The 54,433-nt window shown below is 47.1% G+C and carries 57 protein-coding genes and 2 pseudogenes; 43 read left to right on the plus strand and 16 right to left on the minus strand.

Annotated elements, in window-relative coordinates:
* Nucleotides 1–173 precede the first annotated feature (173 nt).
* The 3 genes from ACE5LO_RS22940 (at nt 174) to ACE5LO_RS22950 (ending at nt 3,992) form a co-directional block, all read left to right on the plus strand.
* Nucleotides 174–539, plus strand: coding sequence for an ArsR/SmtB family transcription factor (locus tag ACE5LO_RS22940; RefSeq protein ID WP_375522289.1), 366 nt, complete (start codon nt 174–176; stop codon nt 537–539).
* Nucleotides 540–578: 39 nt separating this feature from the next.
* Nucleotides 579–3,047, plus strand: a complete 2,469-nt coding sequence (locus ACE5LO_RS22945; protein ID WP_375522290.1) for a heavy metal translocating P-type ATPase — start codon at nt 579–581, stop codon at nt 3,045–3,047.
* An 81-nt stretch (nt 3,048–3,128) separates the two neighbouring features.
* On the plus strand, nt 3,129–3,992 hold the full coding sequence (locus tag ACE5LO_RS22950; RefSeq protein WP_375522291.1) for a cupredoxin domain-containing protein: 864 nt from the start codon (nt 3,129–3,131) through the stop codon (nt 3,990–3,992).
* Nucleotides 3,993–4,171: 179 nt separating this feature from the next.
* Here the strand turns inward: ACE5LO_RS22950 and arsC are convergent, their stop codons facing one another.
* The 5 genes and pseudogenes from arsC to ACE5LO_RS22975 form a co-directional block, all read right to left on the minus strand.
* Nucleotides 4,172–4,591, minus strand: a complete 420-nt coding sequence (arsC, locus tag ACE5LO_RS22955) for an arsenate reductase (thioredoxin) (RefSeq protein ID WP_375522292.1) — start codon at nt 4,589–4,591, stop codon at nt 4,172–4,174.
* A gap of 25 nt (nt 4,592–4,616) precedes the next feature.
* Nucleotides 4,617–5,925 (minus strand): annotated as a pseudogene (locus tag ACE5LO_RS22960) (arsenic transporter).
* An 87-nt stretch (nt 5,926–6,012) separates the two neighbouring features.
* Nucleotides 6,013–6,339, minus strand: a complete 327-nt coding sequence (locus ACE5LO_RS22965; protein WP_375522293.1) for an ArsR/SmtB family transcription factor — start codon at nt 6,337–6,339, stop codon at nt 6,013–6,015.
* Between the two features lie 131 nt (nt 6,340–6,470).
* Entirely contained in the window at nt 6,471–6,599 is a 129-nt protein-coding gene (locus ACE5LO_RS22970) for a hypothetical protein (RefSeq protein ID WP_375522294.1), read from the minus strand.
* Nucleotides 6,600–6,656: 57 nt separating this feature from the next.
* On the minus strand, nt 6,657–6,737 hold the full coding sequence (locus tag ACE5LO_RS22975; protein WP_375522343.1) for an AbrB/MazE/SpoVT family DNA-binding domain-containing protein: 81 nt from the start codon (nt 6,735–6,737) through the stop codon (nt 6,657–6,659).
* Nucleotides 6,738–6,936: 199 nt separating this feature from the next.
* Here ACE5LO_RS22975 and ACE5LO_RS22980 point away from each other — a divergent pair, with 199 nt between their 5' ends.
* The 9 genes from ACE5LO_RS22980 (at nt 6,937) to ACE5LO_RS23020 (ending at nt 13,022) form a co-directional block, all read left to right on the plus strand.
* A complete protein-coding gene (locus ACE5LO_RS22980) occupies nt 6,937–7,227 on the plus strand; it encodes a DUF6809 family protein (protein WP_375522295.1) in 291 nt (96 codons plus the stop codon).
* A gap of 69 nt (nt 7,228–7,296) precedes the next feature.
* Complete coding sequence (locus tag ACE5LO_RS22985; RefSeq protein ID WP_375522344.1) at nt 7,297–7,524, plus strand: AbrB/MazE/SpoVT family DNA-binding domain-containing protein; 228 nt, start codon at nt 7,297–7,299, stop codon at nt 7,522–7,524.
* Nucleotides 7,508–7,663: a hypothetical protein gene (locus ACE5LO_RS22990; protein WP_375522296.1), complete on the plus strand. Its 156-nt coding sequence runs from the start codon at nt 7,508–7,510 to the stop codon at nt 7,661–7,663. Before ACE5LO_RS22985 ends, ACE5LO_RS22990 begins: the two co-directional genes overlap by 17 nt.
* Before the next feature lie 25 nt (nt 7,664–7,688).
* A complete protein-coding gene (locus ACE5LO_RS22995) occupies nt 7,689–7,904 on the plus strand; it encodes a hypothetical protein (protein ID WP_375522297.1) in 216 nt (71 codons plus the stop codon).
* A 386-nt stretch (nt 7,905–8,290) separates the two neighbouring features.
* Nucleotides 8,291–9,382, plus strand: a complete 1,092-nt coding sequence (locus ACE5LO_RS23000) for an FAD-dependent monooxygenase (RefSeq protein WP_375522298.1) — start codon at nt 8,291–8,293, stop codon at nt 9,380–9,382.
* Between the two features lie 128 nt (nt 9,383–9,510).
* Complete coding sequence (locus ACE5LO_RS23005) at nt 9,511–9,873, plus strand: hypothetical protein (protein WP_375522299.1); 363 nt, start codon at nt 9,511–9,513, stop codon at nt 9,871–9,873.
* 144 nt (nt 9,874–10,017) lie between these two features.
* The gene (locus ACE5LO_RS23010; RefSeq protein ID WP_375522300.1) at nt 10,018–11,424 is read left to right on the plus strand and encodes an SEC-C metal-binding domain-containing protein; all 1,407 of its coding nucleotides are present in this window, start codon (nt 10,018–10,020) and stop codon (nt 11,422–11,424) included.
* 153 nt (nt 11,425–11,577) lie between these two features.
* Nucleotides 11,578–11,793 (plus strand): hypothetical protein, encoded by a 216-nt coding sequence (locus ACE5LO_RS23015; protein ID WP_375522301.1) that lies wholly within the window; start codon nt 11,578–11,580, stop codon nt 11,791–11,793.
* Between the two features lie 230 nt (nt 11,794–12,023).
* Nucleotides 12,024–13,022 (plus strand): LacI family DNA-binding transcriptional regulator, encoded by a 999-nt coding sequence (locus ACE5LO_RS23020; protein ID WP_375522302.1) that lies wholly within the window; start codon nt 12,024–12,026, stop codon nt 13,020–13,022.
* 131 nt (nt 13,023–13,153) lie between these two features.
* On the opposite strand, the gene abnB is transcribed toward ACE5LO_RS23020, so the two are convergent.
* On the minus strand, nt 13,154–14,659 hold the full coding sequence (gene abnB / locus ACE5LO_RS23025) for an arabinan endo-1,5-alpha-L-arabinosidase AbnB (protein ID WP_375522303.1): 1,506 nt from the start codon (nt 14,657–14,659) through the stop codon (nt 13,154–13,156).
* A gap of 202 nt (nt 14,660–14,861) precedes the next feature.
* On the opposite strand from abnB, the gene ACE5LO_RS23030 reads away from it, so the two are divergent.
* From ACE5LO_RS23030 to ACE5LO_RS23045, 4 genes are read left to right on the plus strand one after another with little or no spacing between them, the layout of a single operon-like run.
* Nucleotides 14,862–15,113: an AbrB/MazE/SpoVT family DNA-binding domain-containing protein gene (locus tag ACE5LO_RS23030; protein WP_375522304.1), complete on the plus strand. Its 252-nt coding sequence runs from the start codon at nt 14,862–14,864 to the stop codon at nt 15,111–15,113.
* Complete coding sequence (locus tag ACE5LO_RS23035; protein ID WP_375522305.1) at nt 15,107–15,550, plus strand: type II toxin-antitoxin system VapC family toxin; 444 nt, start codon at nt 15,107–15,109, stop codon at nt 15,548–15,550. Before ACE5LO_RS23030 ends, ACE5LO_RS23035 begins: the two co-directional genes overlap by 7 nt.
* Nucleotides 15,551–15,586: 36 nt before the next feature.
* On the plus strand, nt 15,587–15,775 hold the full coding sequence (locus ACE5LO_RS23040) for a dihydrofolate reductase family protein (protein WP_375522306.1): 189 nt from the start codon (nt 15,587–15,589) through the stop codon (nt 15,773–15,775).
* A complete protein-coding gene (locus ACE5LO_RS23045; protein ID WP_375522307.1) occupies nt 15,775–15,975 on the plus strand; it encodes a dihydrofolate reductase family protein in 201 nt (66 codons plus the stop codon). The genes ACE5LO_RS23040 and ACE5LO_RS23045 overlap by 1 nt, the downstream gene beginning before the upstream one ends.
* A 227-nt stretch (nt 15,976–16,202) precedes the next feature.
* Here ACE5LO_RS23045 and ACE5LO_RS23050 read toward each other — a convergent pair whose 3' ends face one another.
* The gene (locus ACE5LO_RS23050; RefSeq protein ID WP_375522308.1) at nt 16,203–17,084 is read right to left on the minus strand and encodes a DMT family transporter; all 882 of its coding nucleotides are present in this window, start codon (nt 17,082–17,084) and stop codon (nt 16,203–16,205) included.
* 159 nt (nt 17,085–17,243) lie between these two features.
* Here ACE5LO_RS23050 and ACE5LO_RS23055 point away from each other — a divergent pair, with 159 nt between their 5' ends.
* From ACE5LO_RS23055 to ACE5LO_RS23085, 7 genes are all read left to right on the plus strand, one after another.
* Nucleotides 17,244–18,146, plus strand: coding sequence for a LysR family transcriptional regulator (locus ACE5LO_RS23055; RefSeq protein WP_375522309.1), 903 nt, complete (start codon nt 17,244–17,246; stop codon nt 18,144–18,146).
* Nucleotides 18,147–18,214: 68 nt separating this feature from the next.
* Entirely contained in the window at nt 18,215–19,447 is a 1,233-nt protein-coding gene (locus ACE5LO_RS23060; RefSeq protein ID WP_375522310.1) for an aminopeptidase, read from the plus strand.
* Between the two features lie 104 nt (nt 19,448–19,551).
* Nucleotides 19,552–20,586, plus strand: a complete 1,035-nt coding sequence (locus ACE5LO_RS23065; protein WP_375522311.1) for an agmatine deiminase family protein — start codon at nt 19,552–19,554, stop codon at nt 20,584–20,586.
* 19 nt (nt 20,587–20,605) lie between these two features.
* A complete protein-coding gene (gene aguB / locus ACE5LO_RS23070) occupies nt 20,606–21,481 on the plus strand; it encodes an N-carbamoylputrescine amidase (protein WP_375352996.1) in 876 nt (291 codons plus the stop codon).
* 257 nt (nt 21,482–21,738) lie between these two features.
* On the plus strand, nt 21,739–23,004 hold the full coding sequence (locus ACE5LO_RS23075; protein WP_375522312.1) for an MFS transporter: 1,266 nt from the start codon (nt 21,739–21,741) through the stop codon (nt 23,002–23,004).
* Nucleotides 23,005–23,107: 103 nt separating this feature from the next.
* A complete protein-coding gene (locus ACE5LO_RS23080; RefSeq protein WP_375522313.1) occupies nt 23,108–24,040 on the plus strand; it encodes a LysR family transcriptional regulator in 933 nt (310 codons plus the stop codon).
* Between the two features lie 15 nt (nt 24,041–24,055).
* Nucleotides 24,056–25,177, plus strand: coding sequence for a 5-methyltetrahydropteroyltriglutamate--homocysteine S-methyltransferase (locus ACE5LO_RS23085; protein ID WP_375522314.1), 1,122 nt, complete (start codon nt 24,056–24,058; stop codon nt 25,175–25,177).
* On the opposite strand, the gene ACE5LO_RS23090 is transcribed toward ACE5LO_RS23085, so the two are convergent.
* Nucleotides 25,174–26,097 carry a DNA-3-methyladenine glycosylase family protein gene (locus ACE5LO_RS23090; RefSeq protein WP_375522315.1) on the minus strand — a complete coding sequence of 308 codons (924 nt, stop codon included), beginning with the start codon at nt 26,095–26,097 and terminating at the stop codon, nt 25,174–25,176. The two genes, ACE5LO_RS23085 and ACE5LO_RS23090, sit on opposite strands and share 4 nt — an antisense overlap.
* Nucleotides 26,098–26,398: 301 nt before the next feature.
* Between ACE5LO_RS23090 and ACE5LO_RS23095 the strand changes: the two genes are divergently transcribed.
* The 3 genes from ACE5LO_RS23095 to ACE5LO_RS23105 all read left to right on the plus strand — a co-directional run bounded on the left by ACE5LO_RS23095 (nt 26,399) and on the right by ACE5LO_RS23105 (nt 31,434).
* Nucleotides 26,399–28,219, plus strand: a complete 1,821-nt coding sequence (locus tag ACE5LO_RS23095) for an assimilatory sulfite reductase (NADPH) flavoprotein subunit (protein ID WP_375522316.1) — start codon at nt 26,399–26,401, stop codon at nt 28,217–28,219.
* A 219-nt stretch (nt 28,220–28,438) separates the two neighbouring features.
* Nucleotides 28,439–30,166: an assimilatory sulfite reductase (NADPH) hemoprotein subunit gene (gene cysI, locus ACE5LO_RS23100; RefSeq protein ID WP_375522317.1), complete on the plus strand. Its 1,728-nt coding sequence runs from the start codon at nt 28,439–28,441 to the stop codon at nt 30,164–30,166.
* A 299-nt stretch (nt 30,167–30,465) separates the two neighbouring features.
* Nucleotides 30,466–31,434 (plus strand): glycosyltransferase, encoded by a 969-nt coding sequence (locus ACE5LO_RS23105; RefSeq protein ID WP_375522318.1) that lies wholly within the window; start codon nt 30,466–30,468, stop codon nt 31,432–31,434.
* Here the strand turns inward: ACE5LO_RS23105 and ACE5LO_RS23110 are convergent.
* Both ACE5LO_RS23110 and ACE5LO_RS23115 read right to left on the minus strand, forming a co-directional pair.
* A complete protein-coding gene (locus ACE5LO_RS23110) occupies nt 31,431–32,726 on the minus strand; it encodes a DUF6395 domain-containing protein (RefSeq protein ID WP_375522319.1) in 1,296 nt (431 codons plus the stop codon). The two genes, ACE5LO_RS23105 and ACE5LO_RS23110, sit on opposite strands and share 4 nt — an antisense overlap.
* 24 nt (nt 32,727–32,750) lie before the next feature.
* Nucleotides 32,751–33,530, minus strand: a complete 780-nt coding sequence (locus tag ACE5LO_RS23115) for a polysaccharide deacetylase family protein (protein WP_375522320.1) — start codon at nt 33,528–33,530, stop codon at nt 32,751–32,753.
* 192 nt (nt 33,531–33,722) lie between these two features.
* Between ACE5LO_RS23115 and ACE5LO_RS23120 the strand changes: the two genes are divergently transcribed.
* The 3 genes from ACE5LO_RS23120 to ACE5LO_RS23130 all read left to right on the plus strand — a co-directional run bounded on the left by ACE5LO_RS23120 (nt 33,723) and on the right by ACE5LO_RS23130 (nt 37,801).
* Complete coding sequence (locus ACE5LO_RS23120; protein WP_375522321.1) at nt 33,723–35,048, plus strand: nucleotide sugar dehydrogenase; 1,326 nt, start codon at nt 33,723–33,725, stop codon at nt 35,046–35,048.
* Between the two features lie 105 nt (nt 35,049–35,153).
* Nucleotides 35,154–36,500 (plus strand): phenylacetate--CoA ligase family protein, encoded by a 1,347-nt coding sequence (locus ACE5LO_RS23125; protein WP_375522322.1) that lies wholly within the window; start codon nt 35,154–35,156, stop codon nt 36,498–36,500.
* 35 nt (nt 36,501–36,535) lie between these two features.
* Complete coding sequence (locus ACE5LO_RS23130; protein WP_375522323.1) at nt 36,536–37,801, plus strand: phenylacetate--CoA ligase family protein; 1,266 nt, start codon at nt 36,536–36,538, stop codon at nt 37,799–37,801.
* Nucleotides 37,802–37,967: 166 nt separating this feature from the next.
* On the opposite strand, the gene ACE5LO_RS23135 is transcribed toward ACE5LO_RS23130, so the two are convergent.
* The 3 genes from ACE5LO_RS23135 to ACE5LO_RS23145 are packed head-to-tail and all read right to left on the minus strand — an operon-like array spanning nt 37,968 to nt 39,347.
* Entirely contained in the window at nt 37,968–38,450 is a 483-nt protein-coding gene (locus ACE5LO_RS23135) for a hypothetical protein (RefSeq protein ID WP_375522324.1), read from the minus strand.
* 33 nt (nt 38,451–38,483) lie between these two features.
* On the minus strand, nt 38,484–39,092 hold the full coding sequence (locus ACE5LO_RS23140) for a hypothetical protein (protein ID WP_375522325.1): 609 nt from the start codon (nt 39,090–39,092) through the stop codon (nt 38,484–38,486).
* A 21-nt stretch (nt 39,093–39,113) separates the two neighbouring features.
* Nucleotides 39,114–39,347: a hypothetical protein gene (locus ACE5LO_RS23145; RefSeq protein WP_375522326.1), complete on the minus strand. Its 234-nt coding sequence runs from the start codon at nt 39,345–39,347 to the stop codon at nt 39,114–39,116.
* A 240-nt stretch (nt 39,348–39,587) separates the two neighbouring features.
* On the opposite strand from ACE5LO_RS23145, the gene ACE5LO_RS23150 reads away from it, so the two are divergent.
* From ACE5LO_RS23150 to ACE5LO_RS23180, 7 genes are all read left to right on the plus strand, one after another.
* Nucleotides 39,588–40,178, plus strand: a complete 591-nt coding sequence (locus ACE5LO_RS23150) for a hypothetical protein (protein WP_375522327.1) — start codon at nt 39,588–39,590, stop codon at nt 40,176–40,178.
* 176 nt (nt 40,179–40,354) lie between these two features.
* On the plus strand, nt 40,355–42,100 hold the full coding sequence (locus ACE5LO_RS23155) for a hypothetical protein (protein WP_375522328.1): 1,746 nt from the start codon (nt 40,355–40,357) through the stop codon (nt 42,098–42,100).
* Between the two features lie 49 nt (nt 42,101–42,149).
* Nucleotides 42,150–43,103, plus strand: a complete 954-nt coding sequence (locus ACE5LO_RS23160) for an aldolase catalytic domain-containing protein (protein WP_375522329.1) — start codon at nt 42,150–42,152, stop codon at nt 43,101–43,103.
* A gap of 29 nt (nt 43,104–43,132) precedes the next feature.
* A complete protein-coding gene (locus tag ACE5LO_RS23165) occupies nt 43,133–43,717 on the plus strand; it encodes a 4-hydroxybenzoate synthetase (protein ID WP_375522330.1) in 585 nt (194 codons plus the stop codon).
* Nucleotides 43,718–43,757: 40 nt separating this feature from the next.
* Nucleotides 43,758–44,543, plus strand: a complete 786-nt coding sequence (locus ACE5LO_RS23170) for an alpha/beta fold hydrolase (protein WP_375522331.1) — start codon at nt 43,758–43,760, stop codon at nt 44,541–44,543.
* 171 nt (nt 44,544–44,714) lie between these two features.
* Nucleotides 44,715–46,049 carry an amidohydrolase family protein gene (locus ACE5LO_RS23175; protein WP_375522332.1) on the plus strand — a complete coding sequence of 445 codons (1,335 nt, stop codon included), beginning with the start codon at nt 44,715–44,717 and terminating at the stop codon, nt 46,047–46,049.
* Nucleotides 46,050–46,212: 163 nt separating this feature from the next.
* The gene (locus ACE5LO_RS23180; protein WP_375522333.1) at nt 46,213–47,442 is read left to right on the plus strand and encodes an MFS transporter; all 1,230 of its coding nucleotides are present in this window, start codon (nt 46,213–46,215) and stop codon (nt 47,440–47,442) included.
* A gap of 202 nt (nt 47,443–47,644) precedes the next feature.
* Here the strand turns inward: ACE5LO_RS23180 and ACE5LO_RS23185 are convergent, their stop codons facing one another.
* Genes ACE5LO_RS23185 through ACE5LO_RS23195 form a run of 3 tightly spaced genes read right to left on the minus strand, consistent with a single transcriptional unit; the run spans nt 47,645 to nt 48,747 of the window.
* Nucleotides 47,645–48,253, minus strand: a complete 609-nt coding sequence (locus ACE5LO_RS23185; protein ID WP_375522334.1) for an alpha/beta hydrolase family protein — start codon at nt 48,251–48,253, stop codon at nt 47,645–47,647.
* Nucleotides 48,147–48,587, minus strand: a complete 441-nt coding sequence (locus ACE5LO_RS23190) for an alpha/beta hydrolase (RefSeq protein WP_375522335.1) — start codon at nt 48,585–48,587, stop codon at nt 48,147–48,149. The genes ACE5LO_RS23185 and ACE5LO_RS23190 overlap by 107 nt, the downstream gene beginning before the upstream one ends.
* A gap of 25 nt (nt 48,588–48,612) precedes the next feature.
* The gene (locus ACE5LO_RS23195) at nt 48,613–48,747 is read right to left on the minus strand and encodes a hypothetical protein (RefSeq protein WP_375522336.1); all 135 of its coding nucleotides are present in this window, start codon (nt 48,745–48,747) and stop codon (nt 48,613–48,615) included.
* A 340-nt stretch (nt 48,748–49,087) separates the two neighbouring features.
* Here ACE5LO_RS23195 and ACE5LO_RS23200 point away from each other — a divergent pair, with 340 nt between their 5' ends.
* The 7 genes and pseudogenes from ACE5LO_RS23200 to tnpC form a co-directional block, all read left to right on the plus strand.
* Nucleotides 49,088–49,603 (plus strand): TetR/AcrR family transcriptional regulator, encoded by a 516-nt coding sequence (locus ACE5LO_RS23200; protein ID WP_375522337.1) that lies wholly within the window; start codon nt 49,088–49,090, stop codon nt 49,601–49,603.
* Nucleotides 49,604–49,733: 130 nt separating this feature from the next.
* Nucleotides 49,734–49,970: a glycoside hydrolase family 3 N-terminal domain-containing protein gene (locus tag ACE5LO_RS23205; protein ID WP_375522338.1), complete on the plus strand. Its 237-nt coding sequence runs from the start codon at nt 49,734–49,736 to the stop codon at nt 49,968–49,970.
* A gap of 552 nt (nt 49,971–50,522) precedes the next feature.
* Nucleotides 50,523–51,626, plus strand: a complete 1,104-nt coding sequence (locus tag ACE5LO_RS23210) for a poly(ethylene terephthalate) hydrolase family protein (protein ID WP_375522339.1) — start codon at nt 50,523–50,525, stop codon at nt 51,624–51,626.
* Nucleotides 51,626–51,933 (plus strand): annotated as a pseudogene (locus tag ACE5LO_RS23215) (tyrosine-type recombinase/integrase); the annotation flags it as partial. The gene ACE5LO_RS23210 and the pseudogene ACE5LO_RS23215, both read left to right, overlap by 1 nt.
* A gap of 482 nt (nt 51,934–52,415) precedes the next feature.
* Nucleotides 52,416–52,742 carry an IS66 family insertion sequence element accessory protein TnpA gene (gene tnpA, locus ACE5LO_RS23220; protein WP_445993912.1) on the plus strand — a complete coding sequence of 109 codons (327 nt, stop codon included), beginning with the start codon at nt 52,416–52,418 and terminating at the stop codon, nt 52,740–52,742.
* Nucleotides 52,736–53,089 (plus strand): IS66 family insertion sequence element accessory protein TnpB, encoded by a 354-nt coding sequence (gene tnpB / locus ACE5LO_RS23225; RefSeq protein WP_375522341.1) that lies wholly within the window; start codon nt 52,736–52,738, stop codon nt 53,087–53,089. The genes tnpA and tnpB overlap by 7 nt, the downstream gene beginning before the upstream one ends.
* A gap of 62 nt (nt 53,090–53,151) precedes the next feature.
* On the plus strand, nt 53,152–54,433 hold a 1,282-nt coding region (gene tnpC / locus ACE5LO_RS23230), incomplete at its 3' end, for an IS66 family transposase (protein ID WP_375522342.1).

Raw genomic sequence — 54,433 nt, forward strand, 5'->3', positions numbered from 1 at the left:
GAAAGCCGTGTGCGGGAAATCCGCATGCACGGTTTGACGGGGAGTCCGAGGGAGTAATCCCTCGTCTTACCCTACTGTGTATAATTTCGGAACAATCAAATAAATGTTTGAATATATTGAGGGAGATCGTTTATTATAATATTCAAACAACAATAAGAATGAGTGGTGGTTAGATGTCTCATGATACTTGTGAAATTTACTGTTATAACGAAGAAACCGTTCATCGGATCAAAGAGCAGCTTTCTGTGACGGATACACAAAATATAGCCAAGATTTTTAAGGTATTAGCGGATGATACCCGAATGAAAGTTGCGTTTGCCTTGTGCCAGGAGGACGAATTATGTGTGTGTGATGTCGCCAATATTATCGGATCGACCGTCGCGACAGCATCCCACCATCTTCGGCTGCTACGCAATATGGGGCTTGCGAATTATCGGAAAGAAGGAAAATTGGTTTTTTATTCGCTCGATAACGAGCATGTAAAGCGGCTTATTATGTTTGCTCTTGAGCATGGAGAAGAAGAAAAAATGACAGTCTGAGTTTTGTTAGAGCTGATATTACTTAAAGGAGATAAACACATGAGTGAGGAAATGGATAAAAAAGAATCATGCTGCTCAACCCATAACTGCTCTTCGTCCAAAGAACCCGTGAATTCGATTCCGGAACCAGCGGGATGCCAAGACGATTGCTGCAAAGATACGAGCACAGACCAGGAGCATCCTGCGGTATCGCGTTCAGGTCAAAAGAATGATTACATGGTGCATGGGATGGACTGTCCGGCGTGTGCGTTGACGATTGAAAAAGCGGTACGAAGTATGGAAGGTGTCTCCCAGGTCCAGGTGAATTACAGTACAGGCAAAATGCAGGTCATTGCCCCAAATACGTTGGCATTGGCTGCGTTGCCTCAAACGATAAAGAAGCTAGGGTATACCCTGGAGCCGATTCAAGCCAAAGGAAAAGCCCGCGTTTACAATATCGAAGGAATGGATTGCGGTTCCTGTGCCCGTACCATCGAAAACCACTTAAAAAATGTGCCTTCCGTTAGCAGCGTAAGCGTAAACTTCTCGACAGGCAAAATGACGGTCGAACATGACAATTCCGTTGAGGACATCATGAAAGAAGTATCGAAAGCCGGTTACAAAGCTTCTTTGGTTTCGAGTAGAAAACAAAACGTCGCCCATCGAACAGATCGTTCGGGTTGGAACCTGGTTGTACTATCCGGAGTATTTCTTGCCCTTGCGTTCCTGGGTTCATACGCCAATATGCCGCCATTATGGCTAAACCTGCTTTATGCGCTTTCCATCGTTATTGGCGGATACAAGCCGGCCAAAAGCGCCTTTTATGCACTGAAAAGCCGTTCCTTGGATATGAATGTGCTGATGACCGCAGCGGTACTCGGTGCCGCAGCCATCGGGCAGTGGCTTGAAGGCGCCACGGTTGTGTGGTTATTTGCGTTAGGCAATGTCCTGCAGACCCAATCCATCGAAAAGACCCGAAATTCCATCCGCAGCCTGATGGATCTCGCTCCTCCTGAAGCGTGGGTGAAACGTGGTGGAGAATGGGTGAAAAAGCCCGTTGAAGAGGTTTCAGTCGGAGATGTGATTGTCGTCAAACCGGGTGAAAAAATTCCGTTAGACGGTGAAATTACGGTCGGAGAATCCAGTGTCAATCAAGCCCCCATCACCGGTGAGTCCATACCGGTTGATAAGCAGGCAGGAGATCAAGTGTATGCAGGAACATTAAATGAGCATGGAACCCTGGAGATTCATGTGACCAAATTAGCGGATGACACAGCGGTCGCCAAAATCATTCGGCTTGTGGAGGAAGCGCAGGAGCAAAAAGCTCCTACACAAGCGTTCGTCGATAAGTTTGCCCAGATTTACACGCCAATTGTGTTTATTGGGGCCATACTTGTGATGGTATTCCCGCCGCTGTTCAGTTTTGGCACGTGGGGAGAATGGTTTTACAAAGGCTTAGAACTGCTTGTAGTTGCATGCCCGTGCGCGCTCGTCATTTCCACTCCTGTTGCCATTGTCAGCGCAATTGGCAATGCTGCGAAGAATGGCGTGCTAATTAAAGGCGGTGCGTTTTTAGAAATCGCGGGAGCTGTCCAAGCAGTTGCGTTTGATAAAACAGGCACATTAACCGAAGGAAGACCCACGGTAACGCAAGTCATCCCGATGGAAGGAACGGAAGCAGATCTCTTATCCATGGCGAGAACCATGGAAGAGTACTCTACCCATCCCATAGCTCAAGCTGTTGTTCAATATGCTGACAAGCAAAATATTGCCGCACAACCGGGTACGGAATATAATAACATTGTCGGTAAAGGCGTACAAGCCATGATCGATCATCAAATATATTATGCTGGAAACGTCAGATTGTTTGAAGAATTGAACGTTCCACTCGTTTCTGTTCAAAACCGGGTTAAAGAACTCCAGGAGCAAGGTAATACGCTTGTTCTCGTTGGCACAGCAAAGAAACTGTTGGGTATGATCGCCGTTTCGGACACGATCCGTGAAACCAGCGCGCAGGCCTTGCAAGACTTGAAGCAAGTCGGGGTTAAAGAAGTGATCATGCTGACAGGCGACAATGAGGGCACGGCACGAAAGATCGCTTCGGAAACCGACGTTTCCCGTTATTTTGCGAACTTGCTTCCGGAAGACAAGGTGACGGCCATTAAAAAGGTGCAGGCTGAAGGCAAGACCGTCGCCATGGTCGGGGACGGGATCAACGATGCTCCCGCGCTGGCCACGGCCGATTTGGGCATCGCCATGGGCGGAGCTGGAACCGATACGGCAATGGAAACGGCAGATATCGTCTTAATGGCGGATAATTTGGAGAAGCTACCGCATACGATTCAGTTGAGCCGAAAAGCGCTGCAGGTGATCAAACAAAACATTTGGTTTTCGCTCATCATTAAATTTGTCGCGCTGATTTTGATTTTCCCTGATATTTTGACCCTGTGGCTGGCCGTGTTAAGCGATACAGGCGCTGCGCTGCTTGTGATTCTGAACAGCATGCGGCTGCTTCGGTTTAAACGATAAAGGGTTACAATGTCCCCTCAAGGAAGTTTTGTATCTGTCTTATTTTGCGGTATATGGTAAGTTCATTAGGAGGCATAAGAAGTGTTATTAACGATATTAAGCATGGTTATGGTTGTACTTTTCTCAGGATACATTGTTTTAAATACCTATAAGCGAAAAGAGAAACTTACGGGCATGGCTGGTATGATGACGGCTATGACCGTTGGTATGATGTCTAGCCTTGCGCTTGGTGTTCAATTAGGTATTGTGTTTCAATACGATTTAACAGTCCCTTCAATTATCGCCATTTTGTTCGGCTTGGGGGCTGGATACTTCACAGGAAAACCAGTCAGCCTCATGGCGGCTTTGGACGGCATGTTGGCTGGAATTATGGGTGGAATGATGGGCGCAATGCTCGGGGCGATGCTTGGTTTTTCCTATATAATGGTGTTGTTTGTTGACATCCTATTTATTTTTATAATGAGCGTTGTTCTTCAATTAGCGGATCAAGAAACTGGTAAAACACATATAACAAAGAAAAGTGAGATTACTATGCCGTTTATTGGAGGTATGCTAACGGTTGCTTTTGGAATCGTAGCAGTGGGCCTAACGTTATTTTTCCATTATCAAGAGAATCAAACATCTGCAATTCAATCACAAAGTCTTCAAATTCAGGAGCAGGATTCTCTTCAAGAAAATGCAGGATATCAAATGGTTTCAGTCGATGTAAAATCTGATGGTTTTGGTCAAGGAAATATCGAAGTAAAAGCTGGTGTTCCGACGAAAATAAATTTTAAAAAACAAACAGGTTTTACCTGTATACGAAGCGTGCAGTCTAAAGATTTGGGAATAGATGTGTATCTAGAAAAGGGAGATAACTTCGTTACCTTAAATGACTTGAAACCTGGAACGTACAAATTCAATTGTGGCATGTACATGTATTATGGAACAATCACCGTTATATAATATCTTTAACTTCTTACGGGGTAGTTTGCACTTTTCTCATTGAGTTCTGTAAGCTGAGGTCCTGATAGGCTTCATTGATTGGGGTTCCCCGCTAATACTCTGTGAAGGAGAATGGACGAAAGAACATCATGTTTTCGTATAAAACAAGCCAAGATTTCTCCCGGCTTGTTTGGTTTTTATTATTCACCTGTATCGGCAAATTTCTTGATGCGTTCACCAACTTCATCACGTACTCGCTGGAATACAGCCCATTTTTCTTCGTATGTGCCTTGTGCTTTCGCTGGATCATCAAATCCCCAGTGCTCTCGTCTTACTTGAGGAGGAGTAATTGGGCATTTATCTGCTGCATCGCCGCACAAAGTAACGACCAGATCAGCGCTATTCAATAGATCGGGATCGATAATATCTGATGTTTGATTGGAGATATCAATTCCAACTTCCTTCATAGCTTTTACTGCGTTTGGGTTGAGTCCATGAGCTTCAATGCCCGCGCTGTATACATTCCAGCTATCTCCCAAGTATTTTTTGGCCCAACCTTCGGCTATTTGGCTGCGGCAAGAGTTTCCTGTACATAAAAAGTAAATCGTCTTCTTTGTCATGCAGATCGTCTCCTTTATTTTGAAATCAAATGATGGATAGCCAGATGTACAATCCTAACAGAGTGACAAACAGCGTTGGAATGGTCAGTACAATTCCCGTTTTAAAGTAGATCCCCCAAGAAATTTTAACTCCTTTGGAAGAAAGAACGTGCAACCACAGCAAGGTGGCCAGGGAGCCGATTGGCGTAATTTTTGGACCTAAGTCAGAACCAATCACGTTGGCATATACCAGCGCTTCTTTGAGTGTGCCGGTTGCTGTAGTGGCATCTATAGCAAGAGCATCGATCATTACCGTCGGCATGTTATTCATAATGGACGAGAGAATAGCTGCAATGAAACCCATACCTATGGTAGCCGTAAAAAGGCCCTGATCTGCAGCTTTCTGTATGACAACTGCAAGCAAATCCGTCAGGCCGGCATTACGCAGCCCATAGACCACCACATACATGCCGATGGAAAAGAACACGATGGCCCACGGGGCCCCTTTGACTACCTCTGCTGTAGGAACAACGGCACTTTTATTGACCATGAACAAAAAGAAGATAGCTATTACTCCGGCAACAATGGACACAGGAACTCCGAAAAATTCGCTGATAAAATATCCAACCAACAGTACAGCCAATACAATCCATGAAAGATGGAACATCTTCAGGTCTTTAATAGCCTCTGCCGGTGCTTTTAAAGTAGTTGCATCGAACTTTTTCGGAATGCTTCGTCTGAAAAATAAATACAGCACCAGAATACTGGCCGCCAGGGAGAATAGATTAGGTATGATCATATGTCCGGCATATTCCATGAAGGTTATGTCAAAGAAATCGGCCGATACGATATTCACCAGATTGCTGACAACAAGCGGCAGTGACGTGGTGTCCGCAATGAAACCACTTGCAATAATAAACGGAAACACTTTCTTCTCATCAAACTGCAGTGCCCGTACCATCGCAAGAACAATGGGGGTTAAGATCAGAGCTGCTCCATCATTCGCAAAAAAGGCTGCCACAATGGCTCCCAAAATCGAAACATAAATAAACATCCGGATGCCATTTCCTCTTGCAGCCTTGGCCATATGTAGAGCAGCCCACTCGAAAAAGCCGATTTTATCCAGGATCAGCGAGATCAAGATAATCGCCACAAAAGCGAGTGTCGCATTCCATACAATCTGTGTGACATCCCAAACATCCTGGAAATCAACTACGCCTACCAGTAAAGCCAAAACAGCTCCGCCGCATGCGGACCAGCCAATAGACAAATTTTTGGGCTGCCAGATAACAAGCGTTAAGGTGATCAAAAAAAATGATACCTGCCAAAAACACCAAAACAACAGTTCCCTCCATTCTCGGTTTAAGATAAGTACAATCATCCATATATATTCGCACATGATTATATAACTATTCACTTATATATACAACAGGATAAATCCATTACTTGCAGTTGGATGTAACCCCTTCTTTTTGTAAAGCTGCGAGAATTTCTTGTGGCCCAGGCATATTTTGCAAAACCTCTTTAATATAAGGCTTATCCTCCACGTTCAAAGAATAATATACCCATTGTCCGCGTTTATCTTCTTTAACAATCCCGTGAGCTTTTAATTTACGTAAATGCTGGCTGACTCCAGGCTGGGAGATGTCCAAAATATCAACAAATTCGCATACACACCATTCCCGTTCCTTCATCAGAGATAGCATCGTCAAACGTGTTTTATCAGCCAGCAGCTTTAGTTTATCAGCAGCATCCCAAATTTGCTCCATATCTGTCCCCCCATTGATATAAACTTATACTTATATAATAATGAACTGATTCAACATAATCAAAAACTTTTAAATAAAATAACACTGTCAATCGTCTGTGGAAATGTCACTTGTTCGAATTGGAGGCCGTCCTACCAGGGCTCCTCGGACTCCTTCACGACATTCATGAGAGCTTCGGCTAGTTCTTTCTTGCGTTCAGGAATTTCTGCGGCAAAATATTCTTCGGAGTACCCATTGTTAATCAGATCTTGTTTAATCAAATTCTCCAGATCGTCCAGATCAAACGACCTTGTTTATCGATGTCAATTTTTAGGTTGTCACGGGGGGATATTAAACTTTTCACGAAGCTCTTTGGGTATTGTAATTTGTCCGCGTTCATTTACTTGAATGTCGAACATCCCAATTCTATTTTCGGTATTTCAAAATTCTGATTTCATATTTTCAGTATACTGCACTAGGACTTCCTCCGCTTAAGGATATAAAAACATTTTTAGCGATTATACCGCTAAAATACGATGTGCTTTGATTGATAAGGTATGATACGGAAGAGGGACACTGTGTCCGCGGCCATATATCTGAAATCATAGGAGGAGAAGTATGGGCATTATTTTGGAAAATCTGTTCTATGGAAACCTCAGACCTAACGAATGCATACGCCCTGCAAATTCTGAATATCTCAACCTCAATCGAAAGATTTCTTCATTAATGGATTCCTATCACAAGAAGCTTTCACCGGAAGAATACGATGAGTTGGAGAAATTAATTGACTTGTTAGGTCAATCGACATCCATGTATTCTGCTGCCTCATTTACTGAAGGTTTTCAGCTTGGGGCCAAGATGATGATTGAAGTGTTTGGGGGAACGGATTTGAAAAGGGAGGGGCAATGAGTGAATTTCAATTGAAAAGGAAAATCTAACGTCATATAATGAAAGTAAGGAATGTAAGGATTTATAGGAATTCCCAAAGCAATCCGCGAACGACTAAATTTAGAGGAAGGCGATAAGGTCGCTTTTATTGAGGACGAAAGCGGCAAGATTGTCATCACAAAATCCAGTGTGGTCGCCTTACGTGAATTTTTAGATTCGATGGCGAAGGAGGCAAGGGCCAAGGGAGTCAACGAAAACGACTTACTGGACGATTTAGAACAAGTTCGGGAGGAAATGTGGAGTGAACGAAAGAAATAGTGGGATGCGTGTCTTTGTGGATTCTAACGTTCTGATCTCTGCCATGCATTCAGAGAACTCGGTATCCAGTGTTATTGTTGCAGAATCTGCCGATTCCGTGTATCTTGTTGAAAGTAAGAAAAAAAGAAGCTTACTATAACATAGTACATAGGAGGGGAACCGGGATGACCCGTTATCTTTTTGAATATGAATTGAAATCCACTGGCTACAAAGGCGAATTCAGTTGGGTGGCTGAAAGCGAGGAGCAGGCGAAGACGGCCGTTCATGAACGCATTGCCGATCAGGAGTTTGTAGACATGGATGATGTGATTGTGGGCAAGCTGCTTAAAACGCTGGACGCCACCAATCAATACTATGAATGCGAGGGTTGCAGCTCCTAATCTGCAGATGATGTAACATTACAGATTTTAGCCGAGAAAGCCCTACCTTCAGGCATGGGATGAATCGGATTAGGACAAGGGCTGTCTAAAGACAGCCCTTGTCCTATTTTTATAAGATTCTAGAAATTACAAACTTATTGGAATAAACTTCCTGTAATCGCAAGAAAAACTACTGCTAAACGCGGTCTGTCTTCTGTGAATGTACATCGATAGACGTTTTTCTTATATCGTGGTAGAAGTGAAGCTTACTGAGGTATATTCAGATGTACTTCTGGCTCCGCACGAGCTGTTCATATTCAGTTCATAAAGTGATGTTACTCTGTACAACGTCATTAAAAATATTGTGGATTTATTGACATGAATACAACCATCACGGGGGATCGAATATGAAAAAAAATATCTTAATCAGCGGGGCGAGTTTCGCCGGTCTCTCAACAGCCTACTGGATGAATAAATTAGGCTACAACGTGACCGTTATCGAGATCGCCAAAGGTCTCAAAAAAGGTGGCACGCCTGTAAATATCGGCGGAAATACCGTCGATATCGTGAAACGTATGGGGCTGCTCGACCAAATCCAGTCGAACAAAATAGACATGAAAGTGATGGAATTTAGAAATTCCGATGATGTCACTGAAAGGTTGGTATTCCGTGAGCAGCCCGTGGAAGATGAATACGAAATCGAGCGAAATGTATTGCTGAACATCATGTTCGAGGCAGTCAAAGATGATGTCGAGTTTATTTTCGGCGATAGCATATCGTCGTTAAAGGAAGAAAGTGACGGTGTCATCGTAGCTTTCAATGGGGGGCAAAAGCGCTCGTTTGACCTTGTATTTGGCTGCGATGGTATTCATTCAGCTGTCAGAAAATTTTGCTTCGGCGAGGAGGTGGAATTTTCGCAATTCCTTAAAACTTATTTCTCTATCACGATCGTGGATAAGTTGTTGATTCCGGAGAATACGACACAGATGTACAATGAGCCGGGCAAAGCGGTCATGCTGAATGCGTACAACAATAAAACCGATATCGTCCTCTGCTTTTTTTCGGAGAAGGAAATTCCTTACGACTACCGAAACGAAGAACAGCAGCGGAATATCATTTTGAATCAATTTTCCGGAGTAGGCTGGCGAACACCAGAATTGCTGGAAGAAGTGAAGGACTCGAAAACATTTTACTTTGACAAGCTGTGCCAGATGAAAATGCCGTCGTGGACAAAAGGCAGAGTAGCGTTGGTCGGTGATGCTGGATACTGCGCCTCTCCGGCTGCTGGTATGGGTGGATCGCTCGCAATAGATGGGGCGGCCGCCTTGGCCGATGCTTTCCAAAAATGTCATGGTAATTTTGAACTTGCGTTCCAAGAATACAATAAGAGTTTCCGTCCTTTCATCGAGGAAGTGCAAGCAAACGCGGCAATATCTGTAGAGTTTTTTATCCCACGAACTGAAGAAGCCATTCACGCAAGAAATTCGCAAGAAGGATAACTAGGAACAACGCGCACGGGTAGTACCAGCCTAGCTGGCACTGCCCGCATTTGTTTAAGAAGCAGGGGGATCTGAGGTTGTGTTATACTGATTTAAGTGAAAAATCAAAAAAACGGGAGACGAGATACATGGATAAACTCGACTTGATTCTTCGGAAGCTCGAAGCTCTTGAAGAAGGACAAAAAGCTCTTGAAGGAGGGCAAAAGGCTCTTGAAGAAGGCCAAAAAGAACTAAACCAAATCAGCCGCGCGATTCGTGACCGTCAAGAAGAAACTGATGCAAAGCTAGACGCCTTGGCTATGGATGTACATAAACTTCACGGCAAGATAGAGGCACAAAATGAGAAGGTGAATGCCCTATCCGACGAGCTGCACACATTTCGTAGAGAAACAAAAAGAAACTTCCGCCAGTTGGAAGGTCACATGCGAATGCTTGACAATGACTTTGAAGAAGCTGTAGAGCGTATCGACCAGTTGGAATCCCGTCAATAGGGGCTCCGTCCTCAGCGTAAGGTGTCATCAAGTGCCAACTAAAAAATGGAACAAGTTAAATCGGTCATCCTAAACGAAAGATGACTTTTTGTAATCTGAGCAGCACGTCATGCGGCAACTTGCGAAATGGGAAGGAAGGGAAGCATGAAAAGGAAGGAAAAAGGAGTTCATCCGGATTTGATCGCTTTGGTGACCGGGGTAAGGCCTCCGGCGGACGAAATGCCGACAGTCGCGATGCTGCCTGGAAAGGCGGCATGCCTGGTTGCAAGACGCATTAAAAAGATCGAACCGATCTACAAGCCGAACAAGCAACGACTGAGGTGCCTGCACTGCGGGCACGCTGCGGTATACGACATAGGCATGACCGTCTTTGACGGAGCAGGGTGGGCGCAAGTGGTGGAAAGCGGCAATAGCCTTTCTAATCCGGAATCGGATTTCGATACGCGGCGGAACTTGATCGACAATGCACAATTTACTGGTTACATTCGTTGTGTCAAGTGCAATGGTGCAGGGGCATGGGAGTTCACTTCGTCGCTCTTTACATTAGGACTGTTGGGGCGTGTAATGCGGGCGAAGGAGGATCCGGATGCGGGCTTTATGTTTGGCAAAATCCAGTTGCACGACGGGACATGCACGCAATGGATGAGCGAAGGCGAAGAACGGTTTCTGGAACGGCTCAGAACGGAGACGATGAACAGTTATTTGTGGAACAAGCTGGGGAATCTGTATGAGCAGGGTGGACAGCCGGAACTGGCGGCGGCTGTTTTCGAGCATGCGGTCGGAGTCGATGTTATGCAGGTGGAATCCCACTATTCGCTAGCCAATTTACTACTTGAGATCGGAGAATCGGAGCTTGCTGCGAAACATTTTCGTCAGGCGCTTGTGTACGCCCGCTTATACACCAATGTCGAGGCGTTGAAACTGCGCCAATTTTTGGCGGACGGGCTTTGCAAGCTGCTGGATATTCATCATGAGACGAAGCAAAAAGTTCCTTTCTTGCCAACAGAAGAAGAGCTTGCCGCTGTAATGCAGCAGGATGAAACGGCTTTCGGATCGCAAGTATTGCATGCCTATGAATTTGACTTGCGCCCAGGGGACATGGAGTCGTTCCTGCCGGTAGCGGAAATGTACATGGGTAAACGAACGGAGGAGATTCCCGAGCATGAACGCAAGCTGCACAAGCCTTCGTCCGCGCAGATGCTGAAAAAAGGGGTTGAGACGATGGTAACGAAGAATAAGAAGGATTATTCGGAGAAAAACTGGGGGTCCGAGCGTCAGCCGATTATTGTAAAGGTAAAGTCTGAAGAAAGGGCGGCGCAGGTTGCACGAGCATGCGATCATTTCAACTGGCATTATATTATGGGGATGGAATATACAGAAGATTTAACCGATTTGAAGAAAGCGATTCGAGAAAAATATGCGCCTGCGAATGTATACGAACCTTGTCCTTGTGGCAGCGGGGAGAAGTACAAATTTTGCTGTGCAAAAACGATGAAGAACTTTGATCTGAACGACTACCTGAAAACTTTTGAGAACGCGTCGTCATCGTAAGCGAACAATCTGCAGGCCGGTGGCACTGAAGTAGTCAGTAAACTGGAGCACTTTTTTTCTGTAGATCCAATGTGCTGGTGCAGCTGCTACTTGAGCAGAAGGCAAGCCTGATGATAAAATACTGTCAAAGGCAGTGAATGGAGCGTGGAAAGCATGAAAGAGCTAGAAAAGCGCATGGATGAAATAGACAAGAAATTTGATGCAAGGTTTGACCACATGGATAAGCGTTTCGACCGCATGGAAGACATGGTAACACAACTAATCGGAATCGTTAAAAATACTAATGAAATGGTTCACGACTTGAAAGCAGAAGTACATGACATTAAAAAAGATATCAGAATTATCAAGGCAGATGCAGAAATTAATTAGCAAAACAGGTGATAATGGAAAAAAGCGGGACAAGACCAGAGTACCATTTAAAGTCGCTAAATAAGCGGCTTTTTTGTTTTAAAGAACCACATTCCTGTCCCAGGCATTTTTTGAAGCAAGGGCGCATTCTGCGGAAAGCCCCTTTTTCTTATTAATGTTCTTTTGAAGGATGCAACTGATATGGTATTGTTGTGATATAGGCTAATATGAACGGCAAAGAAGGTGCAAATATGGCAGCCACAATTAAAGATATCGCCAAACTGGCCAACGTATCCCATACAACGGTATCCAGAGCGCTGAACAACAGCCCATTGATCAAGGAGGAGACCAAACGCAAAATTTTGGAGTTGGCCGAGCAGTTGAACTATACCCCGAATTACAATGCCAAAAGCCTTGTGATGCAGCGGTCTCATACGATCGGGTTATTTTTCACCAGCATTTCGCGCGGGACGTCCTCCAGCTTTTTTGCGGATACGATTAGGGGAGTGAACTCCGTCATTGATACGCATTTTAACCTGTTTGTGCGCGGAATCGATGAGTTTGACGATTTCTCCTCCATCCATGGCCGACGGTTTGACGGCATTTTATTGATGAGCCAGAGTGAAGAGGACAATCCTTTTATCGATCATGTGCTGCAGCAGGGCATTCCGCTCGTCGTGCTGAACCGCCAAGTAACTGGCGAGGCAATCATTAATATCATTTCAAATGATCTGGAGGGGGCCTATCATGCCGCTTCTTATCTTATTGAATCCGGCCATACCCGGGTGGCTTTAATAGAAGGCCGGGAAGGCTTCAAGTCTTCACAGCGGAGAAGAGACGGCTTCGTGAAAGCTCTGGTTGAGCATCAATTGCCGATTCACAATGAATACATAGTAGCAGGCCAGTATGATACGGAAAGTGGAAGTGAAGCCATGAAGAGGCTACTCGCTTTGGCGGAACCGCCTACTGCGGTTTTTTGCTCTAATGATGATATGGCCATTGGTGCCATGAATGCAGTGTTCGAGCAGGGCATGAAAGTGCCTGAGGATATTTCCATCGTCGGGTTCGATGATATCGGGTACTCGCAATATATGACCCCGCCGCTGACAACGGTCAAGAGACCGATTGAACAGATCAGCGCAGCCGGGGCGTCCTATATTTTGGAGCTGATCCAGTCGCCGGTCACAGCAGAAAAATTAATCTATATGGGAACCGAACTGGTCATCCGAAAATCGGTCGGTATGAAATAGAACTTAAGGAGGGGCCGTGAGACACATGGCGTTATGGTTGAGAGACCCTGCCATCGGAACAAATAAGCAAAAAACGGATCTGTGCTCCACCCAAAAGTGGAGTACAGATCCGTTTCGTATTGAGCCTTCACTTACTCAGCCGCATGACTTCCCCAAATCGCCGTGCCGTCTCCAGACAGGGCCGAGAAGGTCGTGACGTAGCTCTGGGCACCGTTGTCCCATTGGCGCAGGAGTTTTCCTTTGTAGGTTGTCCCGTTCAGCGTAAGGGTTATATCGTTCTTGCCGTTCTTTTTCCATGTCCCTGATACAGTTCCTGTGACTTTACCATCCTTGTTCAGCATAATCGCTGCGGAAGGCTTGATGTCTGCCGAAATATCCTTGCCATGATTGATGTACTTGTACACTCCTGTAATATCTCTGGGAGCGACCGAACGTTCCGTTTCACCTGCATAGCGATGAGGAGCAATCACCGGCCATCCGGCCTCATTCATCATGACTCTGTGCACGCGGACCTGATGCTCTTCACCGCGTCCGGGGAAGCGGGTGTGGAAGAAGATGAACGTTTCGCCGCTCTTCGGGTCAACATATACAGAATTATGACCTGGGGACACATAACCCTGATCTGTATATTTTTCCCCATCCAGTGCGGAAAATTTGAAGTTGCCCATAAGCTTGCTTCCATACGGTGCAATGGATGCATCGTCGAATAAAGTGCCGTCTGCACCTTTGGCGTTGATCATATCTTTGCCTGCCGCATCTACATAAGGGCCGTCCGGGCTTTTGGAACGCGCAACCCTGATGTTATAGCCCCCAACGGCATCCAGCCCGCCAAAGGACAAGTACAAATAATAGTAGTCCGTTTGCGGATTATACACGATATAGGGAGCTTCGATGCGGCTGTGGTTGCCGCCAAGCAGCTTTTTGCCATAACCTTGCCCAGGAAGCGGCTTGCCGGTCTGCGGGTCCATTTCCATAATAAAAATGCCGCCCGAATACGACCCGTACACCATCCACAGCTTGCCATTCTTATCAATGAACACGTCCGGATCAACGACATTCGGGTGAATGGTCGCATCATAAATGGTCCCGTCCTCACTGATTTCGTCCCACATTCCGGATTTTAAAATAATGCCCGTATCCTTGTAGGGGCCTTCAGGATGATCAGCGACCGCAACACCCATAGCTGACCGGGGGGAGTCCCCCTTGCAGGCGTTGTAATACATATAGTATTTCCCATCCGCCAGTTGAATGACGTCGGCAGCCCATAATGTGTTGCTTTGCGCCCATTCGAACGTTTCACGAAGCTCCTCGAACACATTGGGGATGAGCGGGTTATTGTTGTCTACGACGGTGGAGATTTGCTGCCAATGCATAAGGTCCTGGGTTTTGGCGGAGGCCAGATGGGAGCCGAAGACGTAAAAAGCATCACCGCTTTTAATGACTGAAGGATCATGAACAGTGACCTCGGAAAAGGAGGGGATCACATCGGATTTTTTGTGAACGCTTTCAATGGTGGGCGCTGAATCAGCAGCCGTTAAAGCAGCAGGGGAGGCTGAGGCAGCTCCATTGACGATACTACTGCCAGCCACAGTCAGGCAGGATAACAAAAGCAAAGCCGTTTTTTTACTTTGTTTCATTACAAACCATCCCTCCGTATGTATATTGATATACAAATATATTTATGAATTAACATTATTATAAATCACCCAAAGAAGCAAATGTTTTTTCCATATTAATACATCATTCATTGGGTTGCGAGGAAATACAATCAGATTAGACGAATTGAATTATTGTATGATATGATTTGATTATATCAGAAATGACAAGGAGATGACCTGCATGGATCATGTTATTAAATCGGAAAGTGAAATTCGCACAAGATATCAGATAACTATACCCGAGGAAATAAGAACGAGGGCGAAACTTAATATTGGTGATTCATTACTATGGCAGTATGATGAAATTCATCAAGAAATCATTGTTATGCCAAAACCCAAATCTTTCTCTGACAAACTATGGGGCCTTGGCAAAGACATCTGGGAACAGGAATCAACAAATGATTACATTCGTAAGGAGCGTGCAGAATGGTAATATCGAACTTGCTCCATGGTAGTAAGAAAATTGCGTTAGACACGAACCTTTTCATTTATGTTTTTGAGCAACATCCCGAATTTGGTGAGAAAGCTAAAGCGATTCTGGAGCAGATTGAGGATGGATTCGTTGCCGCGGTGGCTTCTTCCGTCTCTTTGACTGAAATTTTGGTTAAACCGATACGTGAAGGAAACCTGACTCTGGAGAAGCAATACAAATTGCTTTTCTCCCACTTCCCCAACCTTACCATCTTACCAATCGATAACATGGTCGCCGAACGAGCTGCCTATCTCCGAGGAAAGTACAATATTAAAACACCAGATGCATTGATCGTCGCCACGGCGCTGGTGGCCAATGCGGACTTATTTATAACGAACGATCAACGACTCGAAATTATCAAAGAAATAAAATGTGTATCCTTGGACCAACAACATTAAGTCAGTTAGTAATCCAGATTCAGGAAGAACTCAATTATGAGAAAAATTATTGTGCTTGAACATATGACATCTGGCGAATGGCAGCCGTCCGTGTTTTTAAGTGGAGATATTGCGGAAAAAATCACTCAAATCAAGCAACAGCAAGGGCCAGATTTGCACGTTTGGGGAAGCGGTGATCTTATTAGACGCTTATCAAGCATGATTTGGTCGATGTGTTCTGGCTGATGATACTTCCTATAACGTTGGGCAGTGGAAAGCGGTTGTTTGCTGATGGCACGATCCCGGCGGCCTTCAAGGTGACGGAAAGCAAAGTCGCCCCGAATGGCGTTATTGTCGTGAATTACGAGCGTGCAGGCGCAATCACAACCGGAAATGAATATTCGTGTAGTGTCAGGCAGCTAACTAAAACAAAACCTGCTGCTTAACTGACGGGAGACTATAGTTTAATGCTCAGTGGCTGTTGGATTGGTACCGGTAGTCACACACTCCTACCGGAAAGTCATCCTAAGTTTTTCGCGTTTTGTTGGCGGGGCCCGAATATAAATTACAGGAAATCGGCGATTACTTTTTGCTATTTTGGTTCAGTTAAAAAAGGGCAAGCTTCCAGCGCGCACCGAATTTCTATTGGTGCGCGCTGTTTGGTCTATTTGTTTCAACCTGTATGGGCCTGCGCTGGAGCATTGGCTGATCTTGCCGGCTGGTTCGCTATGAACACTCCCATCAGGATAAGCCCGGCACCGATATAACCTTGCAGCCCCATGATTTCATTCAGGAAGACAAAGGCGAATAGGGCCGAAAAAACCGGCTCAAGCGAGAACAGGAAGCCCACACTTTCAGGGGTGGTGTACTTTTGTGTGATCGATTGCATGACAAACCCATAGGCACTGCAAATCAAGGCCAGACCAAGTACGGCCACCCAGTGAACGGGAGTTGATGGCAGTACAGGTTGTTCGAAAACAAGCATTCCAACCGACGCAAACAAGGCAGCAAACCCCAACTGATAGATGCCCAATTGCAGCGAATCCACCTCACGCACAAACCGGTTTGAAACGATAATATGGATGGCATACAACAGCGCTGCAGCCAGGCAATACATTGAGCCGATATCGAGAGCAAAACGGTCACCGCTGGTCAGCAGTAACAGCCCGGCAGATACGACGATCACGCCGAGCATGATTTTTGAATTCGGCAGCTTGCGGGTGATGACGGCCAAAAAGATGGGAACCATGATGACGGTCGTGCTGGTCAGGAAGCCTGCCGAGGAAGCGGTGGTGCTTTGCAGCCCATACAGCAATCCGGTGAAAAGGCCGCATAATAGAGCGCCAGAAATGGCGCTGTACTTCAATGTCTTCACATCAACCTTCCTTATTTTCGGAAAAAAGACAAGAGCAGTCACAAGGAAAGCAATACCGCATCGGAGTGCTGTCATGTTGAATGGGGGAATTCCCTGCACGCCCAGCTTCATCAACAAATACGATAAACCCCAGGCCAAAGATACCGTTGCTAAAATCCAGTTCGCTTTCTTCTGAGTCATGATGTCCACCTTTTACTAAAATAATTGCAGCGTCTAAAATACAGTGTCTAAATGCGGCGTCTTTATAAACGGCTTGAATCCCATCTTAGCCAAAGGTAGTATATAAGAGAAGTGAATATATATGATTCTGAATATTACATATTCTTATGAGGGTGTCGGATGAAAATATCAAAATACGAGGTGTTCGTAAAAGTGGTGGAGTTCGGCAGCCTGTCGCGTGCGGCGGAGTACTGCAACTATTCCCAATCGGCGGTCAGCCAAATTATCAGCTCCCTGGAAACTGAGCTTGGCATCAAGCTGCTCAACCGCAGCCATGCGGGGGTCTGGCTTACATCAGATGGTGAACAGCTCCTGCCATATATTCGGAATTTAAGCAGTGCTCATCATGAGCTGTCTGATAAAGTGTTTGAGCTGCTGGGCATCGAAAGCGGCTTGATTCGGATCGGCTCTTTTTCCAGCGTTTCCTGTCATTTGCTGCCGCCGATTCTTAAAGACTTTAAAGCCAGGCGCCCGAATATCAGGTTTGAGCTGCTGCAAGGGGATTATCGTGAAATCGAGCAGTGGATAACGGACGGGACGGTTGACCTCGGTTTTGTGGTGCAGCCTGCTGTAAAAGAGTTCGAGGTCATTCCCATTTGTGAGGACAGAATGCTGGCGGTACTCCCGGAAGGTCATACATATGCCCAGCATGAGCTGGTGCCTCTGCAGCTTTTTGAACAGGAGCCCGTTATACTGCTGGACGAAGGCACCAAAAAAGAAGTGCTGGAAATGTTCCGCAAGCACCGTATGAAGCCGCAAATCGAATACCGCTCGGAAGATGATTACACCATCATGTCTATGGTGGAAAACGAGCTCGGTATCAGCATATTGGCTGAGTTGGTCCTGAACAGAAACCCTTACCGGATTGTCACCAAGGAAACGAGCCCCGGCTTTTCAAGAAAAATTGGCATTGCCATCAAAAATAAAAGCCAGGCCTCCATGGCTGTCCGCTGCTTCCTTGAGTATGTGATTGAGAATAAGGAGCGTTATGTTACAGGGCCTTTAAAATATTCCGCCAGCTAAGCTTTGCAAGCATAGCGATAGAAGCGTATGATGGAAAGCGACTTTACATAACAGGAGTGTGTGCAAGAATGAAGGATTTCGACAAATTACTGGAACAATATGCCGAACTGGTCGTGAAGGTGGGGGTGAATATCCAGCCAGGACAGGTGCTGATGGTGACCTCGCCGCTCGAAACGGTAGAGTTTACACGGCTGATTGTGCAGAAGGCTTATCAGGCCGGGGCCAAGTATGTACAGGTTGACTTTGAGGATGAACAGATCGTCCGCAGCCGTTATGAGTTTGCCGATGACAGCACCCTTGATTATTTTCCGGCCTGGAAAGGGGAAATGCTGGAGAAGTTTGCCGAAGAGGGAGGGGCTACGCTGACGATCCGTGTGCCGGATCCGGAGCTGTACAAGGGCATTGATTCACAAAAGGTCTCCCGTTCCACCAAAGCGGCAGCCCGGGCAAGACGGGCATTCGCCGATTACACGCGCAACAGCAAAATCAGCTGGTGCCTGATCAAAGCGCCAACCAGAGCGTGGGCCAACAAAGTATTTGCCGATATTCCCGCGGAAGAGCGGATCAGCGTCATGTGGGACACCATTTTCAAAATGAACCGTGTCGATGGCGGAGATGCGGTGCAGAATTGGCATGAGCATTTGGAACGCCTCAAGGAGCTGCGGGCGAAGCTTAACGGTAAACGATACAAAAGCCTCCATTACCGCGCTCCTGGCACGGATCTGCATATCGAGCTCGCCGAAGGGCATATCTGGCACGGAGGAGCAAGCGAGACCCAGAATGGGACATCTGTTGTACATAACATGCCGACAGAGGAAGTCTTTACAATGCCGAAGCGGGACGGCGTAAACGGATATGTAACCAGCACCATGCCGCTGAATTTGAACGGCCGGCTCGTGGACCACATCCGATTTACCTTCAAGGATGGAAAAGTAACAGAATTTACAGCCGGGTCGGGCGAAGAGCATTTGGAAAATCTGCTTGCAACGGATGAGGGAGCCAGTTACTTGGGCGAGGTCGCCCTGGTGCCTTATGATTCGCCGATTTCGAATTTGAACCGGATATTCTACAATACTGGTGTTGACGAGAACGCTTCCTGCCACTTGGCTTTAGGCAGCGCTTATCCGACCAATATCGAGAATGGCACACAGATGAGCAATGAAGAACTGCTGCGGCACGGATGCAATGTCAGTCTGATTCATACCGACTTTATGATCGGCTCCGCCGAGCTTGATATTGACGGTGAGCTGCAGGACGGAAGCATCGAGCCTGTTTTCCGTAATGGGAATTGGGCCATCTAAACGCAGATGAAGTGGATTGAGCCAAAAGCCAACTTATTGTATTATGTTGTAGGTGCCCGCACAGCGGGTGACCATATTCTATAGTAAAGCGAGCCTAAGAACTTATGAATTCAACCCCATTTAACTATACAATGCCGCCTGAATGGGCTCGGCATGAAAGAACTTTTATATCCTGGCCTGTGCGTGAATCCATGGTATATCCTGATACCCATACCGCCGTATGTGAAGGTTATGCGGAGATTGTGCGTGCCATGGCCGAATTCGAGCCGGTGACGGTTGTTGTCAACCCGGAGGATGTGGAAGCTGTACAAAAGTTTAATTTTGGACCACAGGTCGAGCTGCTGCCAATTGAGCACAGCGACGCCTGGCTGCGTGATAACGGACCCACCTTTGTGAAGAATGACAAGGGGGAGCTGGCCGGAATCAACTGGAGATTCAACGCATGGGGAGGCAAATACGCGCCATGGGATCTGGATGATCAGCTTGCGCCCCGCATTCTTGAGCAGCTGAACGTTCCCCGCATTGATGCGTCTCTTATTATGGAAGGCGGCTCCATTCACGTGGACGGTGAGGGTACATTGATTACGACGGAGGAATGTCTCCTGAACCCGAACCGGAATCCGGAGCTGTCGAAGGTAGATATTGAAGAGCATTTGCGGAAATATACCGGGGTTAGCAAAATCATCTGGCTGAAAAGAGGTTTAAGCGGCGACGAGACGGACGGCCATGTTGATAATATCGCCTGTTTTGCTGCTCCAGGCAAGGTTCTGATCCAGGTATGCGACGACCCGGCGGACGAAAACTATGAGATTACGCGCGAGAATCTGGAGATTTTACGGCAGGAGACGGATGCCAAGGGAAGAAAGCTTGAGATTATTTCCATCCAGCAGCCGCCGCAAAGAATGCATGAAGACAGCCGTTTAACGTTAAGCTACATTAACTTTTACTTCGTTAACGGTGGAATTGTCCTGCCTGTATTTGGTGGTGAGGCGGAAGAGACTGACCGGCAGGCTGTGGAGCGGCTGTCCGAGATGTTCCCTGACCGGAAAATCCGTACGGTGGACGGCATGGCTGTCATTAAGGAAGGCGGGAACGTGCACTGCACCACCCAGCAAATGCCGGCTGCCGGAACTGTGTAACTTAGAGGAGGATAAGCGCTTGAGAAAAGTAAAAGTGGCGGCTACACAAATGAGTTGTTCAGCCAATATTGACGAGAATATAGCCAAAGCCGATAAGCTGGTGAGAGAAGCGGCTGCGCAGGGAGCACAGATTATTTTGCTGCAGGAGCTGTTTGAAACTCCATATTTCTGCCAGAAGGAGAAGTCCGATTACTTTGCGCTGGCTACGGAGCTGGAGGCCAACAAAGCGATCAGCCATTTCAGAAAGGTTGCCAAGGAATTACAAGTGGTGCTGCCGATCAGCTTTTATGAGAAAAAGAACTATGCGCGTTACAACTCCCTGGCTGTCATTGATGCGGACGGAGAAGTGTTGGGCAAATACCGTAAAAGTCATATCCCGGACGGACCGGGTTATGAGGAGAAGTTTTATTTTAACCCTGGCGACACCGGCTTCAAGGTGTGGAATACACGCTACGCCAAAATCGGGGTAGGCATCTGCTGGGATCAATGGTACCCGGAAGCCGCCAGAGTCATGACATTGATGGGAGCGGAAATCCTCTTTTACCCAACAGCCATCGGTTCTGAGCCGCAGGATTCTGCCATTGATTCGAAGGATCACTGGCAGACGGTCATGCTTGGACACGCAGCGGCCAATCTTATTCCTGTGGTGGCATCCAACCGGATTGGTGTGGAAGAGGATGATGACTCGAAAATTACGTTCTATGGTTCCTCTTTTATCGCTGGGCCGCAAGGGCAAAAGGTAACCGAAGCTGGACGGGCAGAACAAACTGTGCTGACAGCGGAATTTGATCTGGACGAGCTGGAAACCGGGCGCATCGAATGGGGCATTTTCCGGGACCGTCGCCCTGATTTGTACAAATTGATTGCTACGTATGATGGTGAGCAGAACGTGTAAATGAGCCAAAGGGCTGTCTCAAAAGGTCATGAATCATGATCTGAGGAGCAGCCCTTTTTCTATGAAATAGTGAAAATTAAGCTGAAATAAGTTTGGACGGTGAAATGAATCCATAATTTTATATCCGCTCCATGCGGTCTGGCTTTTTTCTTATATTGACTTGTTTGTGGCCGGGAGTAGAATGGGGAAGAAGTGACCATCATGGCAGTTGCAGACTGTCGAAGGAGTGCATTTCCATCGCTAACCCAGTTCATCCAGTGAAACGTCCTTTTTGGCCGCGACGGCGCGGCAAGCTTTCGGAGCAGCGCAGGCAGATTCGGATCGCAACCTGGGAGGGAGTGCCCTCCACCATATTTCAGGTGCTTCTCGGCGGACCGTTCCTTACCGGGTATCTGCTCTATCTGGGAGCCAATTCGAGTCAAATCGGCTTTGTATTGGCCATGACCACATTGGTGAATATTGCACAGCTTGGTGCTGCATATGGTATTCAGCGTATCCGCAGCCGCAGGATGGCCCTGATATGGTTTATTGCCGTACATCGGTTATTGTGGGCGGGAACGGGGCTGATCCCATTTTTATTTTCTAAAGATGTATGGGTGACCGTGTATATCGTGACCTACACGGCAGCTTTCATGGGCAACGCAGTTTCAGCTATGCTGTGGACGTCCCTCATCAGTGACCTTATACCTGCGAAGGTACGGGGGCGGCATTTCGGAATTCGCAATACGGTGCTGAACGCCTTGGGAAGTGTCTGTCTGTTTGCGGGCGGGTTATTGCTGGACCGTTATCCTGGCGGAGAAGGTTTTTTACTGCTCTTTATACCGATCTGGATTTGCGCGGTTGCCAATATTGTCATCTATTTTTTCTATCCGGATTTGCCTTTTGAGCGATCAAAGGAAACCGCTTTCCTGCCTATGGTCCGCAAGCCCTTGCAGGATGCCGGGTTTATGAGAGCTGCCGGTTTTCTTGCTGGCTGGCTGCTCATGCAGACATTGATCGTACCGCTTTATTCCTATGCTATGCTTGAATTAATGCGGCTCAGCTACAGCACTGTTTCTTCCTTAACCGTGATCCAGACCGTTGCCATGATGATCAGCTTTTACGTGTGGGGCAACCTGAACGCCCGCTACAGCAACAAAAAGCTGCTCTTCTGGACACTGCCGTTAATCGCAGGCTCCTGCCTGTCCTGGGGGCTGCTGTCGCTTTTACCAGCGCTGCCTGTACTGATCGTTTCTCACATATTGCTTGGAGTCGGAATAGGCGGCTTCAACCAGTTGGCTTTTAACTTCACCATCGGGGATACGCCGAAGAGTGAAAGGCCGATGTATGTGGCCATGTATTCGGCGTTAACGGGCCTGACCTCATTTCTGGGACCGCTTGCAGGTGGAGCTGTTTACCAATGGATGAAAAGCTTGCCTCCGGCACTGGATTGGTTTGAATTATTTGGTTTTCCGGCATGCATTGGTGTGCTGATGCTGGTTATGGCCTTCACGTTGGGAAAACGTGTTTTGACCACAGACTGATTTCCCCTCCTTCACAGGTGAATGCACTTATGCGTGCCCGGGAGTGGACATTAAAAAGAGAACAATTAAGGTAAGTGACAGCCAGCAGGAAGGGGGGAATAGATTGACACTACAGCAACTGCGGTATGTAATCGAAATTGCGAACTGCGGCTCCATGAGCGAGGCGGCCAAAAGGCTGTTCATTTCACAGCCAAGCCTCTCCAATGCGATCAAAGAGCTGGAGAGCGAACTGGGGATTACCATTTTCGAGCGCACCAACCGTGGCATCAGCCTCTCCATTGAGGGGATGGAATTCCTGGGATATGCCAGGCAGATGATTGAGCAGGCTGACTTCATCGAAAACCGCTACAACGGAAAGCAGCACAGCAGCAACCGTTTTGCCGTGTCTACCCAGCATTATGCTTTTGCCGTCGATGCGTTTGTGAGGCTGATGAAACAAAGCGAATTGAGCGATTACAGCTTTCATTTGCGCGAAACGCAAACCTATGAAATCGTGGACGATGTCAGGACGCTGCGCAGTGATGTGGGAATTTTGTATATCAATGAACGGAATTCCAAAGTGTTAAACAAGCTTTTCAGTGACGGAAGCTTAAAATTTACGCCGCTTTTTAATACACACCCGCATGTATTTATCCGTGCAGGCCATCCTTTAGCGGGCAATAAGACGATTTTGCTTGAGGATATCTCGCCTTATCCATTTATCAGCTTTGAGCAGGGGGACAATAACTCACTGCACTTTGCGGAGGAGATGGTGGCAGCCGCCAGTATCGATAAAAGCATTAAAGTCAATGACAGGGCTACCTTATCCAATCTGTTGGCCGGAACAGACGCTTATACAATCGGCACAGGCCTTCTGGCTTCGGAGCTGGAAGAAAATTCATTCATTACGATTCCGGTGGAGAATGGAGAAATGTTCACAGTCGGCTGGATCACGCATAAAGAACGCAAGCCCAGCCCGATTGCGTCAGCCTATATTGATCTGCTGAATGATTTGGTTTCCAGACATTTCTTTAATATCAATCACTTTTTACTTTAGTCCAGGAGGAACTATATGCCAACATTTATTACGGGGAGCAAGCGAAACACAGCGCCGTTTCGGTATGATATCGTCGGCAGCTTTCTCCGGCCTGAAAGTCTGAAAGAAGCACGCCGCCGTTTCGCAGAAGGAGAAATCACAAAGCAGCAGCTGCAAGATGTGGAAAATAATGAAATCGCCAAACTGGTCAGTATGGAAAAAGAGCTTGGACTGCAGGCCGTAACGGACGGCGAATTCCGCCGCTCCTGGTGGCATCTCGATTTCTTTCTCGGGATTCAAGGCACCCGGAAGATTTCGCTTAACCAAGGACCCGGACGGACAGACGCCGGGACACGGGCGGAATCCTTTCAGATTGTGGATAAAATAGCCTTTGCCCAACATCCCATGGTGGAGCATTTTAAACAGCTTCATGCCCTGGCAGGGGCCGCAACGGTTGCCAAATTGTGTATTCCTTCACCGTCACTGTTCCATTTCGTCCAGTATTATAACGGAAATTCAGTGTATCCCGATCAGGAGGAGCTTTACCGCGACATCATCCAAGTATACCGGGCAGCTATTCAAGCCTTCTATGATGCAGGCTGCCGTTATCTGCAACTGGATGATACCGCTTGGGGCACGCTGTGCAGCGAGCGACACCGGGAGCACTTACAATCGGTTGGCATGGACCCTGATCGGCTTGCCGCCGATTATGTGCGCCTGATCAATGAAAGCATTGCGGACAAGCCACAGGATATGGTCATCGCACTGCATGTTTGCCGCGGGAATTACCAATCCACCTGGTTTGCGGCAGGAGGGTATGAGCCTATTGCCGAGCAGCTGTTCTCGCAGGCGAAGGTCGATGCTTTTTTCCTCGAATATGACAATGAGCGTGCAGGAGATTTCCGGCCTTTGCGCCATATCCGCGATCAATTTGTCGTCCTTGGGCTGGTTACGACCAAGCATGGGGGACTTGAAAGCAAGCAGCAGCTTAAAGAGAGAATTGCCGAAGCCGCTCAATACGTAGATATTGACAAGCTCTGTCTTAGCCCGCAATGCGGCTTTGCCTCGACCGAGGAAGGCAATTTGCTGACCGAGGAAGAGCAGTGGGACAAAATCCGGCTTGTAATTGAAACTGCAAATGAGATATGGACCGGCTAATACAGCACCCTCCACAGATAAAAGGTGGCATACGCTTCCCATGGCGACCAGTCGGCGGACAGCTGCAGTAGCTCCTGCCTGGTCGGCTTGCGGTCAGAGCCGAGCACTGCTTTTACAGCGTTATGCAGGCCTACGTCATCGATCGGAAAAGCCGACGGGAAGCGTAGACACCTCATCAATACATAGTTGGCAGTCCATGGACCGATGCCACGGATGGAGGTTAGCATCTGTTCCGCTTTTTTGATGCTGCCTGCCTGCAAAAGCTGCTCCTTGCTCAACTGGCCGCTTGCGATCCGGCGGGCTACTTCAATAAGATATTCGCTTTTTCTGGCAGTGAAGCTCAGACTCTGGAGTTCTTCTGCTGTTAAAGCCGCAATGCGGTGGGGGGCGGGGAAAATCTGATATGGCTGCCCTTCATGCCATACGGAGCTGCCATAAGCTTCAACGAACCGTCTTTTCAAGGTGTATGCGAATGCAAGATTGATTTGCTGTCCAATGATCCCCCAGCATACGGCTTCAAACAGATCGGGAATTCCCATAATACGCAAGCCGTAAAACGACTTGGCCGTCTGGCTCAGCAGCGCATCCGATTGGGCCATCTCATAAAAGGGAGCAAGATCCCTGTCCAGATCGAACCAGTCACGTATGTGAAATGCAATATCCTCGCGAAGTTGATTGCTAATGCCGCCTGATTTCTCCAAAAACCGGACATGCAGCCCGCCGCTCTCATCCGGACTGATTTCAACCATTACGACTTCCTGTCCTGCCTGAATGGCCTTATATACTTTGCCGTCACGGATCTCCATCATGCACTCATTGGTCGATCTGGCGAGGTATTTCAGATTCTCCTGGAAGCTGAATTCGACCGGCACAGGAACAGCAATACCATCCGGTAAATCCGTCCAAAGTTTTGTATTCATGGGGCTACCCATCCCTTTCCTGATGCAAAACTCTTCCGTGCTTAATTACACAAAAACAAGAACATATGTTCACATCTATCTTAGTATGCCATATCAAATTTAGCAAGCAAAATCCGGAGGCGAAGAGAAAAAAACTTTATTTCCCCGGTCTTTTCCGTTTTATCAGCAGAATTGATAAAACATATAAAATGAATATAATTGACCAGCATCGCCTGCTGTGATAGGTTCAATAGAGCGAAAAATAATTTGGATCAAAATACTAGGATTTCATACAACAGCAGTTTTGCGAGGTGGGATATCGTTGGAATTACAAGTAACTAACAGCCCTTTTAATCAGGAACAAGCGGAATTGCTGAATCGTGTTTTGCCTACACTTTCAGCGGCACAGCGAATCTGGCTGAGCGGATATCTTGCGGCTCTTCAAGGAGCCGTGGCTCCGATTGCCTCTGCTGATGCAGTTCCGCAGGCGAACCTCCCGGCGACAGCAAGCATATCCAAGGAGGTCACGGTCCTCTTCGGGTCTCAAACGGGCAACAGCAGTGGATTGGCGAAGAAGACGGCCAAACTGCTTGAAGACCGCGGCTTTCAGGCAACAGTGTCCTCTATGGGGGATTTTAAGCCTAATACATTGAAAAAACTGCAAAACCTGCTGATCGTTGTCAGCACCCATGGGGAAGGCGAGCCACCGGATAATGCGATTGCCTTCCATGAATTTCTGCACAGCAAGCGGGCTCCTCAGCTGGAGGAGCTGCGTTATTCCGTGCTGGCGCTGGGTGATACTTCCTATGAGTTCTTCTGCCAGACAGGCAAAGATTTCGACAAGCGTCTGGAGGAGCTTGGCGCCGAGCGGATCGTACCGCGTGTGGACTGTGATGTCGATTTTGACGAACCTGCAGCGGACTGGATGAACCAGGTGGTTCAGGCACTGGGGCAGGCTTCCGCCTCCACAGTCATCCCCGTTTCCGCAGGCTCGGCTATAGGAAGCGGGGCGGACACGGAATATTCGCGGACCCATCCCTTCCATGCGGAGCTGCTGGAAAACCTGAATTTGAATGGCCGCGGATCGGATCGTGAAACCCGGCATATCGAGTTGTCCCTGGAAGGGTCTAATCTGCAATATGAAGCAGGGGACAGCCTGGGCGTTTATCCGGAAAACCACCCACACCTGGTGGACGAACTGATTGATGCGATGGGCTGGGAGCCGGAGGAGTCCGTCGCGCTGAAGAATGGTGACGCGCTGGCGCTGCGTGATGCGCTGCTGCGCCATTATGAAATTACGGTCTTGACCAAACCGCTGCTGGAGCAGGCGGCGCAGCTCGTTCCTGACAGCGGAATTTCCAAGCTGCTGGAGCCGGGACATGAGCAGGATTTGAGAAGCTATATCGAAGGCAGAGACCTGCTGGACCTAGTGCAGGATTACAGCCTGAAAGGGGTTCCTGCTTCAGCATTTACAGGAATACTGCGTAAAATACCTGCCCGCCTGTATTCAATCGCCAGCAGTCCGAAGGCATTCCCGGATGAAGTGCATCTGACCGTGCGGACAGTGCGCTATGAATCGCAAGGACGGAACCGGTACGGTGTATGCTCCGTACAGCTTGCGGAGCGCGTCCAGCCCGGCGACCGGCTGCCGGTATACGTTCAGCATAATCCGGGCTTCAAGCTGCCGGAGAATCCGGACGCTCCGGTCATTATGATCGGACCGGGCACCGGCGTAGCTCCGTTCAGAGCTTTTCTTGGCGAACGTGAAGAGACTGGGGCCGCAGGGAAGACATGGCTCTTTTACGGGGATCAGCACTTCAGCACAGACTTTTTGTACCAGGTGGAATGGCAGCGTTGGCTCAAAGAGGGCGTTCTTACTCGTATGGATGTGGCATTCTCCCGTGACAGCGACCGGAAGGTGTATGTCCAGCACCGGATGCTGGAAAAGAGCGGTGATCTCTATCAATGGCTGCAGCAAGGTGCTTACATCTACGTCTGCGGGGATGAGAAGAAGATGGCGCATGATGTCCATGCCGCCCTTGGAACCATCCTGGAGCAGGAAGGTGGGCTGAGCCCTGAGGAAGCTTCGGAGTATCTGGTACGCATGCAACAGGAAAAACGTTATCAGCGGGACGTATATTAGAGGTAGTTCAAAAGTCAGCTTTTGATCACGAAGTAGACCAGGAAGCGGACTCGACATCGAATCTTGAATTCAGCCGGGCCTTCCGGTGCTCACGTACCCAAAAGTACGCTCCGCTCCTCAGTCCCTATCTTCATCCAATCTTCTCGGTGCTGAAAACCTGACTTTTTGAACACGCACTATTATGACGACAGTCCCATGATTACGAGAGGAGATGCAAGCATGGCACAAAATCAATTTTATCCCCCCCATGACCAGCCGCACAGTGATGTCGAGGACATCAAGCGACGCAGCAATTATCTGCGGGGCAGCCTGACTGAGACGTTGCAGGACCCGATCACCGGGTCCATTCCCGAGGATGATAACCGGCTGATGAAGCATCACGGCAGCTATATGCAGGACGACAGGGATCTGCGGAACGAGCGGGCCAGACAGAAGCTGGAGCCAGCCTATCAGTTCATGCTGCGCGTGCGGGCGTCCGGCGGGGTGGTCACCCCCGAGCAGTGGCTGATGATGGACCGGGTCGCCCATAAATATGGAAATGGCACGATCCGACTGACCACACGCCAATCGTTCCAGCTACACGGCGTATTGAAGTGGAATCTGAAAAATACGATCCGCGAAGTCAACGATGCACTGTTGAGTACGCTGGCGGCTTGCGGCGACGTGAACCGGAACGTCATGGCCAGCCCGAATCCTTATCAATCCGATATTCATGGCGAGGTGTACGAATGGGCATGCAAGGTCAGCAATCATCTTGATCCGCGTACCAGAGCTTACCATGAAATCTGGCTGGACGGGGAGATGGTCGTCGACAGCCGGGACGAAGGGGAAGAGCAGGAGCCGATCTACGGTTCTGTTTACCTGCCCCGCAAATTCAAAATCGGCATTGCGGTCCCGCCATCCAATGACGTGGATGTGTTCTCGCAGGACTTGGGTTTCATCGCTGTCGTGGAGGATGGCAAGCTGCAGGGCTTTAATGTTACCGTAGGCGGCGGCATGGGTATGTCGCATGGTGATCCGAAAACGTATCCGCAGGTGTCCAAGGTGATCGGGTTCTGTACACCGGAGCAAATGATCGAAGTCGCTGAAAAAACCGTAACGATCCAAAGGGATTACGGTGACCGTGCGGTAAGGAAGCACGCCCGCTTTAAATATACGATTGACGACCGCGGGCTTGATTGGCTCGTACAGGAATTGAGCAGCCGCCTGGGCTGGAGTCTTGCGGAAGCGCGTCCTTATCATTTTGACAGCAATGGCGACCGGTATGGCTGGGTGAAGGGCAGCAACGGAAAGTGGCATTTCACACTGTTCATCCAGAACGGCAGAATCAAGGACGAAGAGGACTATCTGCTGATGACGGGACTGCGGGAGATTGCCAAAATCCACACCGGCGATTTCCGGCTTACCCCGAACCAGAACCTGATTATCGGCAGCATAGGACCGAAAAAGAAGAAAAAAATCGAGAAGTTGATCAGTGAATACGGGCTCACCGACGGCATCCATTATTCTGCTCTGCGCAGAAATTCCATGGCCTGTGTCGCTCTGCCAACCTGTGGTCTGGCAATGGCTGAATCGGAACGGTATTTGCCGACACTGCTCTCTAAAATCGAACCGATGCTGGAAGAGGCCGGCCTGCGGGATGAAGACATTGTGATCCGCATGACCGGCTGCCCGAACGGCTGCGCCCGTCCAATGCTGGCCGAGCTTGCCTTTATCGGGAAAGCGCCGGGCAAATACAATATGTATCTGGGCGGCGGTTTTACAGGCAACCGGTTGAACAAGCTGTATAAGGAAAACACCGGAGAGGCTGAAATTCTCGAAGAACTGCGGCTGATCATTACCCGTTATGCCAAGGAACGCCAAGAGGGTGAGCATTTTGGCGACTTTGTAATCCGGACTGGTTATGTAGAGGAAGTGCTTGACGGGCGTGAATTCCACGTATCCTGATGGCAGAAATGAAGAAGGATATCCACGCTGATGCAGACGATGGATATCCTTTTTTTGCGTCTGTTTCGTCGGGTAACTCTGTGGTTGGACTGCAAATGAACAGGCACAAATAATCACCAGCCTACATACACAAGAAGAGGGGTGTCAGCCTAGTATTGAAATCTAATACGGATCGGATGAACGGGGGATTATGAATGAGTCAGGGCAGAATACTTTTTGTTCCGACAAATGGGAGTGGTTTGGGTCATTTGACCCGCCTGCTTGCCTTGGCAAGGAGAATCAAGAAGCTTGACGAAGCATTGGACATCATTTTTCTAAGTACAAGTCCGGCAATGCATCTGGTGATGAGAGAAGGTTTTTTAGGGTATTATCAACCTGCCAGGAGCTCATTTTCACAGGATTTCACAGCAAGACAGTGGAACGGATTGTTGTACAAACAGTTATCTGCGATATTGCAATTACATGAACCGGATATGCTGGTCTTTGATGGTGCAACTCCATACGACGGGATTGTTTCAGCTTTCTCCAAACATCCATCCATGCACAAAATATGGGTCAGAAGGGAACAAAATAAGAAGGGGCCGAACAGACAGACTCGAAATGAGGCCAGTCTGTTCGATAAAATTATCGTTCCGGGTGAAGCAGGAGTTGAATTAAGAAAGGAATCAGAAAATATAAGCTACTGTGAACCCGTAATCTATTTGGATAAATCCGAACTGCTGTCAAGGGAAGCCGTACGAAAAGAATGGCGGCTGCGCCCGAACGATAAGCTGGTCTATATCCAACTGGGTGCAGGCAATATAAACGACATCCATCCGGTAATAGCAAACATAATATCCGTTTTAGAGAAAAGACAAGATGTAAGAATCGTACTCGGGGAGTCGATGATCGGAAAGAGATTGTCTTTTGAAAGCGATAATGCCATGATTCTGCGCGATTATCCCAATTCCCTGTACTTTAACGCCATTGATGTGGCCATTTCCGCTTCGGGCTATAATACCTTTCATGAATTGATGCATTTTGGAGTACCGACCATTTTTATTCCCAATGAAAATACGAACCGGGATGATCAAGTGGGAAGAGCCATGCGCGCAGACGATTCCGGTGCGGGACTTTGTTTAATCAATCCGGGCCCGGATGATATGATGCAAGCTTTGAACAAGGCTCTTGACTCAAGAATAAATCAAAAAATGAGAGCTGCTGCCGCCCGACTTGCTGCACTGAATGGTGCTGATGAAATGGCGAGGCTGCTGCTTACTTATATTTAAAAGGATGGATAGGTGTCCAAAGCAGTCCTCAACTCGGCTGCATATTTTTGAAATTCATCGGTAGTCCGATAAGTCTCCAAATCCCAGCTCTCCGCCTGTTGCTCATCTTCGGAATTCATTACATTTAAATGTTTCGTAATTTGCTTTTCGACGAACCCGCGATACTTCTCAGGCAGCAGGTGAATGGAGGGCCGATACCATTTCTCCATCCACTTCACAGGAAGGGTATCGCCCCGGGTTCTTTTTTTCAGCTTCTTCATCACCGGGTGATCCCCGTTATAGTGGGCGGTAATATAGGCAATGATATTTTCCGAATGAATAGGAAATTGATTCAAGGTTTTCTTTATATGAGGAAGACTGAACAAGCGGTCAAGCTCGGAATAACCTGGTGTTGATTGTTCAAGAACATCATCCAGCAAACCTTTTCTGAAGCATTTCCAGCATGTTGCACACGGCTTGTTTGCAGTACCACGCATACAGGAGCGGGCAATCGTACAATAGGCTGAGTTTTTAACGATGATTGACGTACCGACTTCGCAGATTCCCCCGGTTACCTGGTTGAAGGGCATGCCTGCCAGTTCAAAAAGCTTTCCCCATCGATTGAAGTGAAGTCTTTGATTATAGTCGGCGAATTTAAGATGACCGACCTGATAGGCTGAGTCCATCACCGTTCCCCATGCGATACTATCCAGCCCTGCATAATCTGACAACAACAAGGCGGGTACCGCGTTCGCAATATCCACTGGAAAACCGACAGGTTCTCTTACATACTCAAGATTTGATTTAATGATAAATACATTTCTTCCTTCATTTCTCAACGTATTGCAGGCGAATAAAGCTGCTTCCTTGTTATACATTGTTTTTTGATGTACAGGTATGATCCTTTCCAGGAAAACAATGCAGGAATTGGCTGGCATCAGCAATAACGCGGCGGTAGAATCGACTCCACCGCTATAGGCTAAAGCCGGAACGGAAGATTGAGGAGCCTGTCTTGGTGTTAAGTGGGGATCTACAGGTAAAATTTCTTTTTTTGTAGTACGTTTGAACAAGTCATGAAACTGCTGGCTTACCCCATGAGGCAATAGGATGCGGGATCCTGCAAAAGGATAAATGATTAACAGGGAAGCCAATGCCAGTACATCGGGGTGGACCTTTTTGATGTCCCAATCAGGAGGCAAATGGATTTCGCACGACGTTTCTCCCATTTTCATGTCAGATCTGGGCAGGTCGTCATGTTGTACACGAAAATGAAATTTCAGCAGTCCCTTTGTACAACGGTATTCAATTTGCATGATACCCCCCCAGCGAAATTATGATTATTGTTCGGCATAATTTAATATCAATTGTATGAGACTTTCAGGGGATAAATCCCCTTCGCCTGCGTTAATACGTTTCACAAGCCATTGTCCTGTATGATTTAGCCCTCTGTTAACCGTAAAAAATAATTCAATCCCCATGCTTTGACCCATTTCTACGACCTTGTCATTATAAGCTCCAAAGGGAAAGCTTAATAATTTCGTTTGTTCGCCAAGCTCCTCCTGTATTCTGTTCTCTATGAGAGAAAGATCATCCAGAACTCTATGTTCATATTCGATTGCGGATTCCAACCGATTCTCGTTTTCCAGAAATTGAGGGCTGGTAAGCAGACGTTTATTCTCTCCGTAATTTGAATTGCGATGGTGATTATAAGTGTGACTATAGAAGCTGAATCCGTTTTGCTTCATTTCACGCATCTGGTCCCAACTGATTCCGCGGCCTGCATCGATTTTCTTGCCAACTATGAAATTGGTGGCTTTAACGCATCTTTGCATAAGTAATGGGTATGCGTACGTGTAGAAGCTTTTTTCACCGTCATCAAACGTGATGACGACAGCATTGGGAGGGATGCGTTTTCCTGACTTCATGAATTTGATGAAGCTTTCCATATTGATGATTTTGAATCCGTTTTGTTTCAATGCGTCCAAATGTTCGCCAAACAGACGAGGAGTTAGACAGTATGGTGAATTTAAATGGACATCCGGATCGAGATCGTGATACGTAAGTACAACTGCACAATCTCTATAATATACTTTGCCTTTCCTCTTAGATCGGGACACCGTTCAACCTCCCTTCTGTTGCTTAACTATATGCGGTTCATGAGCCGAAGAGTGTGGGATGGACACCAGACCGCCACTAAAATCAACCACTGCCCAATATAATGAAATACCTCTTTGACAATACTATTGCCCATACCAAAATAAACCACCCTCCATAGTTTATAGAATACGATGTAGTGAAAGGGGATGGCCATGAGCCTAAGCAATATAGACCCGGATCATTCAAACGAACAACGGATCGCCATCGTTGGCCTAGGGTATGTGGGTTTGCCGTTAGCAATACTCCTGGTGCAAAAAGGCTTTAGAGTTGTTGGAATAGATACTGATCCCACAAAAATCAGCAACATGAATCAAGGAATAAGCCTTATACCGGATATTGCCGGTGATGAAGTAAAACTATGGATAGCTGAGGGCCGCTTAACACCTACAACGGATTACGACAAAATCAAAGATGTGGATACGATCATCATTGCCGTACCTACACCGTTAGGCGAGGATCGAAATCCGGAGCTTTCCTATTTGGAGAGTGTTGGTATGGCGCTGTCTTCCCGTATAAAAAAAGGGCAGCTAATCATCCTGGAAAGCTCAAGCTTTCCGGGGACAACCAGAGACATACTAATGCCGCTTCTTGAAGCCAGCGGGCTGCAAATCGGGCGAGATGTTCATTTGGCCTACTCGCCCGAGCGTATTGATCCTGGCAATAAGGATTATGGTCTGGAACAAGTCCCTAAACTTGTAAGTGGTCTTACTGAAGATTGTATGGATCGTGTTTTCCGGTTTTACAGTAAAGTGTTTGATCAAGTTTTCAAGGTTTCTTCTCTTGAGGTTGCTGAGCTTTCCAAACTGCTCGAAAACACCTATCGGCTCATCAACATTTCGTTTATGAATGAATTCGCGCAATTATGCGACAAGCTGCAAATTGATGTATGGGAGGTCATTAGCGCATCCAGCACGAAGCCTTATGGCTTTCAGGCCTTTTATCCGGGTCCGGGAATAGGAGGCCATTGTATACCGGTTGACCCTTTATATTTGCAGTGGAAAGCCAAACAAAGCGGTTTTCAGAGCGAGTTCATCACACTTGCTCACACTATGAATGAACAGATTTCAAGTTATATTGCGAATCAAATTAAGAAGCACTTATCATGCGAGACAGACCTCAAAGACGTAAATATCCTGATTTATGGAGTCACCTATAAAAAAGACACCTCTGATATCAGAGAATCCCCTGCTCTGTCCCTCATGCGCGTGTTGCTAAAGCTGGGTGCATCGATCCGTTACCACGATCCCTACATCCCTGAATTTTCACTTGATGGCTGCAAATACAGCAGCGAGTCATGCACAGATGACCTCTTCGAAAAAACAGACTGTGTTCTAATCGTTACAGATCATTCTCAAATCCCTATTGAGCGCATATTAGAAAAATCAAAATTTGTTTACGATACACGAAACGTAACGAAAAATTGGTCAGGCAAAGCCACTGTGGTTCGATTCGGAGGGGGGAGGTTCGGGGCAGTTTAATCCATTTATCGTTTCACTTTTTTATTTGGGCATATGTCGATTGTAGACTGTTTTTTAATTACTTATTATAAACGGAGTGTTAGGAGAAAAAAGGGAGGTTTGCCCATGAGATCTCAGTCCCATAAGATGACCGTTTCCATAGACCAGCATTCATCACATTTGGAACCGTTAAGAACGTTCTTCAATCAATTGGACAACGAAGACACAACCATCGAAAAACGATCTCGTCAGCAGCGTGATGAATATCAACTGAAAGCCATTAATTTAACGCTTGAGCATGTCTGGAAAAACAATGAATTTTATAGATCACTGCTGGAGGAAGCCGGATTTAAGCAGCCCTCGATTGATCGTCTTGAGCAATTATCTTCTGTACCGATGCTGAAAAAAGACGTCATTCGCGGGGACAAAACGAAGCTCTTGTGTGTCGATCCTAAAGAGATCGGCCAGGTCCACCTTACAAGCGGAACAACGGGAAAACCGATTTACACTTCATACACTTTAGCCGACCAGTATATTTACGATTTATTGCCCAAATATCCGGTTCTGTTTCCGGAGACAGTAACCGACGTGGGCGCCGTTGCGCTTCCATATGAGTTCGCATTGCCTGGGCTAGGGTTCCAGCGTTTGCTGCAGTTTTCGTTTGGGGCGACGGTTCTTTCCCTTGGCAAAGGCGGGTACATGGCACCTGTCGACAAATCCCTGGAGTTAATGAAGGAGTTTCAGGCGAGCGTGCTTGTGACCACCCCTTCATATGCAGCCCTTTTAATGGAAGAAAGCGAGCGCTTTGGTATTAAACTGGGCCAGGACATTCGTTTGCGGCGCATATTGCTGACAGGAGAAGGCTGTTCCAATACATTCCGCAGCCGCTTGGAAAAAGAGTGGGGTTGCGAAGTATCGTTCTTTTACGGATCGACAGAGTGCGGCGGAATTGCGGTTGAGTGTAGGGAGCACAAAGGGTATCACGTCATGGAAGGCCATGTTAGGGTGGAAATTGTCGACCCTGTGTCGGGGAAAGCGCTCGAATACAATGAAACCGGTGAAATCGTCGTTACGACACTGCTGAGGGACGGAATGCCGATGGTACGCTATCGCAGCGGCGATATTGGTTATTTGCAAAAATCTCAGTGTGATTGTGGAATTACGATGGACATATTACATCTTAGAGGCAGAATGGAAAGTATGCTGCAGTTGAATGGTAACGATTATTCCCCGTTTTTATTGGAGCATTTCCTGATGGAAATTCCGGACATTAGCTTGTGGTACCACTTCATTGTCGATCAAGGGAATTTAATTATCGAGGCTGAACCGTACCGCACATCATTAAGCAACGAACAATTGGCGGCAAAAATTCGGAAACATATGCTGGATCGCCTGGGCATTGCCTGCAATGTTGAAATTAAACACGCGCTGCCTCGTACATTCGGCAAAGCAACGAGAATTTTCATTCGTTGAATTGTTGAGTTTAAATGAGGGGAGAGTCAATCTCAATGTCCAACACTCTTATGAACAGGGAACACAAATTTCAGGAGCTGCTGACACGTATCAAGAAAACGCCTCTTTATAGACATAAGTTGGCAGGATATGCAACTGCAAATGTTGGGTTGGAACAAATTCTTACCCTGCCGCTAACGATGAAAGAGGATCTTCGGAAAGGCGGCGCCTTCAGCTATCTTGCTGTTAACATGAAGGAAACAGCGCAATATCACGAATCGTTCGGGACAACGGGAGAGCCGTCGGCGTCCTGGTTTACCCGGGATGACTTGGAAACAGGGGGAAATCAGATTTTAGTATGCGGAGTTGGAATGACATCGGAGGATGTTGTGCTCATTCGGTTTCCTTATGCGATGTCACTTCCCGCCTTTTTGGTCCAGCATGCATGCAGGCAAGCCGGTTCCCTTGTCGTGCCTGCCAGCGGCCGCACTCCGGTTACGCCTTATCCCAGAGTGCTGGAGCTTATGAAACGTCTGGGTGTTACCATTATCGCAGGTCTTCCAAGAGAAATGGAGTTGTTGGCGGAGACGGCGCGTTTACTGGGCTCGGACACCCAAACGGACTTTCCTGCCCTGCGCGCGATTTGCACTGCCGGTGAATTGATGGGTGAGCCTCGCCGGGAACATATCGCAGGGCTGTGGGGAGTACCGGTATACAATCTGTATGGTTCCACTGAAACCGGCAATATCGCAGCCATGTGTGAGCATGGTATCATGCACGTCGTTGAGGAAGATTTTCTCGTTGAGGTATTGAAGGAAGACGCCTCCGCACCCGTTGCCCCGGGAGAGAGAGGGTTTGCGGCGTTGACGATGCTGTCCCATCAAGCCTCCCCATTGCTGCGCTACTTTAATGAGGACATCATCTCCATCGAGCCCTGTGATTGCTCCTGTGGCCGAAGCGGAGGCAAGCTGGTTCATTTTGGCCGGTGCAAAGAGCGGATTCGTATCGGCAGGGCAACATTGGACAGCAAGGATATTCAGGATGCTGTATATTCATTGTTTCCCGCACCAGATGCCTGGAAGGCGGTACAACAAGTAAACGGACTTCATTTTATGTTTGATTCACATCAATCTTCAAAATGGGAGATTCATAGCATGCAGACTCAATTGTCCGGGCTGTTGGGCGTAGCTGTAACTGTAGAGATTGCCGGGGAGAGCATGTTATTGGACCGTGAGGAGCTTGTTCGTAACGACATTTCAAAGAAGCCGGTGTATATCCAAAAGCTCGAATCCGGTGATCCTGGTGCGGCACACTTCAACTAGCTGAAAATAAAATCCAGTGAAACCTGCGCGAATGAATAGCGCAGGTTTCTTTGCGAGAGGCAATCTCCCGAATACAACGGATTGAAAAGGCCCTAAACCGGATAACCCCGGTTTAGGGCCTTTTCATGATTGCGATGGTTGCACCTCATGATGGGAGGGTCAGTGCTTAGCCTTTTCCAACTTTGAATGCTTTAATCATCTCGGAGAAGTCCTCTACGGCCCTCTTCATTTTTTCGTTAGCCATACTCGTTCCGTCTTTAACGGCTTCCCTGAATTTTTTGGCATCAACCGGGTCTGGCTTAACGGAGTCTTCCAGTGCGGTCACCATTTTTTCACCGACCAAAGCGGCACCTTCTTTGACGGAAACTGAAATTTTATGGACCAATACGGAGGAAGGTTGGATAAATCCGTCTACCGCTTCCAGGATCTTATTATTCTCCCCTTCTTTAACGGCAGTCGTCAATTTTTCGACAAGTACAGAGGACGGCTCTGCGAATTCAATTACCGCCTCCATAATTTTTTCGCTGGATCGATCGGCACCATCCTTAACGGCATCAGCGAATTTGTCGGTCAAATGGCCACTTAAGCTTGCAAGCTCCTTCAACAATTGCTTTGCGAAAACAGAAAATCCTTGATTTACATCGGTCATGTGCTTCACCTCCCCTGATGTTTATTGATCGAATTACGAGCTGCTTTCTGAATTCTTACCCTTGCGCAGCTTTTGATCTATCAGACGATGATACTCCGGATCATCTGTCTGCTTCAGCAGTCTACTCCAGCACATTTCGGCCTCCTGCAGACGATTTATCCGGTGGTATGCCTCACCAAGCTCATAGATCAATTTATTATATGTCTCTATTGAGAGACTGCCTGGGTAACGAAGCTCCCAGTCGATGAGGAAGAGATAATCCTCAATCACCGTTTCCGTGCGGTGGAAGAACTCTTCAGGGAGCCGAAATGCGATATTACCACGCAGCCTGCGGATTCTGCTGTTTGTTGGATCGGCATTCACCGCCCCATCCAGCAGCTTTAAGCTGCGATTCGCCCACTGGAGTCGTGTCATCGGGTTGGATTCATCCCGGGAAATTAACGACATCACGCTGCCGTGGAACGCATCGGCAACAGGATGGCCCGGATGATCCAGCCGCAATCTTTCAAACTCTTGATGGGCCTTCCATACAGCTTCCGTTTTCCCTGCGACGGCTTCATTATGCAGATCGACGGCCTCGGCCAAGCGCTCCTCGAACGACTTCGGCTCGTTTTGGTTCTGATCCGTTGTTTCTTTATTCAAGGGATAGCACCTTCCTTTGCATTAGTGTAGTTCTCTTGTCTCAACCGGCCAAATCTCGTGCTGAAGGGGATCAGTCGGAGCCGATTCCTGTTCGGGTGTGGTCTGAAACAGCGAAAACAGTGTTCCTCCTTTTCTATGGTTTTTCGATATCATGATGACCGTGGCAATAAGAATAAATAACAAGATAAATACGGTAAATGAAAGACAAAAAACGAATAGCAACGTTTCCGCTTTGCTCCTCGTTTTTTTATTCATTTTTTTCAACTCCTTTGTTCCGCGTCACCCATCTTTTGGGAACCGATATGTTTTTCATTGTATGGTCACCGTTCACTAGGAGTGTTGGGCATCTGTGCCTGGTTGAACGCTAATGTAACGGTTATATGGGCCATGGCACAATGTGCTGGAACGGAATTTGAAGTTCCGCTCCTGTGGGTATCGAATATGAGCTTTTAGTAATACCATGACATAAAAACAAACGGGCAGGGAGGAACACCTGTGTATGATAAGTTGTTATTATTGCATGATGATGATAGGGAATGGAAGCAATTTATCCAATATGAACTGAGCAAATTACTATCTGATGACAAAGGCATTTCAAGTCCTCGCAGAGTTGTACAGGAGGCACTTCAATTCGCATTTCTCCATTTGGCTTCATACCTGCTCGCCCGATTGAAAAAATCCGGAGAGCAAGAAGAAGCAGCAAGTGATTTTGTGCCCGAACGGACTCCGTATCATCCAGAACCACCTCTGTCTATCGATGAAGATGGATTTGAAAAGGTTTTGATCGCAGGGAGGCCAGCCAGCTTAGACAGAGAAGAAACATCCGAAACCGAACCAATGCCTGTTGGCGGCACCATTTCCCCGAAATCAGTCCCGAATGAGTTTCAGCAATTGTCGTCATATCGTCCCGCCCTCTCGGAAAAAGCCGTGGAGCAGGAAGCTCCGGCAGTTGATTCTGTGCTCGAACAGATAACGGATCATCAAGGGCCGCTTATTTCCGAAGAAGCGGCAGAACTTGAAACGGAAGAGGCTTCCAAAAAAACCAAACTTATTTTAGGAACCGATATGTTTTTAATTGTATGGTAACCGTTCACTAGGGCGTGTTGGGCATTTGTGCCTGGTTGAACGCTAATGTAACGGTTATATGGGCTATGACACAATGTGCTGGAACGGAAATTGAAGTTCCGCTCCTGGGGGTATCGAATATGAGTTTTTAGTAATACCATGACATAAAATCAATAAACGGGCAGGGAGGAACACCTGTGTATGATAAGTTGTTATTATTGCATGATGATGATAGGGAATGGAGGCAATTTATCCAATATGAACTGAGCAAATTACTACCTGATGATGAAGGCATTTCAAGTCCTCGCAGAGTTGTACCGGAGGCACTCCAATTCGCATTTCGCCATGCGGCATCTTACCTGCTGGCACAATTGAAAAAATCGGCGGAGCCGGGAGGGCCTGCTCTTCATGCTGTGATTGAACAGATACCGGATGATCGCGGGGGTAACCATTCCAACGATGATTCGGACTCCGAGGAGGATGGTGCTGAGGAGGAGGAGGCTGCAGAAATCGCTAACCTGGATGCTGAAGTAAAGGATTCGATCGCGGAGCCGGCTACTTCCACCCTGGAAGAAGAGGTTGAATCTCTGAATACGGAACCGGTGCTGCACGATGAGGAAGACAATTGGACGCAATTTATTCAAGCAGAACTGGGTAAATATCAGTCTGGTGAGACGGACAAATCACCGATTGAAGCCATTGCTTCGACGGTGCTTCCTTTCGCATTTCTCCATTTGGCTTCGTACTTGCTCGCCCGATTGAAAAAAGCCGGAGAGCAGGAAGAAGCGGCAAGTGATTTTGTGCCCGAACGGACTCCGTATCATCCAGAACTACCTCTGTCTATCGATGAAGATGGATTTGAAAAGGTTTTGATCGCAGGTTGGCCCGCCAACTTGGACAGAGAAGAAGCATCTGAAACCGAACTGATTCCTGTTGGTGGCACTATTATCCCGAAACTAGTCCCGGATGAGTTTCAGCAATTGTCGTCATATCGTCCCGCCCTCTCGGAAAAAGCCGTGGAACAGGAAGCTCCGGCAGTTGATGCTGTGCTCGAACAGATAACGGATCATCAAGAGCCGTTTATTTCCGAAGAAGCGGCAGAACTTGAGAAGGGAGCAGCTGCCAAAAATCTTAACCTTATTGCTACAGAAATTGCAGATATCGCCCCGGCTGAGAAGCCTGTCAACTCCAATAAAGAAGAAGCGGCCGCTGAGGATCAAATACCTGTTGACGGCACTCTTTTCACGAAATTAGTCCCGAATGAGTTTCAGCAATTGTCGTCATATCGTCCCGCCCTCTCGGAAAAGGCTGTGGAGCAGGAAGCTTTGGCGGTTGATTCTGTGCTCGAACAGATAACGGATCATCAAAGGCCGCTTATTTCCGAAGAAGCTGCGGAACTTGAGAAGGAAGCGGCTGCCGAAAGCCCTAACCCTGTTGCTTCAGAAATAGGCTTAGACATAGGGAACGTTCACTCACACACAATAGAATCTGCTAACAACCAGAATAGTATACCAGCAGAGAAAACAGCTCCTCCACAAGAAGTGAACAACTTACCGGTTGGTAAAATCACATCGCAGTCCCTACCGACACCGTCAAATCCTTGGGTGTGGTTTCAGCCTGCCTCTGCACCGAAACAAACAGAGCAGGTTCAAGAGAGCGTATCGCGAACCGATGCGCAAAATTCCACTGAGCAAGCAATTCGAACTCCAAGATCAAGAACATCAACAGGCTCTTCACAGCGGAAAAACAGACAAAAGAGTTTCTCTACTAAAAGAAGCTTGAAGAGGAAACCTCGCAGAAAAGCACGGTCTAAAAAAAGGGGGACGCTGAGAACCAAAACAACCCTTAGACGATTGCGTATAGGCAGAGGTGTGCGCAAATCCGGTATGAGAATTCGTAAAAAGAGAAAGATAAAGGGTCTCAGAATGAGCCCCGGCAGATGACGACGATCTTCGTATTTTCCAACTTCTCTTTGGAAGGAGTCTATCTCGCATGAAGGACAGGACGAATCACAAAATTATCGACTGCACCATACGTGACGGGGGACTGGTAAACAATTGGGATTTCAGCGTCGAATTCGTACAATATCTCTATAAATGCTTGAATGAAGCTGGCGTTGACTATATGGAGATCGGTTACAAAAATTCACCCAAGCTGCTGAAAGGCTCCGAATCCGCTGGTCCCTGGCGTTTTCTGGATGATGATTTTGTACGCGATGTCATTCAGAATAAACTGGCCACCAAGCTGTCCGCTTTGGTCGATATCGGCCGGGTTGATGAAAACGACATCCTGCCGCGTGAAAAAAGCCCGCTTGATCTCATTCGCGTAGCCTGTTATATCCATGAAATCGATAAAGCGCTTGAACTGGTGCAACTGTTTCATGACCGCGGCTACGAAACAACATTGAACATCATGGCACTCTCCAACGTCAAAGAGGGGCAGCTTGATGAAGCGTTCGAGATGATTTCTGATAGTGTCGTAGACGTTGTGTATATCGTGGATTCTTACGGAAGTCTGATGCCAAACGATATCCACTGCCTGGTGACAAAGTTTCGGAAGCATCTGCAAAAAAAGCGCATCGGCGCACATATGCATAATAATCTTCAGCTGGGCTTTGCCAATACTCTGGAAGCTGCGAATCATGGTGTCGAGCTGCTCGATTGCTCCGTTTACGGGATGGGGCGCGCCGCAGGCAACTGCCCTACAGAGCTATTGCTTGCCCAGCTGAAAAATGTGAAATACAGTGTAGGTCCCGTCCTTGACATGATAGAGAATTACATGATTCCTCTTCGTGAAAAGGAAGAATGGGGTTATATCATACCGTACATGATCACGGGAATGCTTGACGAGCATCCGCGTTCTGCCATGGCATTTCGAAGATCCGCCGCTAAGGATAAAGTGCTCCAATTTTATAATATGCTGACTGTGCCTGATGTTAAAGGATGATTATAACGCAATTTGATGGAGGGTTCAGAATGGCGAGTATTGAAGTCAGGGATATGGACTCAGCGTTGAACTTTCTGCAGATGCTTTTATTTAAAATATTGTTGATTACGGATGGACGGACTACTGATATACTCGAAACGTTGATGGATGAAAGCATGTCTGTTCAGGTGCTCAGACAGGAGCAAATCAAGGAAGAGCAGCAAGCACATCCTGGCGGTGCTTCAGGAGCTCCTTTTTACTTAAGAGAATCTATTTTAATTGGTGCAAAAAGTAAATTAGTTGTATCTCACAATATTGCGCTCGTAAGCTCGAAACACGTACCTTCCGTCATGTTTGAGGCCATTGCCACAAAACAGGAAGGGATCGGAAAAACCATAAGCACATTGGGTTTGCAAACCTCGCGTAAGATCGTCGATTACGGATGGAGAAGCGATGATGAAACGATCGATTTGTTTCAACAGCCGATGAAGCTTTATTTTTCCACGATGAACCATGTTAAGACGCCTTACAAGACATATTCTATTGAATTCGGCTCCTATCCAGGCATTTATTTACTCGAATATTTTAATCCGGATATGATTGCTTACCGGTTAGAACAAGTGTTGACGGCTTGAGTACAATAAGTGTGAGATTTGAAGCTGGGAGTGGTAGATATTGAATAAGGTATTCGTCAACGGCGTAAATATTTGTTACGAGTCGGCTGGAGAAGGATTTCCTTTGATCGGTATTTTGGGGAGAGACAGCAATATGAATTGGTGGCACCCGACCATGAAGGAGGGGTTAAGTGAAAGCAACCGCTTCACCATGCTTGATAATCGGGGAACAGGGGGGAGTGATGCACCGGACGAGGCGTATAACATTTCAGATATGGCCAAAGATGTCGTCGGACTGATGGATGCGCTTGATATCGACAAGGCACATATTTTAGGCATTTCCATGGGCGGCATGATCGCGCAGGAGATTGCGATTGAGTTCCCCAAGCGAGTGGCGAAACTGATTTTATGCAGCACGACCAGTGGAGTAACCAGGGCGTTGCCTTCTTTACGGATGTTAAAGTGGATGTCGCGCAAATCCTCGAATTTTTCCCCGCAGGATACGCTGCAAATGCTTTTTTCCCATACTTATATCCAAGAGAATCCGGACAGGATCACAGAATTCATCGAACGGATGCAAATCGCTCCACCGAATCCCAGAAGCATGGAGATTCATCAGCAAGCTGTCAAAAAATTCGACTCCTATGAGCGGCTCGGAAGGATCACTGCGCCTACGCTTATTCTTCACGGCGAAGAAGATTGGGTCTTCCGTCCGAAGCACGCCAAGATTCTGAACCAGCGCATCACCGGCTCCAAGTTGCTGATGATGCCAAACGCCAGCCATGGCATCTTTTCGCAAGAGGGTCCCAAGGTGCTGGATGAGATCCGTCAATTTATTAAGGAATGAAACATGGCATTCAATTCAGAAATATGTTCAAGCGAAACGTCTTTTCCCGTTTAACGGGTCCATAGGCGTTTCGCTTTCTTTTTTTAGGAATCATTATTATAACTTAGCAATATTATTCGATTAGTACACATCATGTTAAATCATTATCTATATTTAAAAGGAGATGAATGCATGACTCATAAGTATTTAATCAAAAACGGCTGCGTATTGACCATGGACAAATCAATAGGAAATTTTACAAAGGCGGATATTCTCATTCGTGATTCTCGTATTGCGCAGATAGGACCTGATCTGCACAGCTCTGATTGTGAAACAATAGATGCCGCCGGTATGATTGTCATGCCCGGATTGGTAGATACTCACCGCCATGTGTGGGAATCCCTGGTCCGCAGTATCGGTACGGATTGGTCTTTGCCCACCTATCTGCAAAATATTTATTACAGCGGATATGGGAGCAGGCTGCGTCCTGAGGACAGCTACATAGCCAATTTGCTGGGAGCCCTGGAAGCATTGAATGCCGGTGTAACGACACTGCTTGACTGGAGCATGAGCTATTCGCCCGATCATACAGACGAGCTTATTCGCGGATTGCAGGATTCCGGAATTCGGGCGGTCTTCGCTCTCGGGGTTTCCGGTGAGCTGGAATATTGGAACCGCGAGAGCAGGCTCATGGTTTCGGAGGATGTGAAGCGGGTAAAACAGCAATATTTCTCGTCTAACGACCAGCTTTTGACCCTGGGTCTGGCCATGCGCGGTCCTGAGTTCAGCCATTGGGACACCACAGTAGAGGAACTACGGATTGCCAGAGAGCTAGGGATACCCAGCTCCATGCATCTGGGTTTCGGCAATTGGGGACCTCATGACCACTCCGTCCAAAAGCTGTACGAGGCTGACCTCCTTGGACCAGATGTGAACATCGTTCACGGGAACACCATGAGGTACGAAGAATACAAGATGCTCGCCGATTCCGGTGCATCATTGTCTGTTACTCCCGAAATCGAAATGATGATGGGGCATGGTTATCCGGCCACTGGATTCTTCATTGAAAATGGGGGAACTCCCACGATTGGTGTTGATGTGGTCACGTCAACCGGAGGAGATCTGTTTTCTCAGATGAAGTTCTTGATGCAAGCCGAAAGGGCGCGTGCTAACCAGAAAATTTTAGAAAATAACGAAATGCCGGCTCAATTAAATCTATTAACCGCACAGGTCTTGCACTTTGCTACCAGCGCAGGGGCCAAAGCTTTGCTGCTTGATCATAAAATAGGTACCCTTGCTCCCGGCAAAGAAGCGGATCTGATCATGATTCGGACCACGGATCTTAATATGTTCCCGGCCAATGATCCTGAAGGGGCTGTTGTGCAATTTGCCAATCCCGGAAATGTGGATACAGTGTTTGTTGCGGGACGTCCTGTAAAGCGGCATGGAAAGCTTCTACATGTCGATCTGAAGCATGTGCTGAAACTGGCGGAGAAGAGTAAAGATTTTATTTTTCAAAATGCATAACCCTGCGAACTTTTCGGCGGCAGTTATTTTGCCAGCTCGATCATTTCATGAATGACCGGTTAAGGGTGCAGCAGATGCTGCACCCTTACTGCCGGTTTCTCCGCAACCAGGTTCATGTTATATAATGGATGTATCAATGACAAGGGTGCAAAGGAGAGAACTCATGAACTCAGACAGGAACTGGAAAAGGAATACTGCGCTTTTTTTATCCGGCCAGACGATATCTCTATTTGGATCATCGTTGGTTCAATATGCCATTATGTGGTACATCACGCTAAACACCCAGTCAGGCATCATGATGACCCTTTATATTCTTTGCGGTTTTCTGCCGACCTTCATCCTCTCGCCATTCGCAGGAGTTTGGGCGGACCGTTACAACCGGAAAAAACTGATCATCTGGTCCGATTCGATCATTGCCTTTTCAACGCTGGTGCTCGCGCTCTTGTTTCTGGCGGGATATCATTCGACCTGGCTGCTTTTCGTAGTAGCAGGCATCAGAGCGTTGGGAACAGGAGTACAGACACCTACGGTTGGCGCATTGCTGCCGCAATTGGTCCCAGGGGACAAGCTAACCAAAGTGAACGGGATTTTAGGCAGTCTGCAATCCGCTGTTATGCTGCTGTCTCCCATGCTTAGCGGTGCTTTGATGACAGCAGCTCCTATTGAAATTATTTTCTTTATCGATGTCGTTACGGCGGCTATTGGGGTTTTGATTCTTTTATTTTTTGTACAAGTACAATCCCATGAGAAGGCAGAGAAGGGGCAGGCCATCAGCTATTTTGAAGATATGCGCATTGGCTTTTCTTATATCAGGGACCACACTTATGTACGAACCTTTTTTATATTTATCGCCATTTTTATGGTCTTTGTGTCTCCGGCCGCATTTTTGACTCCATTGCAGGTGACACGCAGCTTTGGCAATGATGTATGGCGCCTGACCGCTATCGAGATCGTCTTTTCGATCGGCATGATGGCAGGCGGCTTGCTGATGGCTTCCTGGGGTGGTTTAAAAAACAAGGTTCATACGATGGTGCTTTCCAATCTGGTGATTAGCATCTGCACCATCGCGCTTGGCATTGTCCCTGTTTTTTGGCTGTATCTTGTGATCATGGGCATTTTTGGCATAGCGATGCCGATGTTCAATACACCGTCCAATGTGCTGCTGCAGCAGAAGGTGGAGGAGAATTATCTGGGCAGAGTTTATGGCGTTTACGGGATGCTGAGCAGCAGCATGATGCCGTTAGGAATGCTTGTATTTGGGCCGATCGCTGACATTATCGCCATTGAATGGCTTCTGATGGGAACCGGGGTGTTTCTTTTGATTGAAAGCCTTCTTATGCTGCGTAGCAAAACGCTGATCGAGGCTGGAAGCCCTGATAGAATGACAGAGTGATCAAGAAAGCAAAAAAAAGGGGGAATCCCCTTCATATCAATACATTTTAACGAAAATATACGCTAAGTCTTCGGATGTGACCGGCTTAGCGTTTTTTGTTTTTCTTACTCTAAGATTTATAGCGTTTATCATCTACGTCATGAGAGGTTTTTTGAGCCAAGGAATTATGTTGCCTCAAACAGAACAGCGGATCTAATCTGTCTTATTCACTCCCCATATATCGTTCCAGGTACTCATTCAACTTTTCTATATATTTTAAATATAGCTTATTGTCATTTTGCAGACCGTGCCCCGAATGAGGAAACTCGAAATAATCATGGGGAACATTGTTTTCTTCCAATGCGTTGATCAGATATTTTACTGTTCCGAACGGAGCGACTTTATCGTATTTTCCATAGGCTGCTAGCGTTGGTACAGAATTTTTATCAATCCACATAAACGGTGAAATATCTTTGACTGCTTCATCATAGCTTGCTTTTCCTATCATATCTGTTGTAATCGTGTTACCAGACATAACGCTGAATAAGTTTGCTGCTGCCTCTGGATTCTGATTCAAACCGTAGATAACCCAGTCCTCTGGATAAAAGCTCGGTGGCCCTACCATCTCAAATACCATTTTTACAGGAATAGGAGAGGTGTCTGCATCACGGTAAGCATACAATAGCGCCAAAGTTCCACCTGCCGAGCCACCGGATATCGCCATTCTATCGAGATTGTAGCCTAACTTTTCCGCTTCCGCTTTTACAACTGGAATACTTTTTTTTGATTTCCTGTGACATAGTATATACACTGGCTTCGGGATTATTTTCATTACGCAGCGTATAATTAATACCAGCGGCGACGTAACCTTTTGAAGCAAGCCATTTCAGCATATTGGCGTCATCACTTTTGTCACCAGTTGAAAAACCTCCTGCATGGAGATATACCACAAGACCATAGCTTTTCTTTGTATTATCTGCTGGAACATAGAGATCAAATTTATTTTGCTCCTTATCGTCATAGGCGATATCTGAATATACATGCCCAACGGTGTCATTCCAATGAACCTGCATCTCTCCAGACAGTGGATTGTATGTCATTTTGATGATTGCTGAAGCCGCGAACACAAGAATAAAAACACCAACATAAATAAATCCCCACAACATTTTTTTCTGCCTTTTCTCTCATTTTTCATAAGAAGTTACCTCCAAACAGTGTACCTCCGAGCAAAAAATTCATAAATGCCCGCACCGCAAGACGGCTCAAAACGGCAGCCACGATGATAACTAAAATCAGAATAACCATGCGTTTTTGTGAAAGTGTCATCTCTTAATCTCCTTATCAATTTCTTCGTGATGTTACCCCTTGAGTTGTTTTATCCTAACTGTTCGGACTTTTTTCCGTGCCGGAATTTGGGTCTTTTTACAACATACCGAACTATAAGCTAGGGAGCTGATATCGATTGGTCACTTAACTGGCTCAACTACAATTTTAACAAGAGTGATCAGAGGTCTTTTGTTATCATATTTTCTTCTTTATCTAGAATACATCCGTTGTATGAACTCCATAAAATAGACGTATCAATTTTTGTGTAACAAATGTATCATTGGTTAAAATCAGAATCAATGAATCAATAGAAAATGATACAGAAAGGAAAAAATGTAACGTGGAAGATAAAAGATTGAAAAACACACATGTGAAGCTTCAAATTACAAAATCACTTCTTGATTTGTTGCAAATGAAAGAACTTAAGGCGATTTCAATCAGTGATCTTACCTCAACAGCACAAGTAAGTCGCGTTTCGTTTTACAGGAATTATGATGAAAAAGAAGATGTGCTGAAAGAATATCTTTATAAATTAATAGACAGTTGGTATAAGGAATATCAAGATAGTGGTGGTACATCGGAAGATGAACTTTTGGGGAGTTTGTTTGGACACTTTAGTAAAAATAGAGATTTTTATCTGCTTCTTAGCCAAAGGAAATTGTTCTATCTGCTGAAGGAAATACTCAAAGAACTCTTCGGACCAAAACCAGAATATCCAAACTTCGGTGCTTATGTAGCAGCTTATTTTTCATATGGATTGTTCGGATGGATTGAAGAATGGTTTGCTAGAGGTATGCAGGAAACTTCAGAAGAGATGACTTTACTTCTGAAAAATCGTGATTTAAACAAAAAATAATCTCCTTAAATTATTGGTATTTGTACATTTTTCCAGAAGCGAATAATCCCATTTTCTCAATTTAGATGCTGAGAAAATGAGATTATTTCTAGGTTGAAGGAAGAATCACTTCAAAAGTTGTACCTGCAGCGTGGTCAGCGAACGGGCAATGCGAGACATTTATTTGCGGGGCTTTGAAATTGCCATTAAGGAAGCAGCGCCACTGGCGGTGATGAGCTCTTACAATTTGCTTAACGGAGAGCATACTTCCCAGCGGCATGATTTGATGGAGATAGTGCTTAGGGTAGAATGGGGTTTTGAAGGAATCGTCATGTCGGACTGGGTGCCCGCCGGCAAGTCGTCGGCAGATGACAAAAAAATATCCTAGAGCCTGCGCTTCCCGCAGTATAGTGACGGGCAAATGACATCATGATGCCTGGCGGCAGGAAACACCATGAAGATTTGATGAACGCTTTGAACAATGAGGCGGCAACCTATCCGCTGACCCGCGCAAATCTGGAGAAGTGTCCTGCACGTATGATAGCTATGGCCTGGAAAATGGCCGGACAATAAGAATGAGGGAAGCTACACAATATGGTTAGTCTAGACATTAAACAAGATGAAGTTTGATTTTGAAATATTAATGTAACCTCATCAATGATGTTTACCGTTATCAGTTTAACTAGCAAAAGGTTGGAGAATTCATGGGGCCATTGCAAATTTCTAGAGAGGCAGCAGAACCCTCTATGTTTGTTATAATGACATATTTTATATTGTTTCTTCTAAGACATTAAGGGGATGAGTACTGGAGATCATGGCGTATTTGAAGGCAAAACGATTGCCAGTTAATTTGCCGGTATATAATTATGCACCCGATGTTGTATAGTTTATTCCATGTTAGCTTAATGTTAGTAAAGGTGTAAAACAGCAGACACTAATTATGGAGTTTGCTGTTTTTTTTATCAGCATGTTACATTTAATGCTTTATGTATCATTTTGTCTTGGTTTATTGATTCAACTATTATCTGATGATACATTTGTTACACGAAAAAACTATCATCATACTCAGGAGGAAATAATGAAAATATTAAAAAGGATATTGTTAGTTGTGTTTATCATAGTTTTTGTAATTATTCTGGCAGTTATGGCGTTGTTTGCATTTCAGTCATACCGCTTTGATAATTATTATAAGTTTGTAAAGACTGATAAGCCAATAGAGGCACAATATACAGCTCTTGGACCAAATGAGGTTTCTTCTGTAGAATTCGATGCAGAAAATGATACCTATAAAAAATATGAAATTTGGTATCCGTCCGAAATGAAAGATCGTTCATCTGCATATCCTCTCGTTGTAATGGCAAACGGGACGGGAACCCCGGCATCCAAATATAAATCTGTTTTTAAACATCTTGCATCATGGGGGTTTATTGTTGTTGGCAATGAGGACTTGAATTCTCGAACGGGAGCTTCATCGTCTGCAAGCCTTGACTTTATGCTAAAGCTGAATGAGGATAGTGAGAGCGATTTTTATGGGAAAATTGATGTTGATAACATTGGGATCGGCGGACATTCGCAGGGAGGCGTGGGAACAATAAATGCCGTAACCAATCAGGAGAACGGTGATTTCTACAAAGCTATGTTTACGGCAAGCGCCACTTCAAGCTTCTGGGGACAGCAAAACCAATTGGGAACCGATTGGAGTTACGACGTATCCAAGATCAAAATCCCCTACTTCATGGTTGCTGGTACGGGAAACTTTGATGCGGGAACTGCAGAAGACATAACGGCTACAGAAGGGCAAGGAATTACTCCGCTTTGGTCACTTAATACGAATTATTCCAAAATTCCCGATACGGTAACCAAAGTTATGGCTAGGCGCGTAAACACTGATCACAGCGATATGGTGAACCATGCAGACGGATATATGACAGCTTGGTTTATGTATTGGCTGAAAAACGACCCACAAGCGGGAAATGCATTCTTTGGTAACGATGCAGAGATCCTTACAAATGTTAACTGGGATAATATAGAAAAAAATCGCTGAAATATGTTCCGGATAAATCAGAAAATTACTTATTTATAGCAGCGCCGATCGGCCGCAAAGGCAAAGCCGGCGCTTAACGCCCAGATCGATTGAGAAGCTGATCGAAAAATACGCGACAGCATTCGGAAAACCGGCTTTAACGGTGCATTCCTTGGGGCATTCCTTCGCAACCCGTTACCATCTGGAGAACAACGACGTGCCAAGGCTGAAGAATCAGCTGGGGCATTCGTCAATCCAAACGACGATGATCTATACGCATTTAACGGATGAAGAGATGAGAAAAGCCGTAATCAATATGGATAAGTAAGTGAACGTGGGTCAACCTGGAAAATGGTCGTTGTGCGGCCGTTTTCTTTATACATTTTCACAAAACTCGTATTTTGTACATATATCTATAATGCGGCATAAAGCCTTATTCCCATACTTTTTAAGCACTCTTTCTCTGCACTCTATCAATACGGGATATCTCCGATATTGTTTCCTGAATAACGGTGGAACTCCGTTGAAGCCTACTAAGATTCCTCTGTTCGGTTCACAGCTCCGAGACTGCTTCACTATTAGATCAATGAAGATTCGCACCAACCATCTTCTCTCTGTGAGATCCCTAATAGCTACTATTTCTCATCATAGCCTTTTCATTTTAAATTAAAGCAATTCTAACACACTCAATTTTCCATGTCAATTTATTCCACTTTTTTTTCATAAGGTAAGCGTCAAATTCAGCCCACCTTCAATACAAGCGGAATCCATGCGAAGATGAAGGCAGTCCAACGAAAGCGGGGTTTCCTCATGACAGAACAAGAACAACGACGACAAGCATGGATCCTGCGCGTCGCGGATTACAAAGCCAGCGGACAGACCATGAAAGCTTGGTGTACGACGCAAGGCGTGACTCTAAATCAATTGAAATACTGGCTTCGGACTTTGAAATCTCGTCCAGTCTCTACCTCCGAATCTCCCGCCTCCTTTATTCCGCTAGCGCTCCGAGAGACGACTGGAACGGAAGTCGTTCCCCGCCTCTCCCTTCAGATCGGTGGGGTTCGTCTCGAAGTCCAGCCCGGCTTCGACCCCCAGTTGCTTCGCTCCATCGTCGCTGCGCTGGAGGCCCCATGCTGACGCTGAACGGGGCTCAGTCCATTTACCTGGCTGCCGGGGTGACGGATCTACGAAAGTCCATCGACGGATTGGCCGCTCTCGTCCAGGAACGCTTCGCTCTAGACCCCTTCTCTGCCAGCCTGTTCGTATTTTGCAACCGGGAGCGGAATAAACTCAAACTGCTGTACTGGGATCACAACGGCTTCTGGCTGTTCTACCGGCGTTTGGAGCGCGGCACCTTCCAGTGGCCGAGCGATACGAAACAAACGGTCGTGGTTTCCGCCCGCGAACTGCGCTGGTTGCTCGACGGCCTGGCGCTGACTCAGCGGCAGGCTCATCCGGCTGTGGTGGTGGACACCGTGGTATAGCTTCGCGCCATGGGTTCATCCGGAAGCAGGGATCGGCAAACGGTTGTCGAATACCTCTTCTTATGAACACTCAGACCGATTCTCTCACCCTGGAGCAACTCCAGCAACAAAATAAGAAATTAGAACAGCAGTTGACCGAAGCGACCGCCAAGCTCCAGTGGTATGAAGAGCAATTCCGCCTGGCGCAGCACAAGCGCTTCGGCGCTTCAAGCGAGAAGACGCATCCGGATCAGATGGAACTCCATCTATTCAACGAAGCCGAGGTGCTGGCGGTCGCTCCCGGCGAAGAGCCGCCCATGGAGAAGATCACCTACGAGCGTCGCAAACCGAAGGGGAAGCGTGAGGACGACCTTTCAGACCTCCCCGTGGAAACGATCATCTACACGCTCGAAGAAGGCGAGCAAACCTGTGCTTGCTGCGGTCACTCGTTGCACGAGATGACCACACAGACACGCAGCGAGATCGCCATCGTTCCTCCTCAAGTGAAGGTCGTTCGACATGTACAGCAGGTGTATGCCTGCCGTCACTGTGAGCGGAACGAGGTGCATACGCCCATCGTCACCGCCCCCATGCCCAAGCCGGTGTATCCCGGCAGCTTGGCTTCGCCCTCTGTCCTGGCGCATGTCATGTGCCAAAAATACATGGAGAGTTTGCCGCTGTATCGGCAAGAGCAACAATTTGCCCGTCTGGGCTATACGCTCTCCCGGCAAACCATGGCGAACTGGATGATCTACGGTGCCGAGACCTGGCTATCGCCTCTGTACGACGCGATGAAGAGGTACTTGCTGCAACAAGACGTACTGCATGCGGACGAGACGACCTTGCAGGTGTTACGTGAGCCGGGCAAATCCGCCGAAGCCAAGTCGTATCTATGGTTGTACCGGACCGGGCGGGGCGTAGCGCCAGCGGTCCTGTACGAATACCAGCGGACCCGGGGAGGGGAGCATCCCCGGAATTTCCTGGCCGGGTTTACAGGCTATTTGCAGGTGGACGGGTATGCGGGTTACCACAAAGTGGCCCGAGTAAAGCTCGTCGGCTGCTGGGCGCATGCACGCCGGAAATTCGACGAAGCCCTGAAAGCAGCGCCGCCGGAAACCCGCAAGCTGGACACGGTCGCGGGGCAAGGACTGGCGTATTGCAATCAATTGTACGCTATTGAACGCGAACTGGCGGGCGTCTCCCCCGAGGAACGACAGGCCCAGCGGCAGAAGCGAAGCGCCCCGGTAGTGGAAGCGTATCGGGTGTGGCTCAAGCAGCAGCGTCCCCAGACCCTGCCCAAGAGTCTGGCAGGACAAGCGATTGCCTACAGCTTGAACCAGTGGGAGAAGCTAACGGCGTTTTTGG

Source organism: Paenibacillus medicaginis (assembly GCF_042138635.1).
In the GTDB taxonomy this organism is placed as follows: Bacteria; Bacillota; Bacilli; order Paenibacillales; family Paenibacillaceae; genus Paenibacillus; species Paenibacillus medicaginis.

What these genes read in the sequence shown, in the direction of transcription:
- ACE5LO_RS23120 (WP_375522321.1), top strand. Translation starts at nt 33,723, where the DNA reads ATGAGCCTAAGCAATATAGACCCGGATCATTCAAACGAACAACGGATC.
- ACE5LO_RS23030 (WP_375522304.1), top strand. Translation starts at nt 14,862, where the DNA reads ATGGATCATGTTATTAAATCGGAAAGTGAAATTCGCACAAGATATCAG.
- ACE5LO_RS23210 (WP_375522339.1), top strand. Translation starts at nt 50,523, where the DNA reads ATGGAGTTTGCTGTTTTTTTTATCAGCATGTTACATTTAATGCTTTAT.
- ACE5LO_RS23160 (WP_375522329.1), top strand. Translation starts at nt 42,150, where the DNA reads ATGAAGGACAGGACGAATCACAAAATTATCGACTGCACCATACGTGAC.
- ACE5LO_RS23010 (WP_375522300.1), top strand. Translation starts at nt 10,018, where the DNA reads ATGAAAAGGAAGGAAAAAGGAGTTCATCCGGATTTGATCGCTTTGGTG.
- ACE5LO_RS22980 (WP_375522295.1), top strand. Translation starts at nt 6,937, where the DNA reads ATGGGCATTATTTTGGAAAATCTGTTCTATGGAAACCTCAGACCTAAC.
- ACE5LO_RS23000 (WP_375522298.1), top strand. Translation starts at nt 8,291, where the DNA reads ATGAAAAAAAATATCTTAATCAGCGGGGCGAGTTTCGCCGGTCTCTCA.
- ACE5LO_RS23125 (WP_375522322.1), top strand. Translation starts at nt 35,154, where the DNA reads ATGAGATCTCAGTCCCATAAGATGACCGTTTCCATAGACCAGCATTCA.
- ACE5LO_RS22965 (WP_375522293.1), bottom strand. Translation starts at nt 6,339, where the DNA reads ATGGAGCAAATTTGGGATGCTGCTGATAAACTAAAGCTGCTGGCTGAT.
- ACE5LO_RS22975 (WP_375522343.1), bottom strand. Translation starts at nt 6,737, where the DNA reads ATGTTCGACATTCAAGTAAATGAACGCGGACAAATTACAATACCCAAA.
- ACE5LO_RS23035 (WP_375522305.1), top strand. Translation starts at nt 15,107, where the DNA reads ATGGTAATATCGAACTTGCTCCATGGTAGTAAGAAAATTGCGTTAGAC.
- ACE5LO_RS23135 (WP_375522324.1), bottom strand. Translation starts at nt 38,450, where the DNA reads ATGACCGATGTAAATCAAGGATTTTCTGTTTTCGCAAAGCAATTGTTG.
- ACE5LO_RS23165 (WP_375522330.1), top strand. Translation starts at nt 43,133, where the DNA reads ATGGCGAGTATTGAAGTCAGGGATATGGACTCAGCGTTGAACTTTCTG.
- cysI (WP_375522317.1), top strand. Translation starts at nt 28,439, where the DNA reads ATGGCACAAAATCAATTTTATCCCCCCCATGACCAGCCGCACAGTGAT.
- ACE5LO_RS23050 (WP_375522308.1), bottom strand. Translation starts at nt 17,084, where the DNA reads ATGACTCAGAAGAAAGCGAACTGGATTTTAGCAACGGTATCTTTGGCC.
- ACE5LO_RS23090 (WP_375522315.1), bottom strand. Translation starts at nt 26,097, where the DNA reads ATGAATACAAAACTTTGGACGGATTTACCGGATGGTATTGCTGTTCCT.
- ACE5LO_RS22995 (WP_375522297.1), top strand. Translation starts at nt 7,689, where the DNA reads ATGACCCGTTATCTTTTTGAATATGAATTGAAATCCACTGGCTACAAA.
- abnB (WP_375522303.1), bottom strand. Translation starts at nt 14,659, where the DNA reads ATGAAACAAAGTAAAAAAACGGCTTTGCTTTTGTTATCCTGCCTGACT.
- ACE5LO_RS22945 (WP_375522290.1), top strand. Translation starts at nt 579, where the DNA reads ATGAGTGAGGAAATGGATAAAAAAGAATCATGCTGCTCAACCCATAAC.
- arsC (WP_375522292.1), bottom strand. Translation starts at nt 4,591, where the DNA reads ATGACAAAGAAGACGATTTACTTTTTATGTACAGGAAACTCTTGCCGC.
- ACE5LO_RS23195 (WP_375522336.1), bottom strand. Translation starts at nt 48,747, where the DNA reads ATGACACTTTCACAAAAACGCATGGTTATTCTGATTTTAGTTATCATC.
- ACE5LO_RS23065 (WP_375522311.1), top strand. Translation starts at nt 19,552, where the DNA reads ATGAATTCAACCCCATTTAACTATACAATGCCGCCTGAATGGGCTCGG.
- ACE5LO_RS23045 (WP_375522307.1), top strand. Translation starts at nt 15,775, where the DNA reads ATGATACTTCCTATAACGTTGGGCAGTGGAAAGCGGTTGTTTGCTGAT.
- ACE5LO_RS23005 (WP_375522299.1), top strand. Translation starts at nt 9,511, where the DNA reads ATGGATAAACTCGACTTGATTCTTCGGAAGCTCGAAGCTCTTGAAGAA.
- ACE5LO_RS23130 (WP_375522323.1), top strand. Translation starts at nt 36,536, where the DNA reads ATGTCCAACACTCTTATGAACAGGGAACACAAATTTCAGGAGCTGCTG.
- ACE5LO_RS23185 (WP_375522334.1), bottom strand. Translation starts at nt 48,253, where the DNA reads ATGAAAATAATCCCGAAGCCAGTGTATATACTATGTCACAGGAAATCA.
- tnpA (WP_445993912.1), top strand. Translation starts at nt 52,416, where the DNA reads ATGACAGAACAAGAACAACGACGACAAGCATGGATCCTGCGCGTCGCG.
- ACE5LO_RS23060 (WP_375522310.1), top strand. Translation starts at nt 18,215, where the DNA reads ATGAAGGATTTCGACAAATTACTGGAACAATATGCCGAACTGGTCGTG.
- ACE5LO_RS22940 (WP_375522289.1), top strand. Translation starts at nt 174, where the DNA reads ATGTCTCATGATACTTGTGAAATTTACTGTTATAACGAAGAAACCGTT.
- ACE5LO_RS23190 (WP_375522335.1), bottom strand. Translation starts at nt 48,587, where the DNA reads ATGTTGTGGGGATTTATTTATGTTGGTGTTTTTATTCTTGTGTTCGCG.
- tnpB (WP_375522341.1), top strand. Translation starts at nt 52,736, where the DNA reads ATGCTGACGCTGAACGGGGCTCAGTCCATTTACCTGGCTGCCGGGGTG.
- ACE5LO_RS23015 (WP_375522301.1), top strand. Translation starts at nt 11,578, where the DNA reads ATGAAAGAGCTAGAAAAGCGCATGGATGAAATAGACAAGAAATTTGAT.
- ACE5LO_RS23180 (WP_375522333.1), top strand. Translation starts at nt 46,213, where the DNA reads ATGAACTCAGACAGGAACTGGAAAAGGAATACTGCGCTTTTTTTATCC.
- ACE5LO_RS23110 (WP_375522319.1), bottom strand. Translation starts at nt 32,726, where the DNA reads ATGCAAATTGAATACCGTTGTACAAAGGGACTGCTGAAATTTCATTTT.
- ACE5LO_RS23085 (WP_375522314.1), top strand. Translation starts at nt 24,056, where the DNA reads ATGCCAACATTTATTACGGGGAGCAAGCGAAACACAGCGCCGTTTCGG.
- ACE5LO_RS23040 (WP_375522306.1), top strand. Translation starts at nt 15,587, where the DNA reads ATGAGAAAAATTATTGTGCTTGAACATATGACATCTGGCGAATGGCAG.
- ACE5LO_RS23055 (WP_375522309.1), top strand. Translation starts at nt 17,244, where the DNA reads ATGAAAATATCAAAATACGAGGTGTTCGTAAAAGTGGTGGAGTTCGGC.
- ACE5LO_RS23175 (WP_375522332.1), top strand. Translation starts at nt 44,715, where the DNA reads ATGACTCATAAGTATTTAATCAAAAACGGCTGCGTATTGACCATGGAC.
- ACE5LO_RS23145 (WP_375522326.1), bottom strand. Translation starts at nt 39,347, where the DNA reads ATGAATAAAAAAACGAGGAGCAAAGCGGAAACGTTGCTATTCGTTTTT.
- ACE5LO_RS23020 (WP_375522302.1), top strand. Translation starts at nt 12,024, where the DNA reads ATGGCAGCCACAATTAAAGATATCGCCAAACTGGCCAACGTATCCCAT.